The following is a 55,558-nucleotide window of genomic DNA, read 5'->3' as shown; positions in this document are numbered from 1 at the left end:
CGTTCTGCCCAAGCAGCCCGACCAGCCGCCCGCGCCGATACCGGCCCCGTCGGGGTGGGTGCGCAGCGCTCGGGCAGTGCGCACCGTGGCGACCCACCCGCGCACCCGTACCGCGTCGCGGCTGGTGATGCGGCACACCCTCTACACCGCCAACGGCGCGTTGATCGTGGCCCGTCGCACCTGGGAGGGCCGCACCACCGCCCGCTACGAGCGGATGATGCGCAGCGCCGAGGCCGCAGGTCAGCCGGAGATGGCGTTGGAGTGGGAGCAGCGCGCCGCAGCGTTCCGGCAGGGGCGTCACCAGCGGCGGATGGACCTGCTCACCGCCCCCGTCAAGCTGGCCAAGAGTGCCGTGGTCGGCACCCTCGGGCTGATGGGCGGGCTGCTCCTGCTGGGTGTCGCCCTGGCCATCGGCACCCATCACTTCGGTGAGGTGATCGCGCCGACGATGGCGTTGATTCACCTGGCCACGTGGGTGGTGTTCATCGTCTCAGTGGTCTGGGGCCCGCTGGTCGCCATCGCCCCGTGGCTGGCCGTGGCCGGCTGCTGGACGGTCGGTGCCAAGCGGCAGGCCGCACCAGCATGGGTCCTGCCGGCCGATCCGACCACGCGGGACGTGGTCCCGGATGAGGGGGCGATCCTGGACGCCCTGCGGAACCTGGGCATCCCGGCGATGAACAAGGCGTTCAAGGACGGGTGGCAGCCGCGGTGGGTGCAGCCGACCACCCGCATGGGCAACGGCTGGCACACCCAACTGCAGCTTCCGCTGGGTGTGATGGTGGAGATGATCGCGGCCAAGAAGGCCGTGCTGGCGCACAACCTGCTGCGGCTGCCGGTGGAGGTCTGGCCCACCGAACCCCCCAAGCAGCCCGGAGTGTTGGATCTGTGGGTGGCCGATCAGGGGTCGCTGAACGGCCCGGTGCCGCCGTGGCCACTGCTGACCGAGGGCACCACCGACTACTTCAAGGGCGTGCCCGTCGCCGTGTCCCAGCGCGGCGAGGAGGTCACCGCCCGGCTGATGGCCGCGAACTACATGTTCGGCGGAATCATGGGCTCGGGTAAGTCGTCGCTGGTCATCGCCCTGCTGCTGGGGGCGATGCTCGATCCGCTGGTCGAGATCGACGTGTACGTGATGGCCTACAACGTCGACTACGACCCGATGCGCGAGCGCCTGCGCACGCTGGTCAAGGGCGACGACGACGAACAGGTCGAAGCCGCCCTGAACGCGCTGCGGGAGCTGCGCAACGAGGTCACCGAGCGCGGCAAGATCCTGGAGGAGCTGGGCGGCGAATCGGTGGCCCTGACCAGGGAGTTGGCGCAGCGCGACCCGAGGATGCGTCCTCGGGTGGTGGTGTTCGATGAGTGCCACGAGCTGTTCGAGCACAAGAAGTACGGTGCCGAGGCCGAGGACCTGGCCAAGAAGGTCATGAAGAAGGCCCGCAAGCTCGGGATCACGCTGGTGTGGGTGACCGTGTCCCCGACCGCCACGTCGATTCCGAAGGAGGTCACCCGCAACACCTCGCACGGGGTGGCGTTCGCGGTCGGCGACTACATCGCCAACGACGGCATCCTCGGCTCGGGCAAGTACAAGGCCGGCGTCACCGCCACCGGCCTGTCCCCGATCGAGAACCGGGGCACCGCCGTCACGGTCGGCTTCACCCCGAAACCGTTCGAGGTGATCCGCTCCTACTACATGCGCAAGGACGCGCAGGTGGACGAGATCAGCCCGGTCGTGGCCCGCGCCCTGGCGCTGCGCGAGGGCATCGAGACCGCCCCCGCCGCACCGGCCGCCGAGGCGGTGGATGAGCTGGCGGACATCGCCGCCGTGCTCGGGACGGCGATCCGGATGCGGACCCAGGAAGTGATCCAGCGGCTGGTGGAGCGCAACCGCACCCACTACCACGGGTGGGGCTTCACCGACCTGACCCAGGTCCTGGAGCTGGCCGACGCGGCACCGACCAAGTACCAGGGGATCATGCACGTCACCACCGCCAAGGTGCTCCGCGCGCTGGCCGAGCGAGCCGAGGACACCCCCGAGCAGTGACGCACGGTAAGGGGAGGCGGCAGGGGAGGAGGGGAGTTCTCCCCTACCGCCTCCCCAAGGCCACCTCCCCGCCCTGATCAGCGCAGATCAACCGTTGGGGAGGCAGGGGAGGCGGTCCGCCGACCTGCCCAAACAGCCCTGGAAGGCAGGTTCCTGGCCACACCTCTGCCCCCTCCCCTTCACACACAGTCACCAGACCCGGCACGTCGTCCCCTGGAACGGGAGATCCCGCCATGTCCGCACGCCGCCGCACGCACCGCCCGCACAACCTCGCCCGCAACGTCCTGGGGCTCGCCATGACCTCCGCCCTGGCCGTGTTCGCCTGCACCGGTCTGCGCACCGACTTCCTCGTGCCGCAGACCACCGGCACCGTCAACGGCCACTACGCCGTCCGCAGCCCCGGCACCCCCACCACCGACTACTACCTGACGCTGCGCGACTCGCAGGGCCGCACCGCGACCTACCAGGTCACCGCCGCCATCTACGGCCAGTGCCACCACGGTTCGAACTACCCCGCCTGCAAGGACCACTGACGCCCGGGAAGGACTGCCATGCTGCCCGAACGCCCTGACCTGCCCGTCATCCGGCCTCTGGCCGCCGCGCACTTTCGTGACGCCCTGGCCGCCACCGAGAAGGGCGATGTGCCCGTTGCCGTGGGGGCGCTGCTGGCCATCGACAACGAGTCGTGGGCCGGGATTGTCCAGCGCCTGAACGCGCTCGGTGGCTCCATCGCCGACCTGCTCACCGGCGGATCTGCCGACGGGAGGCGGACCCCGTGAACCTGACCTCCACGCTGGCCCTGCCCGACCTGGGACAGGTGGCCGACGGCGGGCAGTTGGTGCGCGAGATCGAGCACTACCTCGCCACCCACACCCCCGCCCCCACGCTCGCCCCCGCGCCGGCTGCGCTGGTCTGCGCCTACGGTCAGGCCCCGGTGGCTTGGGACCGGGGCCTGTCCCGTCCGGTGCCGACGCTGCTCGATCGGCTGCGGCACCGCACCCCGGCCCCGGTGCCGATCGACACGGCTACGCATCTGCTGCTGGTCTCCCGCTACCTGGCCGCCTACGGCTGGTGCCAGAACGCCATGTGGGACGCACAGGGCCGTCGCTGCATCCTCGGAGCCCAACTCGCCGTCCTACAAGCCGGATACGGCACCGCCACCATCGTCCAGCGCGCCCGAACCCTGCTCATGGAGCAGTTCACCGCCACTGACCCGACGCTGCGCACGGTCGACCAGTGGAACGACGCCCCCGGACGCACGGCAGCCCAGGTCCACCGGCAGCTCGACATCGCCGCATCCCGCGCAGGGAGCACGCGATGATCCTCCTGGACCTCCCCGCCTCCCTGGCGGTGCGGCCGGCCGCGTCCTGGCTGCCCGCACGTCCGTGGAACGGCTTCACCGTGGCGGACTGCTACTGCTGCGACGGGGGCGCGGGGATGGGGTACTGGCTCGCCGGATTCGACGTGATCGGCATCGACCAGGATCCCCACCCCGCCTACCCGTTCCGGTTCGTGCAGGGCGACGCCCTCACCTTCATCACCGCCCACGGGTCGCTGTTCGACTTCGTGCACGCCTCCCCACCCTGCCAGGGCGAAGGGGCACCCACCAAGGGCAGCAACGCCGCCCGCAACCACGCCACCGGCCGCACCCACCCGCACCTGATCGGCCCCACCCGCGACGCCTTGCGCACCACCGGCCGGCCCTCGGTGATGGAGAACGTGCCCGGGTCCACCGTGCGCAAGGACATCCGGCTGTGCGGAGAGATGTTCTCCCTCGGGGTGCTCCAACACCGGTATTTCGAGCTGGACGGCTGGAGCATGCCGCAGCCCGTCCATCTCAAGCACCGTGGCAGGGTGCGTGGTTGGCGACACGGGGAAATCTTCGACGGCCCGTACGTGGCCGCCTACGGCAAAGGCGGAGGCAAAGCCACCGTGCCCGAGATGCAGGCCGCCAAGCACATCCACTGGACCGATGACCACTTGGCGCTGCGCGAAGCCATCCCGCCCGCCTACACGCGCCTGATCGGTCGGCACGCGGCGGCACACCTCGGTGCCGGGTCCACCGCACTGCCCGCAGGACGCGACGAAGCGGCGGCATGAAGCGATGACCGCCAACGCCCGCCCCGCTCGCCGGCGCAACGCGAGCCCGGACATGATGCCCAGCGCCGAACGCCCCGGCATCCGCATCTACGCCCCCACCTGGCGCGGAGCCCCCGCGCCGGAAGCCGACTACGTATGCAAATGCGGCCGCTCGGAAACCGCCATCGGCTACGCCGCCTGCAAGGCGCTGATCGACCGGTTCCACACGGACCACGACGCCCACATGGCCGCCTCCTACACCGACATCCACGCCATGAACCTGGCGTCCCGTCGCCCGCTCACCCGGGCCGCGTGACCGCCAGCGCACCACCCCGTGCACCATCGGTGAACCCCAACTCACCTATCTTGCAAGCCAGTTGAGATGCGAGAGGGGCCTGACGGCCCCTCTCGCGCCGTGAAGGGAGCGCCACCCTATGAAGGGAACCGATCGCTCTACGGCCGTCCTGGCCGCCCCTGAGGGCGACCAGGACAGGTTTTCGCCCCGCCCCGACCTCCTCACCCTCGCTGTGCGTCTGGCCGACGGCGGGCTGCCGGTGCTGCCGTTGCGCGTCGGCAAGGTGCCCTTCGGCAACTGCCGCACCTGCACGGGCAACGCCTGCGGCGGCAGGCCCAACATGAAAACCGCAGGCCCCTGCCGCTGCCCCGCTCCATGCCACGGCTGGGCTGCCGCCACCACCGGCACCCGCGTACTCACCTCCGGCGGCTGGGGCCGTGCATGGCGTCAGGCCGCCGCCGTGGCCTACCACCCGGGCGGGGCCGGGCTGACCGTCCTGGACCTGGACACCCCGGACGCCCTGACCTGGGCCCGGCAGCACCTTCCGCCCACCCGCACCGTGCGCACCACGCGCGGAGAGCACTGGCTCTACCGAGGCGCGATGCGCTCCGCCAACGCGGTCCGCCCCGGGGTCGACCTCAAGTCCTGCATGGCCTACGCCCGGTGGCTCGGGCCCGGCACCGGCACCATGGCCGACCTGCCGCAGGCCGTACGCGCCCTGGCCGTCGTGAAGGAGCCGTCCACGGTCCGGGTGGCCCCGCAGGTCGTCACGGCACCCTCGCCAGTCGGGGGCGGGATCTGCCGCCACCGTACGCCCGCCTACCTGGAGCGTGGCATCGCCATGGCCGAGCAGCGCATCACCGAGGCCCGCAGCGCGGTGCACGCGACCGTCTACCGGACGTTCCTGGCCGTGCTGTCCACCCACGGCCGGTGCGGCTGCCTCACCAACGCTCACGTCGGACGGCTGTTTGCCGCCGCCCAGGCCAAGGGCGAATCGCCCCGGCACTGCGCCGACGCCTGGACCAACGCCCGTACCAGCTTGGGGCTGTAGCCATGGCCGAGGAGGAGAAGAACCCGGCCCGACAGATCATCGCCGACTACGCGCAGCAGCACTTCCGGTACTTCCGCACCGCCGACGGAACCGTGTACGCCCAGAAGAACGCCCACCCCGTGGCCCGGCCGATCCGCTCACAGGGCACCTCGGGCAGCCACCGGCAGGAACTCATGGTCGGCATGTTCACCGACGGCCACGGCGTCTTCAACGGAACCGCCCTCAAGGAGGCACTGGACCTGATCGAGGCACTGGCGATGAGCCAGCACGTCCAGCCCGTCCACATCCGCGTCGCCCCGGGCCTGGACGGAGCCACCTGGCTCGACCTGGGGCGCAACGACGGGCAGTCCGTCCGCATCCACCCCACCGGCTGGCACATCCTCACCCCCGACCCCGGGGAGGTGTGCTGGCGACGCACCCAGCTCACCGGGGAACTGCCGCTGCCGGCCAAAGACACCGACGGCAAGGGCGTCGACCTGCTGCTGCGGCTGTGCAACTTCGCCAACGCGGACACCGAGTCCCTGGCCATCGCCTGGCTGATCGGCTGCCTCGGACCATCCGTGCCCGTACCCGCACCCTTCCTCACCGGCCCGCAAGGAGCGGGCAAGTCCACCGCAGGGCGAATGCTCGTGCGGATCATCGAAGGCATGAGCGGGGACCTGCGCCGCGCTCCGAAGGATGAGGAGAACCTGATCGCGGCCGTCGCCGCCGGATGGGTCACCGCCCTGGACAACCTGTCCCACCTGGCCCCGGACCTGTCCGACCTGATGTGCTGCATCGTCACCGGAGCCGAGACCATCAAACGCGCCCTGTACACCGACGGCGACGTCGTCCGCGCCCGCTACCGCCGCCCCCTCCTCCTGACCGGCATCGACGTCGGCGTCATCCGCCCCGACCTCGCCGAACGCCTCCTACCGCTCCGCCTGGAACGCCCCCACGTCCGGCGCACGGAGGCCGAACTGTGGACGGAGTTCGAACAGGCCCTTCCGGTCATCCTCGGCTCCCTGCTCGACCTCACGGTCCAGGTCCGGGCAGCCGACGCCGACATCCCCACCGACCTGCGCATGGCCGACTTCGCCCACCTCTGCGCGCAACTCGACGCAGCCACCGGCCTGGCAACGCTCAACGCCTACCGGACCAGCCTGGACGACCTGAACGACGACGTCATCGAAGGAGACCTGCTCGCACAGACCGTCCTCAAGCACGCCGCCACCCTCACTCCGGGAGCGGAGGCGCGGATGACGTCCTCCGAATGGCTGCACTGCCTCACCGGCCTGTACAGCGGGGACGAATGCCGCCCCCTGCCCAAGGGCTGGCCCACCACGGGAAAGGTCCTCTCCGACCGCCTCAAACGCCTCCAACCGACCCTGACCGCCCGCAACGTCCTGATCGACTGGGGCCGGGAGCGGGAGGCTCGCTATATCGCCATGACCCGGCAGCCGGCACCACCGCGCCACCAGCAGAACCCGCTGACCTGACCGGCGCACCACATCAAGGAAGACAAGAGGAGCACCCGCGCCGCCGGGGAGTGCTCCTCTTGCCTGTCGGCTGAGACGAGCGCGCCCCGAACGCCCATTCAGGCCCTCTCTTTTGTCCTAAGAGAGGGAATCCTGCGTCACTGCGTCACCGGACACCGAAAAACAGCCTCTGACCTGCCGCAACAGGCGTGACGCAGACGGATTTCTCTGCGTCATTCTGCGTCACCTGCGTCACCGCGTGACGCAGCCTGCGTCACCAGGTGACGCAGGCCAAAATCTCTGCGTCACCCAAACCCGCAGGTCAGAGCGACGAGTGACGCAGATGACGCGGTGACGCAGAAATCCGCACCTAGGACAGGCACGCCACCACCTCCGAAGGAGACGCCAGTGAGCACCGCCACACCGCCTCTACCGCAAGCCCTGACCGTCCCCGAAGTCATGGCCGCCCTACGAATCAGCCGCAGCACCGTCTACGACCTCTTCCGCTCCCGCCAACTCGACAGCTTCAAGATCGGCCGCAGCCGCCGCGTCGCCGCCGAGGTAGTCACCGCCTACATGCTCAACCAGACCGAGGAGAACCGCTGATGGCAAGACGCGCCAACGGAGAAGGCACCATCGCCAAGCGAGCCGACGGGCGATACGTCGCCGCCGCTTACGTCTTCTGCCCGGACGGCACCCGCACCCGTAAATGGGTCTACGGCAAGACCCGTGCCGAGGTGGCCGACAAGCTCACCGAGATGCAGGAGAAGACACGCCAGGGCATCCCCGCCGTCACCTCGAACATGGCCCTGAGCAAGTACCTCGACTACTGGATCGGCACTGTCGCGCCCAACCGGTACAAGGCCAAGACCCTTGCCAGCTACGAGGGAGTCGTGCGCGTCTACCTCATCCCGGCACTCGGCAAGCGGCCGCTCAACCGCCTGACGCCAACTGACATCCGCGCAGCCATGACGGACTTCCGCAACATGTGCCTCTGCTGCGCACGCGGACTTGACCGAAAGCGACCCGAAGCGCGCCGAGCCTGCTGCTCGATGGGCAATTGCTGCCAGCGCAACCCCTCCCCCCGCACGGTCCAATACGCCCACGCGGTACTCCGCTCCGCCCTACAGAACGCAGTCCGCGAGGAACTGCTCGCCCGCAACGTGGCCCGCCTGGTGGAAACACCCACGGTGCCCCACAAGGAGGTTCAGCCCTTGACTCCACAGGATGCCCGCTCGCTCCTCCGCGCCGCCCGGCAGGACCGCCTATACGCCCTGTGGCTGCTGCTCGTCTCCACCGGCCTGCGGCGTGGCGAGGTGCTTGCCCTGACGTGGGCGGACATCGACCTGAAAGCAGGTCAACTCCGAGTGCGCCGAAATCTCCAGCGGATCAACGGGGCGCTTGTCTTCGGCACTCCGAAGACGATGCGCTCGCTCCGCACCATCGCACTTCCCGCCTCCTGCGTCGTAAGGCTACAAAGCCACCAGGCACAGCAGGTACAGGAACGAGCCGAAGCAGGCATGGACTGGCAACCCTTGGAATCACAGCCCAAGGGACTCGTGTTCACAACTCTCACCGGCCGGCCGTTGGACCCCCGTAACATCAACCGCAGTCTCACGGCACTGTGCAAGCGAGCCGCCCTCCGCCCGGTGCGCGTTCACGACCTGCGTCACACAAGCGCCTCGCTCATGCTCGCGGAAGGGGTGGCAGTGCGGACCATCATGGAGACCCTTGGACACAGCAACATCAGCATGACCCTCGACACCTACGCCCACGTCATGGAGACCACTCTGCGCGACGCAGCCACCCGCATGGACGCTGCCTTGAGCGATGGCAGGGACAGCGAAGTGGGAGAGGGGAAGAAGCCAACGGAGCAGTCGCCGCAGGCGGGGCCGTCCGGCGCTGAGTGAGGGGGTTGTTGTCAGCCGTTGTTGTCAAAGGGCCCGGAGACGATGTCTCCGGGCCCTTGACCTCTGTCGGGACGACAGGATTTGAACCTGCGACCCCCTGACCCCCAGCAATGGCGTCATGCCACTCTTTCGCCACGAGCCTCAGCACCCTCCGGCGCCCGCTCCCAACCGTTCGACACCGGTCACGGCACACTGGGCGCAGTTCGGCACGGGTTGCTCCCAACTCCCCCATGCCTCCGGCCACTGCTACTGGGACCCTCCCGCCGAACGCAACCAGCCTGCCGGCCTCCCATAGCCATCGTCAGGGGGCAGTAGCTAGACCGCGGCGAACCTGTATTGCTCGACGACCTTGCTGCCTTCACGCCTGGTAAAGACGGCCGACCGATTGCCCAGCTGAGTGCCGCGGATGGTTACGTTCCAGCCAGGACGAATGTCGGCGGCTACCTGAAGCAACTGGCTCCCTGGGGTCTGTACGGTGAAGGGTGGGAAGTCCCGGACAGGAAGCGCTAGTTGATGACTAACGTGACGAATGAGACCGAGATCGCCGAGGCGGTCATGAGCCTGGACCCGACCGGAACGGGCCGCAAACGCTGGGCTATCCGCTGGAAGGCCGCACTCAACGCCTTCGACATCGCCTTCGACGGACGGCTCTCCGCCGCCCGCCGCTGAACCCCATCAATCAACTTCCCACCACTCGCTGGACAGACCCCGCCCTGGGCTGCGAGCATCCGCACCAGGAAGGTGCCGACCCCGCCTGCGGCGGCGGACACGGCGACGGTCTCTCCGGGTTGGGGCGCGAAGGGCTGCGTAGGCCATGCTGCCGACCATGTGCAGGGAACCCGCCGCCTCCCAGCTCAGTCGGGACGGCTTGGCCACCAACTGCGCGACTGGGACGGTCGCATGCGTGGCCTGCGCCGACGGGCCGGGCGTCCAGCCCAGTACCTCGTCACCCATGACGGGCCACTCAACTCCCGCACCAGCGGCAACGACGACCCCGGCGAGGTCACTGCCCCGACCGGACGGGAACGTCGCGGGGAACAGCTCCCGGACCACTCCGGAGCGGATCACCGTGTCGAACGGGTTGATCGCGGCGGCGCGGACTTCGACGACGACTTCCCCGGGCCCAGGGTCAGGCATCGGGACTTCGTTGACATACAGCACGTCGTGGTCGCCGTACCGGTCGAATCGCACGGCTCGTGCCTGTCGGTTCATGTCTTGCTCCACAAGGTGTCGGGTGGCCCATGAGGGCCGGGTGTGACCGAGGGCTCTTTGGATCGCGCAACTCGGAAGGAGTGGGCTCCGGTCCCCCGCGTCGGGGTCGTGCGGCCGCCCACCGGGTTGTCCGGGCCGCACGAGCGCGAGAACCGCATCGGGCCCGGGCCCCGGCCGTGTCCGCGGACTTCCGAGGTCAGCCGGCCAGGCTCGGCATCGGCGCCAGGGCGAGGGTGTGCCCGGTCTTTCCCCGGATCGTCCAGGTTGGGTCGAGGTCAAAAGTGCAGGCGCAGTGCGCGTCGTCGAACGTCACCAACACGACGTCCACATCGGTCGGCGAGAGTGTCAGGGGAAATCGGGTCTTCCCAGGGATGACCCGACCCGTGCCGGGGTCCAGGGGGAGAACCGACGGTGCAGCGGCGTCGAGGGAGGTCTCGAAGCGGTAGGTGGTCAGCCCGCCCCCGTACCCGGGGCACAGCGGGAGGACCAGCAGCCCTACTCCCGGATTCGCCGAGCGGTGGCGCACCACCACGTGCAGTCCCGTGACGGGGCCGGGGCGCAGGATTTCGGCCATTCCCCAATGCTTAGGTAGTTTCACCGATGTGCGCACAGGGGTTCGAGCATGAGAGTGGGTGTACCGGAGACGGAATCGCGTTCCCTATCTGCCTGAGGTGTCGATGCGTTACGAACTACTCGGGTCCCTACGGGTGTCAAGCAACCGGGGGAGCCATTCGCTGAGCGCTCCCAAAATGGAGATAACCCTTGCCACGCTGCTGGTCAGCGCCGGTCGGGTGACTACGAAGGAACAGCTGATCACGGAGCTGTGGGGCGACCGTCCGCCGAGGCGTGCCACCGCCGCCGTCCATGTCTACATCTCGCAGTTGCGCCGGTTCCTTTCGGCCGCGGACGACCTCGACGGACAGGCCGTGATCACTAAGCCGGCGGGCTACCTGCTGCTTCTCGACGATGCCGAGTACGACGTGGCCGAGTTCCAGCAGGCGATGAGGATCGGACGTGCGCACCAACTCGCCGGGCGGCACGAGCAGGCGCTGGAGGCGTTCGACCAAGCTCAGTCACTGGTCCGCGGCCCGGTGTTGGAGACGACCGCGGAGGGACCGGTGCTGGCGTCCTTCGCCGCCTGGGTCGAGGAGGAGCGGCTGGCCTGTCTGGAACTGTCAGTGGAAGCGCATACCGAGTTGGGGCGGCACCGTGAGGTGATCAGCCTGCTCGGTTCGCTCACCGCCCAGTATCCGCTACGCGAGTCCTTCTACCGGCAGTTGATGCTGGTGCTCTACCGCTCGGAGCGGCAGGCGGAAGCACTGCAGGTCTACCATTCCGCGCAGCGCGTGCTTCGGGCCGAACTGGGCCTGGAGCCCTGCCGTTCGCTGCGCCGACTGCACCGGGCGATTCTGACCTCGGACCGGCTGCTCGATCTCCCAGCGGCGAGCTGACGGTGCCGACCTCCACACACGACCTCTGGGTCCGCCGGTTCCGTCCGAGCCCCGCGTCCAGCACCGAACTGGTGTGCTTCCCGCATGCGGGCGGTTCCGCCGCGTTCTGGTTCCCGCTCGCCTCCCGGCTGGCCTCCACCGTCGACGTGCTCGCGGTCCAGTACCCGGGCCGGCAGGACCGGTACCGGGAGAAGCCAGTCGACGACCTGCACCGGCTCGCCGACCTGATCGCTGACGCCCTGTCAGGTGAAAGCACCAGGCCGCGCGCGTTCCTGGGCCACAGCATGGGTGCCTCACTGGCGTACGAAGTGGCGGTGCGGCTGTCGGGTTCCCCTGGCGGGGGCGGCCCTGTGGCGGTCTTCATCTCCGGGCGCCGGGCGCCCTCCCGAACGCGTTCCGCTGACGAAGTACTGTGCGATGACCAGGCGTTGATTGACAGATTGCGTGCCCTCGGCGGGACCGGGGGCGCAATGCTGGAGGACCAGGAGATGCTGCGACTGATCCTGCCCGTAGTGCGCGCAGACTACCGAGCCATCGGGAGCTACCAGGGAACGCCGGGCGCCGCGTTGTCCGTCCCGGTGGTGGCGTTGGCCGGCGATGCCGACACCGAGGCGTCGGTCGCCGACGTGGAGGCATGGCGACAGCACACCACCGGCAGCTTCGAGCTACGGGTCCTCCCTGGTGGGCACTTCTTCGTGAGGGAGCAGTTGCCGGTCGTGGCGGATCTGGTGGCGCAGCTGCTCCCGCGGTACGCGGCAGCGGCAGCGGCGGCGGCGGCGGCGGCACCCGAGAACGGCGGGCGGGCGTGAACGCTTCGGGAAGTCTGCTGGCGGTCAGCGATCTCCATGTGGCCTTCGCCGAGAACCGCACCGTACTGGAGGGCCTGCGTCCGGAGCACGACGAGGACTGGCTGCTGGTCGCCGGGGACGTCGGCGAGATCGTCTCGGACATCGAATGGGCGCTGCGAACCCTGAGCAGACGCTTCGCCAGGGTGGTCTGGGTGCCTGGCAACCATGAGCTGTGGACGCACGGACGGGACCCGGTCACGCTGCGCGGTGAGCGGCGCTACCGCCATCTCGTGGACATCTGCCGGGAGTTGGGCGTGGTGACGCCCGAGGATCCCTATCCGGTCTGGCACGGACCCACCGGTCCGCTGACCGTCGTGCCGCTGTTCCTGCTCTACGACTACACCTTCCGGCCGCCAGGAGCGCACTCCAAGGACGAAGCGCTCGCCCTGGCCTATGAGAAAGGCATAGTGCCGACCGACGAGGTGCTGCTGCACCCCGACCCCCATCCCTCTCCGGACGCCTGGTGCCGAGCCCGGCTCACCGAGACCGAGCGGCGGCTCAACGCGCTCGGGGCGACCGAGCGGACCGTGCTGGTGAACCACTTTCCGCTGGTGCGTGAACCGACCAGGGTGCTGCGCTACCCGGAGTTCGCGGCCTGGTGCGGCACCGAGGCGACCGGCGACTGGCACGTCCGGTTCCGGGCCGAAGCCGTGGTCTACGGGCATTTGCACATCCCCAGGACCACCTGGCACGACGGCGTCCGCTTCGAGGAGGTCTCGATCGGCTATCCACGCGAGTGGCGGCGGCGCGGCGATGCGCCCGGCGGACTGCGCCGCATCCTGCCGGGCCTCGCCGCCGCCGCAGCCGCCGTTGAGGTGCCTTTGTGATCCGGGAGTTGGTACCGCGACTGGCAGCCTCGGCCGAGGTGTTCGGCGATGCCCCCGAGGCCCGAATGCATCCGGACGAGGAAGCGGCGGTGGCGCTCGCTGTGGAGTCACGCCGTCGCGAGTTCGCCACGGTGCGCCACTGTGCACGACAGGCACTCGACCGACTCGGCTTCGCGTACCGGCCTTTGGTGCCAGGCGCAAAGGGCGAGCCGACCTGGCCCGACAACGTTGTGGGAAGTATGACGCATTGCGCGGGCTACCGGGCTGCAGCGGTCGCCCGTGATCGCGACCTCGCCTCGCTGGGTATCGACGCCGAGCCCGACCAGCCGCTGCCACCGGACATGCTGGAGGTCATCGCGCTACCCGAGGAGGGCGAGCGGATACAGGCGCTGCTGCGGGCGACCGACCACCGCCTCAACTGGGACCGGCTGCTGTTCAGCGCCAAGGAAGCGGTCTACAAGGCATGGTTCCCGCTGACCCGCGCTCTGCTCGAATTCCACGAGGCGGACATCACCTTCGACGGCGGCACCGTCGCCCACGTCGCCGACCACCTCTTGGGCGGGAGCTTCGAGGCGGAGCTCCTGGTCCCGGGCCCGGCGGTGGGCGGCCGAGAGTTGCGGGCGTTCCGTGGGCGGTGGGCGGCGGGCAACGGGCTGCTCGGCACCGCTGTCGCCGTACCCGCGCCGGTGTCCGCCGCCTGCGCGTCTCAGTCTCCCGACGTCACCAACCGGACCAGGGCGACTCGCGAGTTCACCCCCAACTTGTGGTAGATCCGGGAGAGATGAGCGTCCACCGTGCGCGGGCTGACGTGCAGCCGCTCGGCGATCTCCTTCGTCTTCAGCCCCTGCCCCGCCAATCGGGCGACCTCCCGCTCACGCAGGGTCAGCTCGACCAGGGGCGCGGCGCCGCTCTGCGTCTGTGCCTCCGACTGACCTGGCCCGGCTGACCTCGCGGAGCGGGCGAGATCACGCGCCCGGTTCCCGGAAGGACCGTCGCCGAGCAGTTCGAAGGCATCGTCGTAGCAGCGAGCAGCCTCGGCCGTCCGTAGCCTGCTCCCCAGTACATGGCCCCGGGCAAGCAGCGCGTGGCCGCCCTGCTCGGACAGTCCGACGCTGGCAGCGGCGTCGACTGCGCGCTCCGCCCATGGCGTGGGGTCCTCCCCCATCAGTGCCGATGCGGCGGCCAGGAGTTCATAGACGCGGGCTCCGAACACCGGTACCGGTTCGCTGACTCGCCAGGCCTCGCGCTCCGGCAGCAGCAGCTCCATAGTGGCCTCCCCGTCGCCCGCCGCCATCGCCGCCTCGGCGAGGAGCAGCACGGTGAGCGTGGTGCGCGGGACGTCGGCGAGCACACCGTCCGGCAGAGCCCACCCAGACGAGGGCGAACGGCCCAACTGCACCCAGGCCGCGGTGGCGACCGCCTGGGCGAAGACGGCATGGTCGGCCCGGCCGGCCGCCAATGCGGTGGTCCCGGCCTCCTGCGCGGCCTCGATCGCCTCCGCAGTACGTCCCGACTGGTAGGCGATGAAGCTGAGGGTGACCAGCAGCGGCGGGAGCAGATGGGCGTCACCGTTCTCGCGGGCTGCGCCCAGGGCGCGTGACACATGAGCGTGGCCCCCCTGATAGCGACCCATCAGTCCTTCCGCCCAACCCAGCATGAGCAGGTAGCAGGCCTCCGGGCCGGTGCCGTCGCTCCCCTGTGCGGAGATTTCGGCCAGGGAGCTGTCGGCCTCGTCAAGGGCCTGCGACGCTGCGCAGGCGTCGGCGACAATCACCGCGCACAGGGCGCGCAGTGCCGCCACTCCGGCGCGGGTGACCGGGTCGGCGTGCTCGTTCTGCCGCACCAGGGCTTCGACGTCGGCGCGCGCGGGAACACTGCCGGCCAGCACCTTCACCAGTTGGTACTGCAGATGGAGCAGCGCCTCGACCGCCGGGTCGGCGTCGCGGCTGCGGTCCAGCTCCGTGGCGATCAGCGACTGTGCCTCGTCGACATGGCCCAGGGTCGCCTCGACCGTGGCGAGGAACACCACGGCGGAGGCGTGGTCCGGGCCGTCGGTGCCCGGGGTGGCCAGGATCTCGCGGGCCAGGGCCCGGATCCGCAGGATGTCACCGGCGGCGGCGAGCGCCCGGACCACCGGCTTCCAGGCGTCGGGTCCCACCGGGACCGCGCCCTCGGCGTCGCCTGCGGTGCGCCTGGAGCGCAGGGCCGCCGTGAGCCAGCGGACGGAAGTGGGCAGTTGACCGGCCAGCCGGGCAGCCTCGGCCGCAGCCATGAAGACGACTCCGTCGGACGGCCGGTTCTGGTCCCCGGACCGTTCGGCGTGCGGGGCGAGTTCCAACGGCGGCGAGCCCAGGGCGGCGAGATGGGCCAGCGCGCGACGGTGGGCGCCCGCCCGCCAGCAGGAGTCGGCCTCCCCGTACAGGCAGGCGCCCAGCAGCGGATGGCGGAACGCCACGAGACCGCCGGTCTCGCTGCGGACCAGGTCGCGCTGAATCAGCTGCCCCAGGGCCCGGCAGGCGTCGTCCCGGCCGAGCAGCGCGACGGCGGCGACCGCGTCGACGCTGAAGGTATGACCCAGTACGGCGGCAGCATGGGCGGCCCGGCGCTGGTCCTGGTTGAGCGCGGCGGTCTCCGCCAACAGGCGGGCGCCGAGACCGCTTCGGGCCCAGCGGTCCGGGGAGTCGCCCGCCGTGTCGTCGGCCTCCGCGAGCGCTCCGAGATAGAGCGGGCTGCCCTCACTCTGCTGGTGCAGCTCCGCCAGCCCCGGGGTGCTGGGGTGGACGCCGAGCAGGTGGGCGCTCTGGTGCAACGTGAGCGGGCCGAGGCACAGGGCCTCGACGGTTCCCGACTCGGCTCCCTGCTGGATCGCGGCCCGCAGCGCTACCGGTGCCTGACGCGGCCGGTACGCCACCGCCAGCGACAGCGCAGCGTCCAAAGGGCGCCGCACCAGCATGTCGAGGACCTCCACCGAACCTGGGTCGGCCCAGTGGAAGTCGTCGAGCAGCAGCAGCAGACCGCCGGGTGCGGCTTCCAGGCAGCCGACGAGCTGCCTGCGGAGTTCGGCGAAGAAGTGGCAACGGCGGGTGAACCCGTCGGCGCCCGTGTCCGCGGGCGCGTTGGCGAGAGTACGGATCAGGTCCGCCGACCAGGTGCCGGCCCCGCTCACGGGTCCGTTGGGTTGCCAGGTGCTGAACGCCTCGATGAACGGGTAGAACGGAACGGTCGAGCAGCCCTCCGAGCCGCGTCCGCGCAACACTGTCACGCCCTGGCGCTCCGCCTCCCGGGCCAGGGCGGTGAGTAGCCAGGTCTTTCCGCTGCCGGGTTCCCCGGTGAGCTCCACGACCGCGCCGCGTCCCTCGCCCACCCCCCGGAACGCTCTGACGGCGCGATTCAACTCCGAGCTACGAACCGCGGTGTGCGGGCCGGACATGCCGGTCGCAGCGGACGTGGCGACAGTGGCGACAGCCATCTCCCGTAGGCCTCCTCGTCTCCAGGTCTCGTCTGAGGTGATCACATTGAGAAGGCGCGCTGAGCATGTACCGTCCCGAAAGGATAGGTGATTCCTGTACGGATCATGCAGCCTGTCACGAGGATTTCACGCCGCTGGAATCAAACGAGGCATGGGAAACCTCACACCGGGCCGGAGTGTAGAACAGGCCGCACGTCTTAAGACCTGCTTTAGAGGCCCGGGTGAGCCTGGCGCTCCGCCCAGCAGAACGAGGAGACTCCCCGTGCCGATTCCCCGGGACGACGACCGCCGCGCGGTCCGGCACTTCCCTGTCGGCGCCGCGACAACGCTGACAGTGGAGCTTGCCACCGGCGAACTGGTGCTGTACCAGCAGGACTTGGTGATCCACCAGGCCGGCCGTGAGCTACGCCTCGGGCGTGAGCACCGGGGTCGGCGGGAGGAAGCGGCCGATTCAGACCACCCGGTGCAGGGGAGCTTCGGTGCGGGCTGGATGTTGTCCGCCGACCCCGCCTTCTCCGTCGGGCCCTCCGCGCTCATAGATCCCCGGGGCCGGGTGATCGCCTTGCAGCGGGACCATCGCGGCCTGGTCACCGTCATTGTGGACCCGCTCGGTGCGCGCGCTGCCGAGCTGGGCTACGACGCCGGCGGCCGTCCGGTGCGCCACCGGGACGCCACCGGGCAGCACACCGGGTTCAGTTGGGATGACGATGGCAGGCTCACCGGGATCACCGACGCAGCCGGCGGCGTGGTCACGCTCTCCTACGATTCGTCAGGCGCCGTGTCGCGGGTCGTTCGCAGCAGCCAGGGCCGGTTGTCGCATACCGCTTTCTCGTACCGGCCGGGGAGTACGGCGGTGACCGATGCGGCCGGGCGAACCACCGAGTACGGCTTCGACAAGCGGGGGCTGCCGGTCTCCGAGACGGATCCGCTCGGCCAGGTGCGCCGTCAGGAGTGGGACCCGGCCGGACTGCTGGTGGCGGTCACCGACGCAACCGGCCACCGGACCGCATACGAGTACGACGTCGCGGAACGGCTGGTGGCACTGCGCCTGCCGACCTCCGCGCGCTCCACCGCGGAGTACGCCGACCCGGCCAACCCCCGGCTGCCCACCGTACTGCGCGACCCGGCCGGTCGTGAGCTGCGGCTGGTGTACGACCGGCAGGGGCGGCTGATACGGACCGGCGCGGCAGGACGCGACGGCGACCTCGACCGTCGTGACTACCATCCCTGCCACGGCAGGCTCTCCGCCTTCACCGACGGTAACGGCCACACCACCGTCTTCGCCTACGACGAGTACGGCGACCTGATCGGCGTCACGCCGCCACAGCCGCTCGGCCGCACTTCGTACCGCTACGACGGACTGTCCCGTGTCACTGGCGTGACCAGCGGAAACGGCCGCCGTACCAGCTACCGCCGGGACCCGGCCGGCCGGCTTGCGGAGGTCACTGACGAGGATTCGGGTGAGGTGCTGCTCACCCTGATACGTGATCCACTGGGAAAGGTGGTCCGCAAGGCCGGTCCGGGCTGGAGCTACGACTTCAGCTGGACCGACTCCGCGCGCGGCAGCCGACTCGAGGCAGCCGTCCGCACCGAGCGGGGCGAGCGCGAGGAGGTCCGCTGCGGCTACGACGCCGAGGGGGCGCTCACCTCGCTGACCACGGCCGGCGGCATCACCCGCTACGGCTACGACGCGGCCGGCCGCACTGCCTCGGTGACCGCGCCGTCCGGACAGACCGCCCGCCTGGCCCATGACGCCGCTGGACGGCCGACCACCATTGAGCTCGGTGTCGCCACCCAGACCATGACCTATGACGCGGCCGGCCGCCGGACGTCACTGACCGTGCACGGCCCGGGGGGCGAGGTGCTGCTGTCCGTCGGGTACGACTACCGCACCGATGGCGCCGACAGTGATGTGCTGTGCACGACCGTCGCTGACGGGCAGTCGACCGATTACGCGTACGACGGTCTCAAGCGACTGGTGCGCGCCGGGGACACCGAGTACGCCTACGACGCCGCACAGCATCTGGTCCGGCTCGGCTCCGTCCGCTTCGTTCTAGGGGCGGCCGGTGAGGTGACCCGATTCGGGGAGACCACGTTCGAGTACGACGGTGCCGGGAACTTCGTGGAGGAGACCAATCCGACCGGGTCGTTCCGCTACAGCGCCACCAATCAGACCCTGACCGGGGTGTTCGGCGGCGCGACAGTGGTCGACGTCGGCTACGACGGCCTGGGGCAGGAGGCCCCGCGCCGGATCACCGAGACCGCGCTGGACGGACGCACAGTCACCCATGTGCTGACATACGGGCCACTGGGCGTCACCCGGGTCGTGGACGACGGCGTGCCCACCGACGCCGTTCGCACCCCGGACGGGACGCTGCTCGCTGTGGTCACCGCAGACGGACAGCACTTCTGGACCGTGACGGACCAGCAGGGGTCGGTGCTGGCGCTGATCGACGAGTTCGGGCATCCGGCTGCCCGCTACCGCTACACCCCGCACGGGGCGGTGACCGCCTCCGGCCCGGCGGCAGCGGCCAACCCGTTCCGCTATCGGGGCGCGTACCAGTTGCTGCGCAGCGCCCATGTGCTGGACCACCACCTCTACAACGGGTTCTGGGGACGATTCACCCAGCCCGACCCGACCGGACAGCAGTACGCGCCGTACACGTTCTCCGACAACGACCCGCTGAACAGCGGCACCCCGACCCGGCACGACTTCTGGTCGGTGCTGGTCCATGCACCGGAGGAGGCCGTCGAACGGTTCTTCCCGCACCCGCGATCGCAGCTGCGGCCCCCACCGCAGCCCGTGACCTTCGACCTCACAGCCCCGGGCCTGGCCCCCGACCGGCGACCGCTGATCGCCGAGCCGCGCAACCGAACCATCCGATCGCACTGAGAGGGAACCACCCCATGACGAACCAGATCGTGCTCCGCGTCCCCAAGGAGATCGTGGTCAAGGTGGTCGACGACGTCGAGGTCGCCGACCCACAGATCGGCCAGACCGGCACCTTCGACGACGAGCTGTACGACGAGGACGGCAACCTGATCGGCACCTCCCACGGCTCGTTCCGGATCCAGTACGTCCGGCCCGGCGACGGTGGTCTGCTGACCTACTACACCGAGGACCTCGCCCTGGCCGACGGCACCATCCACGCTGAGGGCTGGGCCGACTTCAATGACGTGCGGACCAGCGAGTGGGTCTTCTATCCGGCGACCGGCACCGGTGGCCGCTATCAGGGTCTGACAGGTTTCCGCAGCTGGCGGATGACCGGCGTCCGGGCCTCCGCCGAGGCTCGCATCCTGCTCTCGGACTGACCGACCCGCCGGTCGACATCGTTGCAGAAGGAGGGTACTGATGCCTGGTCAGGACGTGTACATCCGGTCGGCGGGATCGGCGCTGCCCGGCCCTGCCGTGGACAACGCCGCGCTGGCCCGGCGGTTCGGCATGGACGCGTTGTGGGAACAGTGGGTCGAGGTGTTCATCGGTACCAGGTCCCGCCATCTGGCCCTGGACCTGGAGTCGGGGAAGCTCACCGACACGCTGGCGGATCTGGCGGAGCAGGCCGGGCGCAGCGCCCTGGACGCCGCGGGGCTCAACCCGGAGGACATCGATGCGGTGGTACTGGGCACGGCCACCCCGGACCAGCTGATGCCGGCCACGGTCAATGTGGTGGCGGACCGCCTCGGCATCGACTCCGTCCGCAGCTTCCAGCTGCAATCCGGCTGCTCCGGCGCGGTTCAGGCGTTGGACGTCGCCCGTCAGATCCTGCTCAGCGGACACGGGAAGCGGGTACTGGTGCTGGGCGGGGATGTGATCGCACGCTTCTACGACTTGACCACGGATCTGCGCAAGGCCGCCCCCGCCGAGTTGGTGAACTACGTGCTGTTCGGCGACGCGGCCGGTGCGGCAGTGCTCTCCACCGAGCCCGGCCCCGGCTCCGCCGTCGTTCGCTCGCTGTTCACCCGGCTGGTGGGGCGCGGACGGACGCCCGGTGCGGTGCTGGAGTGGTTCGGCCCCGCCGACCGGAACAGCGACCGCCCTGCGGCGACCGAGGACTACAAGGCCATCGAGGAGCATGTCCCGGTGATGGCGGAGGAGGTCCTCCATGAGCTGCTGGAGGACACCGGCTGGAGGGCCGAGGACATCGATCTCGTACTACCGCCGCAGCTGTCCGGACGGATGACCGCACTGATCGCCAAGCGGCTCGGGCTCCCGGACGCACGGAATGTCTCCTGCGTCGACGACGCCGGCAACTGCGGCAACGCCATCGTGTTCCTGCAGCTGGAACAGGCCCTGGCGGGACTCGCCGGTGGTGAACGGGCTGTGGGCGTCTCCATCGAGTCCAGCAAGTGGATCAAAGCCGGCTTCGCCCTGGAGGGAACACTGTGACGGAGGGCACAGCGACTTCGGCGGTGGACACGATCGCGGCCTTGCAGCGCGAGGGCCGGCTGGCCGCCGAGTACCCGGCGGTGCGCGGCCTGCTGGCTGCCGCCACCGACGCCGAACTGGCCAGGGCCGGACGACTGCTGACCCGGTTGGACTCGGAGGAGGTGCTCGCCGCGCATCCCGCCGTTCCTGCCCCGGTGATCTCGGTCACCGGACACGGCACGCTGTCCGCGCTCGTCCCCGCCCTCACCGCCCAGGCGGCCCGGCACGGGTTGCTCGCCAGGGTCCGGCTCTCGGATTTCGACAGCTGGGTCTTCGACCTGGTCGATCCGTCGAGCGCGCTCTACGCGGCCCGCCCAGCACTGGCGCTGTGCGTCCTGGATCCGGCGGTGGTCTCCGACGAACTCCCGCTGCCCTGGCGGGTCGAGGATGTGGAACGGGTGCTGGCGGAGAAGACCGCGCTGCTGGAGCGGGCCGCCGGGGTCTTCGCCGGGGCAGCTGAAGGTGCCACGCTGGTGCTCAACACCCTGCCGCTGCCGCGTGAACTCACCGCCCAACTGATCGATCTGCGCTCCCGGGCCCGCCTGGGCTCGGTGTGGCGAGAGGCCAACTCCCGTCTGCTGCGGCTCTCCGAGAGCCACCCGGCCGTGGTGACCGTGGACCTGGACCCGCTGCTCGCCGAGGGCATTGCCCTGCGGGAGGTGCGACAGAGCGTCTACGCCAAGGCACATCTGTCCGAGGAACTGCTCACGGCCTACGCACGCGAGGTGGGACAACTCGCCCGGCTGTCGAACGGCGGCGGCAAGAAGGTACTCGCCCTGGACCTGGACGAGACGGTGTGGGGCGGCGTACTGGGCGAGGTCGGCACACAGGGCATCGAGGCGGCCGGCGGCTACCGCGGCGAGGCGTTCCGCCGGTTCCAGCGGGTGGCCGCGCAGCTGGGCGCACAGGGGGTACTTCTCACCGCCGTGAGCAAGAACGACCAGGATGCGGTGGAGAAGGCATTGGGCGAGCATCCGGAACTGACGCTCCACGCAGACGACTTCATCATGATCCGGGCCAACTGGCGCCCCAAGCACGAGAATCTCGCCGAGGTTGCACAGCAGCTCAATCTGGGTGTCGACAGTATCGTCTTCGTCGACGACAGCCCCTTCGAATGCGGTCTGGTGCGCCGTGAACTGCCGGGCGTGGCGGTGGTCCAGGTCGATACGGAGCCGGCGCACCACGTCGAACGGCTGCTGCGGGACGGCTGGTTCGACATCCGGGAGCTGACCTCGGAGGATCTGGCACGGCCCGCCCGTTACCGGGAGGAGCAGGACCGCCAGGACTTCCTGGCGGGCTTCGACTCGCTCGACGGCTATCTGCACGAGCTGGACATCAGAGTGACGCTGGCCCCCGCCGCCACGGAAGAGCTCGCCCGGGTCTCCCAGCTCACGCTGCGCACGAACCAGTTCAACCTCACCACCCGGCGCCTGCAGCCCGCTGAGGCGGCCGCCCTGGCCGCGGATCCTGCCGCGCAGGTACTCGCCGTCGCGTCGTCCGACCGGTTCGGGGACAACGGCCTGGTCGGCGCGGTGCTGCTGCGCCAAGACGGGGACGTGCTGCATATCGAAAACTTCCTGCTCAGCTGCCGGGTGTTCGCACGCGGTATCGAACAGGCAGTGCTGGCCGCCGTACTGCGCCACGCCCACGACGCCGGAAGCGCCGAGGTCAGGGCCGGCTACCGGCGTACGGCGCGGAACAGCAAGGTCGCCGAGTTCTATCCGCTGAACGGCTTCGAGACGGTCTTCGGGGCCGTCGCAGCCGACGCCGGCGCGATTGCCGAATTCCGGCATGACCTGCGCGTCCTTCCCGACCAGCCTTCGCACATCCGACTGACCACGCATTTCGGAGGGGACACCCCGTGAACACCGTCGAAGACTTCGTCGTGCTGCTGCGCGACGAACTCGCCCTGCCCGTCCGCGCCGAGGATCTCAGCCTGGGGTGGGACGCCGTGGAGTCCTGGGACTCCGTACATCTGCTGACGCTCTGCACCCTGCTGGAGCGCGAGACGGGTCGCCCGCTGTCACTGGCCGAGGTCCTGGAGGCGCCCAGCCTGGAGGCGGTCTACCGGCTGGCGGTGGCATCATGACGGTCCCCGTGGAACCCGGGCCACTACCCCGCGAACGTCGCCACACCTACTTCTTCCTGGAGGTGATCCGGGACTTCTCCCCAGTCTTCCTGGACACCGAGGTGGACATGGGCCGGGTACTGGCCCATCGGGAGACGGCACAGCGGAGCGAAGGGGTGCGCTATGCGACCACGGCCTACGTCCTGCGCGCCGCGGGGAGGGTGCTGGCCAAGCACCCGGACGCCAACGCGGCCATCCAGGGCGGCCCGCGCCCCCGGATCGCCCACTACCCCTTCGTCAACGGCAAGGTGACCCTGGACCGAACCCTCGGTGGTCGGAGGGTGGTGCTGGGGACCGTGATACCGCAGCTGCAGGAGGCCGAACTGGCCGACATTCAGCAGCACCTGGAACGGGTCAGGGAAGGCGATCCGGAGCAGTTCCCGGACTTCGATGGGGTCCGCCGGCTGCACCGCATGACCTGGAGCGCGGGCCGGTCCGCGTTCCGCCAGGCCGCGCGCTCGCTCACGCTGCGTCCGCACCTGACCGGCACCTTCGCGGTCACCTCGCTCGGGCACCGGGCAGTGGACTCGTTCCACTCGGTGGGCGGTACGACCACCACCTTCGGCGTCGGTCGGGTGCTGCAGCGGGCGGTGGTCCGGGAGGGGGAGCTGGCGGTAGCCCCAGTGATGCGGCTCAGCCTCAGCTTCGACCACCGGGTGATCGACGGGGCCGAAGCCGCAGATGTGCTGACCGAGGTCAAGGAGGCGCTGGAGAACGTATGAACGACATCGCAGAACTGAAGAACTTCGTGGTCGCGCACACCCGTTCGCAGGGTCTGCCGCCGGAACACTACGATCCGCTGCTGGACCGGATTCGGCACGACGGGAACGGCACCCCCGGGTCCTGGGTGCAGGAGTGGAGCACGGACGCCGCACGGCTGGCGGACCAGGGGAAACTGCTGGACGCATGTGTGCACTACAACATGGCGCGTTTCCCCTTCGTCGACGGCAGCGCGCGGCAGGAGGCACTGGAGCGCTGCACTGACTCCTTCGACCGCTGGCGGGCCGCTTTCCCAGCGGTGCAGCGGCTGGACCTGGAGCTGCCGAAGGGCAGAGTCCGTTGCTGGACCACCGGTCTGGACGCCGCCGAGCCGAAGCCGCTGCTGGTGATGACCGGCGGGATCGTCTCCGTGAAGGAGCAGTGGGCCCCTGTGTTGCTCCAGCTGGGCGCGTTGGGCTTCGCCGGTGTCGTCACCGAGATGCCCGGCGTCGGCGAGAACACCCTGCCGTACCAGGCAGACAGCTGGCGGATGTTCCCGGCGCTGTTGGACGCGGTCGGTGGCCGGGCGGACACCTCCAGCACCTATGCGCTGGCGCTGAGCTTCAGCGGCCATATGGCGCTGCGGGCCGCGCTGCACGACGAGCGGATCAGGGGCGTGGTGGGAGCGGGCGCTCCGCTGCACGACTTCTTCACCGACACCGAGTGGCAGCGGACAGTGCCCCGGGTGACCACCGACACCCTGGCCCACCTCACCGGCACCGGGTCCGACGAGGTCTACGACCTGATCCGGGGCTGGGCGCTGTCGCCCGAGGAACTGTCTGCGCTGCGGATCCCGGTGGCCCATGTGACCAGCCTGCGCGACGAGATCATCCCGCCGGGCGACGCGGCGCTGCTGCGCGACCGAGTGCGCGGGGTGCGGCTGCTGGCCCATGACGATGTACACGGCTCGCCGTCGTCCTTCGCACAGACCCGGCTCTGGACGGTCTTGTCCGTCCTGCGGATGCGCGGCGGCTATCCGGATCAACGGAGGGCCCTGACCCGGGAGTTCGCCCGGCTGCGGTACGGCGCGGGAGCGATGGCGTGAGCGGCGGCGGGCCGGGTCTGGCGGGTGGCACCCGATGTCTGCGCAATGTGCTGGGCCGGTTCGCCACCGGTGTGGTCGCGGTCGCCTCTGTCGACCCGGACACCGGACGTCGTTCCGGCCTGGCCGCGAACTCTTTCTGCTCGGTTTCCCTGGAACCGGCCCTGGTGTCCTTCTGCGTTGCTCGCACCAGTACCAGTTGGCCGCATATCAGGGCGGCCGGGCTGCTGGGCATCAGCATCCTGGGCGTGGAGCAGCGCGAGGCGGCGTCGCGGCTGGCGGTGACCGGGGCCGACAAGTTTCGCGGCATGCCGTGGACGCTCTCGCCGGGGGGCGCGCCGATCCTGGAGGGCGCGCTCGCCTGGCTGGAGTGCTCGCTGGAGGCGGAGCATCCGGCGGGCGACCATGGCATCGTGGTCGCCCGCGTGCTCCGGGTCGATGCCGTTCAGGACGGCGAGCCGCTGCTGTTCTTCCGGGGTGCGTTCGGGCGGCTCAGCCGCTGACGCCGAAGGCGCGCAGGAAGGTGTCCACCCCGGCGCTCACCAACCCCTCGATCTCGCCCGGATCGAGGGAACGGGTGCCCAGGGCGCTGAGCCCTGGCAACTCCTCGTAGACCAGCGCGATGAACTGGTTGGCAGCACGTACCGGGTCCTCGATGCGCAGATGGCCGGCGTTGGCCAGCCGGGCCAGCCGTCCTGCGAGCGCCTCGGTGAACTGGTTGGGGCCGCTGGCCCGTACCGCGTCGAAGAGGTCGGGGAACCGGACCGCCTCCGCATAGAGCAGCCTGCGGACCGCCTCCGACTGGGTGTCGCAGTAGCAGTCGACCAGCTTGGCGGCGACATCCTCCAGACCGCCCCGCAACTCGTCCGCACCGCTGGGAAAGGACTCCAGCACATCCAGTGTCTTGGCGTTGGAGCGGGCCGCGGTCTCGGTCATGACGTGGCGGAAGAGGTTCTCCTTGGAGCCGAGGTGGTTGTAGATCGTGGGCTTCGCGACCCCAGCCTCGGTGGCGATCATGTCCAGGCTCGCCTGCGTGTAGCCGACCCTCGCGAAGACCCGCAGAGCGGCCTCCACGATCGCTCGGCGCTTGTCCATCCGGCCTCGTTCCACCGGGGCCCCGGTTGTTTTCGCAGTCTCGCCAACACTCATGGAGCCATGCTACCGTCCCAGCCATAGAATTGAACTACCCAGTTCATTTTGATGTGAGGCAAGGTACAAAGGAGTTTCCATGACTGAAAGCAATGCGGAGGGGAGCGGGCCCCCTCGGCTTGATCCCGCGCTGCTCACACTCGTCGGCGTGATGGTTCTCGGCGGGATGATGTCCTACCTCGACGCGACCATCGTCAACGTCGGCATCAGCACCCTGGGCGGCAGGTTCAACGCCTCGCTGACCACCATCGAATGGGTCACCACCGGGTATCTGCTCGCGGTCGCGCTGGCCATCCCGGTGGCCGGCTGGGCCACCGTCAGGTTCGGCGCCAAGCGGATGTGGCTGCTGGGCCTGACCGTCTTCCTGGCCGGCTCGCTCCTTTGCGCGGTGGCCTGGAACGTGGAGAGCCTCATCGCCTTCCGCATCCTGCAGGGCCTCGGCGGCGGCATGGTCGACCCGATCATGATGACCGTGGTCGCCGGCGCAGCCGGGCCCGAGCGGATGGGCCGGGTGATGGGCCTGATCTCCGTCCCGATCACCCTCGGTCCGGTGGTCGGACCGATCATCGGCGGGCTGCTGCTCGAGAACCTCTCCTGGCAGTGGATGTTCCTGGTGAACGTGCCCTTCGCCGTCGCCGCGATCATCCTGGCAATCCGGGTGCTGCCCGCCGACCCGCCCCGCAGCGGTGCCCCGGTACCGCTCGACGGCCTTGGCGTGGCACTGCTCTCCCCCGGCTTCGCCGCCCTGGTGTACGCCCTCTCGCAGGCGGGCGGCTCGGGCTTCGGCAGCACCAGGGTGCTGGTCGGACTGGCCGTGGGCGTGGGACTGTTCGCCGCTTATGCGGTGCACGCGCTTCGCACCGCCAAGACCCCCCTGCTCGATCTGCGGCTCTTCGCCAGCAAGGGCTTCTCAGCCAGTGTGGCCACCATGTTCCTGCTCGGCGGCGGACTGTTCTCGCTGCTCTTCCTGTTGCCGCTGTACTACCAGCGGGTGCACGGGCACTCGGTACTCGTATCCGGACTTCTGCTGGCGCCGCTGGGCCTGGGCACGCTGATCGGCATGCCGGTGGCCGGCAACCTGGCGGACAAGTTCGGCGCCAAGCAGTTGGTCCCGACCGGTGCGCTGCTGTTCGCCGCAGGCTCGCTGGTGTTCACCCAGTCCGGATCCGGCACCTCCCAGATCGCTCTCACCGCCGCGCAGTTCGCGGCCGGATTCGGCATGGGCCTGGTCGGCGCGCCCACCATGGGCGCGGTCTACCGCACCGTCCCGGGTGAGGCCGTCGCCGGAGCGACCGGCGCCGTGTTCATCCTGAACCAGATCGGCGCATCACTGGGCATCGCGGTCGTCGCACTGCTGCTGCAGGGCGGCAACAGCCATGCCACACCCACCGCCCACTCCTTCGGCAACGCCTTCTGGTGGGCTTTCTCCGCGGCAGCGGTGGTCTTCTTCGCCGGCCTGTTGCTGCCGGGCCGTCCGGAACCCGCGCCCGCCGCCGAGCCGGTCCCGGAGCCGACCTCGCAGTCGGTCGCCGACCACGCCTGATCCCATCCCACCCCGACCCGTTCCAGCCGTGTGCCGCCGGGCTCTGCACCGGCGGCACACGATTCCCGGAGGCCCCCGATGACCAGCCCCACCGGCATACCCGTGTCCGTGCTCGACGTCGTCCCCGTCTTCGAAGGCGGCACCGCGACCGACGCCCTGCGGGCCACCGTCGCACTCGCACCACAGGTCGAACAACTCGGTTACCGGCGTTACTGGGTGGCCGAACACCACAACACCCCGAGCCTGGCCACCTCCGCGCCCGGCATCCTGGTCGGACAGCTCGCCGCCGCCACCACGACCCTGCGGGTCGGCTCCGGCGGCGTACTGCTGCCGAATCACGCACCACTGGTGGTGGCCGAGCAGTTCGGCACCCTGGAGGCACTGCACCCGGGCCGGATCGACCTCGGCCTGGGACGGGCACCCGGCACCGACCCGCTCACTGCGCGCGCACTGCGCCGGGCGCCGGACCGCGGCGAGGACGACTTCTCGTCCCAGATCGAGGAACTGAGCAGCTATTTCGCCCCCGGCGACCCGCTGACCGGCATCGTCGCGGTCCCGGCCGCTGACGGCCGCCCGGATCTGTGGGTCCTCGGCTCCAGCCCTTCCAGCGGGCGACTGGCCGGTGCCCTCGGCCTGCGCTACGCCTTCGCGCACCAGATCAATCCGCAGGCCACCGAGTCCGCCCTGGAGCGCTATCGCTCCGCGTTCCGCCCCTCGCGGCAACTGGACCGGCCGCGCACCCTGATCGCCGCGCTGGTCACGGTCGCCGAGGACGACGGGACCGCCTGGGAGGTCGCCTCCCCGTACTTGCTCGGCAAGATCCGCATGCGTACGGTGCGGCGGTTCGAGGCCTTCCCCTCGCCGCACTCCACGACCAGGCACTCCTACAGCAGCGCAGAGCGCTCCTTCCTCGACGACCTCGTCGAACCGCAGCTGATCGGCAGCCCGGCCACCGTCCGCCGCAAGCTGGCCGAACTGGTGCGGCGCACCGGGGCTGACGAGCTGATGGCGCTCACCGTGGTCCCGGACCAGGAGCAGCGGCTGCGCTCATTCCAGCTGCTGGCCGAGGTGGCCGCGGACGTGCGGCCGGGGCTCGGGCAGGAGGGGGTCGACGACGCTGTTTCAGTTCAGCTTTAGAGCCGCGCACGACAGTGCCTAGCGCCGACATGACCCGCCATCGCCCAACGGAGTTGGAATGCCGTCACGCCGAATACCCCGCAGATCCGTGTTGCTCTCCGCCCTGGTCCTGCCTGTCGTGACGGCCTGTGGCGCCAACCGGGGCGCCGGTGCTGCCCATGGTTCGACACCCCGCAGCGGCGGCAGTCTCTCCTATGCCGTGAACCAGGAGCCCGACTCCTGGGATCCGCATGCCAGTGCCCAGGATGTGACCGCCTTCGTGCAGCGGCCGGTCTTCGACTCCCTGGTCTACCAGGGTCCCGACGGCGAGTTGGAACCCTGGCTGGCCACCTCCTGGAAGACCAGCGCGGACGGTACGGTCTACACCTTCGACCTGCGCGAGGACGTGACCTTCCACGACGGCACCAGGCTGGACGCCGCCGCAGTGAAGGCCAACTTCGACCACATCACCGCCAAGGCCACCCAGTCCCACTACGCGGCAGGGCTACTGGGCCCGTACCTGGGCGCCACGGTCAGGAGCCGGTACCAGCTGGACGTGCGCTTCAGTCGTCCGTACGCACCGTTCCTGCAGGCCGCGAGCACCACCTATCTGGGCATCGCCTCACCTGCCTCACTGGCTGCGGGCGAGGGCAGGTTGAGCGCCGGCACCGGCTCGGTCGGATCGGGCCCCTTCAAGGCCGGTGCCTATGTGCGCGGCCAGCAGCGCGGCTACAGCCGCTTCCCCGCCTACGCCTGGGCACCCAAGAGCGTCGGGCACTCGGGACCGGCCCTACTGGACTCCTTCACCATCCGCTTCATCACCGAGGACGCCACCCGGGTGGGAGCGCTGACGTCGAATCAGGTGGACGCGGCAGCAGCGATCCCGCCCTCCCAGGCAGCACTGGTGACCAGGAACCCGTCGCTGACCACGCTCACCAAGCAGGCCCCGGGCGCAGTCGACGCGTTCTACCTCAACACCAAGGGCGCGCTGTTCTCCGACGTCCGGGTGCGTAAGGCCTTCCAGCGGGCGATCGATCTGGACACGCTGGTCGCCTCCGTCTTCCAGGGCGCCGAAAAGCGCGCCTGGAGCATCCTCTCGCCGACCACCCCGCACAGCTACGACACCGCGCTGGAGCACAGCTGGCCGTACGATGCCGCGCTGGCAGGGCAGTTGCTGGACCAGGCGGGCTGGACCGGACGCGACGCCCAGGGGTACCGCACCAGGAACGGCAGGCGGCTCACAGTAGTGGCACCGGTCTACGGCCAGGCGAGCCTGTTCTCGCAGGCGGTACAGGGGGACCTGAAGAAGGCCGGCATCGAGTTGGACCTCGCCGCGTCCACTGACGCCACCGCCGTCTCCGCCCAACTGGTCAGTGGCCACTACGACGTGGTCGAGATGGCCTGGGCCCGTGCCGACGGGGACATTCTCAGCAGCTTCTTCCTCTCCACCCAGACCGCGGCCACCGGCGGCCACAACTTCGCCGATGTCACCGACCCGCAGGTGGACGCTTGGTTGGAGGCAGCGCAGGCGGCGCAGTCCGCCCAGGCGCAGGCCGCCGCCTACACCAAAGTGCAGCAGTGGACGCTGGACCAGGCCGTGGTCGTCCCGGCCTACGTCAGCACGGCCACCGTCGGGGTCAGCACCAGGGTCCACGGACTGCGGCTGGGGATCTCGGCCTGGCCCGAGTTCTACGGCGCCTGGGTGGCGAGCGCCTGATGCCCCCGCTGCTGGTACGACGGCTCGCGGCTCGGCTGGCGGCGGCTGTCCTGGTCGTCTGGGGCGCGGCCAGCTGCGCTTTCCTGGTGCTGCACTTGGTTCCGGGCGATCCGGTGAACGCCATCGTCGGCACCGGCGCCCTGGTCGGCCCGGAGCAGCGGGCCGCGATCCGGCACCAGTACGGGCTGGACCAACCGCTGTTCACCCAGTACTTGGACTACCTCGGCCATCTGGCCACCGGCCGGCTGGGCACCTCGTACCAGTTGCAGCAGCCGGTCACCTCGGTGCTCGCCGGACAGCTCCGGCCGACCGCGGAACTCGCTCTGTCGGCGACCGTGGTGGCCGTGCTGATGTCCCTCATCGTGACGGTGCTGACGTCGGGGCGGGCGCGCTGGCCCCGACGGATCGCCGCAGTGGTGGAGCTGGTCATCATCTCCACGCCCTCGTTCTGGCTGGGGATCATGCTGCTGACGCTGTTCTCCTTCCGGCTGGGCTGGCTGCCGGTGTCGGACACCGGCGATCTCCGGTCACTGGTACTGCCGTCGCTGACGCTGGCACTGCCCATCGCAGCGGTGCTCACCCAGGTGATGCGAGAGGGGCTGCTCGGCGCGCTGGAGCAACCGTTCGTGCTCTCCGCGCGGGCACGTGGGACAGCCGAGCACTCGGTACGTGCCCGCCATGCGCTGCGGCACGCCGCCCTGCCGGCACTGACGCTCGCCGGCTGGTTCACCGGCACACTGCTGGGCGGGGCCGTAGTGGTGGAGAACGTCTTCGCCAGGGCCGGGCTGGGACGAATCACCCTGCAGGCGGTCAGGGACCGCGACCTGCCCGTGGTCCAGGGCGTGGTGGCCACGTCCGCCGTGGTGTTCGTGGCAGTGGGGGCGTTGGTCGAACTGCTGTACGTGGTGATCGATCCCCGGTTGCGCGAAGGAACAGGAGTACGAGCCGCATGACAGCCGAACACTCCCTGCCCGCCGGAGTACCCGCAGCGCCCACCGGGGTGTCCGCGCCGCCGCTGCGGATCCGGCGGCGGCCACTCGAGCGGGTGCGCCCCGGGCCGGCCGTGGCTGCCCTGGTACTGCTCCTGATCGTGCTGGCAGCCGCCCACCCTGCACTGTTCGCGGGGGGCAGCCCGGCCGACACCGACCCGCTGCGCACCCTGCAGCCGCCGAGCGGCCGGCACTGGTTCGGCACCGACCAGTTGGGCCGCGACGTCTTCACCCGAGCGGTGTACGGCACCCGCTACTCACTGGCCATCGGCGCCGTCTCCACCGGGGCCGGAGTAGCGCTGGCCGTGCTGTGGGGACTGGCCGCCGCGCTCAGCGGCCGGTTCGGGGACGCACTGCTGATGCGCGCCGCCGAGGTGCTGCTGGCACTGCCGGGACTGCTGCTGGCCCTGATGGTGCTCCTGATCACCGGCAAGGGCGTGGCCGGAGCCACGATCGCGGTCGCGGTCGGCACCGCACCCGGCTTCGCCCGCGTGGTGCGCGGCCAGGCGCTGGTGGTGCGTCGGTCCGGATATGTCGAGGGAGCGGTCGGCCTGGGCGTGCGGCGCCCGCTGATCGTGCTGCGCCATGTCCTGCCCAACACGCTGGGGCCGTTGCTGGTGCTGGCCACAGTGACCCTCGGCGCGTCCATATCGGCCGGGGCCGCGCTCAGCTACCTGGGGCTCGGCGCCCAGCCGCCCACGCCCGAGTGGGGAGCGATGCTGACGGACGGCCAGGACTACCTGCAGCAGGCCTGGTGGATCGCACTCTTCCCGGGCCTCCTGCTCGTGTGCACGGTCCTCGCGGTCACCGTGCTGGGCCGGTACGCGCAGGCACGCTACGAAGGGCGGGCGGCGTCGTGACCGCTGAGATCGTGGACACCCGGCTGCTGCTGGACGTATCGGGGCTGGATGTCCGCTTCGGCAGCGGTCCCGACCAGGTGCACGCTGTCCGTGGAGTATCTCTCTCACTCGCCCCGGGACGCTGCCTGGCTCTGGTCGGCGAGTCCGGATCGGGGAAGAGCGCCCTGGCCAGGAGCCTGCTGGGACTGGCCGGTCCCTCCGCGATCGTCGGCGCCGAGCGCATGCTGATCTCCGGCGCGGACGCCCGTTCGTTCGGACCACGCGACTGGCGCACCGTCCGCGGGCGCCGCGTGGGCCTGGTGGCCCAGGACGCGCTCGTGGCCCTGGACCCGCTGCGCCCGGTGGGGCGGGAGATCGCCGAACCGCTGCTGGTGCATCGCACCGTACCGCGGCGGGCTGTAAGGCCCAAGGTGCTGGAGCTGCTGGAGCAGGTCGGGGTACCCGAGCCGGAGGCACGGGCCCGCAGTTACGTGCACCAGCTCTCGGGCGGACTGCGCCAGCGGGCATTGATCGCCTCCGCGCTCGCGGCCGGCCCGGCCACGCTGATCGCCGACGAGCCGACCACAGCGCTGGACGCCTCTGTGCAGGCCAGAATCCTGGCCTTGCTGGGCAAGTTGAAAGCGAATGGCACCGGGCTGCTGTTGATCAGCCATGACCTGGCCGTGGTCGAGACACTGGCCGACGAGGTCGCCGTGATGCAGGAGGGCACCGTCGTCGAGTACGGCACCGTGGAGCAGGTCCTGGGCGGCCCCCGGCATCCCTTTACCAAGGCGCTGCTGGCAGCCGTTCCGGGAATCCGGCCCACGACCGCTGCCACGACCACCGCTGCCGGACGGCCGGCTGCGCCGGGGCAACCGCTACTCGAAGTCGCGGATGTGGCCAAACACTTCAGGAGCGAGGGCACGACCCGGCGGACCGCCGTCGACGGCGTCAGCTTCACCGTGCGGGCCGGGGAGACGCTGGGACTCGTCGGGGAGTCCGGATCGGGCAAGTCGACTCTGGCCCGGATGGCGCTCGGGCTGCTGGAGCCGGACCGCGGCACGGTCCGGCTGGCCGGGGAGCAGTGGAGCGGCATTCGGGAGCGGGAGCGCCGCTCGCGCCGCCACAGTCTGCAACTGGTCCCGCAGGACCCGTTGAGCGCCTTCGACCCGCGCTGGACCGTGGCCCGCAGCCTCAGCGAGGCGCTCGGCACGGCCGGTCTCGCCGCGCCGGAACGGCACGACCGCAGCGTCCGGCTGCTGGAGCAGGTGGGACTGGCCGCTCAGCACTTGGGACGGCGGCCGCTGGCGCTGTCCGGCGGTCAGCGGCAACGGGTGGCCATCGCACGGGCGTTGGCTTCCCAACCGCGCCTGCTGGTGTGCGACGAGCCCGTATCCGCGCTCGATGTCTCAGTCCAGGCCCAAGTGCTGGATCTGCTACGGGAATTGCAGAGCTCACTGGGGCTGGCGGTGCTCTTCATCTCGCACGACCTGGCGGTGGTGCGGGAGATCTGCGAGCGGGTGCTGGTGCTCAAGGACGGGCGAGTGGTCGAAACCGGACCGGTGGAGCAGGTGTTCGCCGATCCGCAGCATTCCTACACCCAGGAGCTGCTGTCGGCCGTACCAGGCAGACGTCGGCGCGCTGAAGAACCTGTACCGCTCGGAAAGTCATCGCTGCAGCTGAGCGGTGCTGCCCGTGGCTGTCGGCGGTGACTGGGATGCTGACCTGATGATCGTGTCGCTGTTGTACCGCGCCGCCCGCACCCTGCTGTCCATACCTGGGGTTCTGCTGCGCCAGGACACCGCCAAGGACGCCGAACTCCTGGTACTGCGTCACGAGAACACCGTGCTGCGTCGTCAGCTCAAAGCACCGGTCCGCTACGAACCGGCAGACAGGTTCTGGTTCTCCGCCCTGTCCTCACTGATCCCCCGCCGCCGCTGGGCGACGGTCTTCCCCGTCACGCCCGGTACCCTCCTGGCCTGGCACCGCAGACTGATCGCGAAGAAGTGGGACTACTCAACGCACCGCCGCCACACTGGTCGACCACCGACAGCGGCCGCCCTCAAACGGCTGGTGCTGCGCCTGGCGAACGAAAATCCGCAGTGGGGCCACCGCCGGATCCAAGGCGAACTCGCCCGCCTGGGACACCCGATCGCGCCGTCCACGGTCTGGGAGATCCTGACCGCCGCCGGCCTCGACCCCGCCCCACGCCGCACCGGACCCAACTGGCGAGAGTTCCTGACCGCCCAAGCCGAGGGCATCATCGCCGCGGACTTCTTTCACGTCGACACCGTGCTCGGCACGCGCCTGTACGCCATGGCGTTCCTCGAACACGGTATCCGCCGCCTGCACATCACCGGCGTCACCACCCACCCCACCGGACAATGGGCGTCCCAGCAGGCACGCAACCTCGCCACGGATCTCGGCGCCCGCATGGAGTCCCTGCGCTTCGTCCTGCGCGACCGCGATACCAAGTACACCGAGTCCTTCGATGCCGTCTTCCGGTCCGAGGACATGGACGTCCTGCTCAGCGCCCCACGAGTACCCCGAATGAACGCCCACTGCGAACGGGTGATCAGAACTATCCGACGCGAAGCCCTCGACCATGTCCTGTTCATCAACGAGGCCCATGCCCGCCACGTCCTCACCGAATTCCAGGATCACTACAACCGGCACCGGCCCCATCAAGCCCGAGCGCAGCTCCCGCCCGACGCCGCCGAACAACCCACCACCATCGAAGACCCCAACGGCCACAGACTCCTACGCACCCGCCGCCTCGGTGGCACCATCAACGAGTACCGATACGCATCATGACGTGCAGCGATGACTTTTCGAGCGGTACAGGGCCCTGCGACTGCTGCTCTCCCGACCAGGGGAGACCGCGAGCGATGGAGAGAAGGGGACTGGTGGCGTGGGAGCGGTCGGGTTGATCGGACATGCGGACCTGCCAGAGGCAGCGACGCCCGCGCTGCAGCGGTTGATGCTGCGGGCGCTGGTGGAGTGGGTGCCCAGCGGTGGGCATGTGGTGCTGCGGGCGGGGGTCGGTGCGCCGCTGGTCTTCGCTCGTGCGGCGGTCCAGCTCGGGGTGCCCATCGAGCTAGTGCTGCCGGTATGGCAGGGCGAGGTGACCGTCGTGGTGGAGGGCCGCCGTGGAAGTGTCGCGGAGTTGATGCTGGCTGCGCGGAAGGTCGAGATGGTGCCCGTCGTGCGCGACGATCCTGACTCGTGGGCGGCGATGGAGCGCGCTTGGGTGGCACAGTGCGGTCGGGTGCTGGCGGCGTGGGACGGGCTGCCGGGCGACGAGCAGGATCTGACTGCCGACCTGGTCGCCTACACCCGGGCCCGGGGCGGTGCGGTGGGCGTGGTGTGGCCCGAAGGGGCCGTCCGGTCCGGTGTCCTTGCAACCTAGGATTGAAGAATTCTTCAATTTGATACATTATGGATAGCTGGATCCGGTGGCAGGGCCGGCCGTGGGCTGGTCGCCGCAGGGCACGGGAGGTACGGGGATGGACGAGTTCACCGAGGCACTGATCGCACGGGTGCGGGCGGCGCGGACGGGCGTGGCGGAGGCGGTGGCCGCGCACGACTCGTACGCGGTTTCGCTGGCCGTGGACGAGTTGGAGGACGCGCTGCGTCTGGCCCGTGACAACGGGGTCGAGGTGCCGTCCGCAGACGCGGATCGGGCCGCTATGGAGCAGGAGAGGGGCTGATCACGGTGCCGGTGCCGTTGTACCAGGCGAAGGCGGAGTTCTTTCGGATGCTGGGGCATCCGGTGCGGATCCGGGTGCTGGAGTTGCTGCAGGAGGGGCCGATGCCGGTGCGCGACCTGTTGACGCAGATCGAGGTGGAGCGCTCCAACCTCTCCCAGCAGCTGGCAGTACTCCGCCGGTCCGGGATCGTCACTGCTACCCGGGACGGCGACACCGTGGTCTACGCCCTGGCCGGCGGTGACGTGGCGGACCTGCTGCGCGCCGCACGCAAGATCCTGACCGAACTGCTGGCCGACCAGCAGGACCTCCTCGCGGAGCTGCGCGAGGCGGACCGGGAAGCGGTGGCGAAGAGCGCGTGAGTACCACGAACACGAACCGCAGGGCGGGCCGGATCGTGCGGGACCGGCTGCTGGGGGTGCTACCGAACCGTCACATCTGGGCGACCATGGGCCGCTCCCCGCGCAAGGACCTCCTGGCCGGGCTGACGGTGGCGATCGTCGCCCTGCCGCTGGCGCTGGGATTCGGGATCTCGTCGGGGGCCGGGGCCCAGGCCGGGCTGGTGACCGCGGTGGTCGCCGGGGCACTGGCGGCCGTGTTCGGCGGGTCCAACCTGCAGGTGTCCGGTCCGACCGGGGCGATGACGGTGGTGCTGGTGCCGATCGTGCACCGGTACGGCACCTCGGGTGTGCTGACGGTGGGTCTGCTCGCCGGGGTCGCGCTGGTGCTGCTGGCCCTGCTGCGGGCCGGGAGCTTCATGGCGTATGTGCCGGTGCCGGTGGTGGAGGGCTTCACGGTCGGGATCGCGGCCGTGATCGCCCTGCAGCAGGTCCCCGGCGCGCTGGGGATCAAGGCCCCGCCCGGGAGCAGCCCGGCGGTGGTCGCATTCAAGACCGTGCAGGACTTCGCCACGCACCCCCACTGGGCCGCGCTCGCGGTGACCAGCGCAGTGGTCGTGGTCATGCTGGCCGGCGCCCGCTGGCGACCGGCGGTCCCGTTCTCGCTTTTCGCGGTGGCGCTGGCCACCGTGGTCGCGAAGGCTGCGCGGCTGGACGTGGCCACGATCGGGCACCTGCCCGCCGGGCTGCCCGCCCCCTCCCTCAGCTTCTTGAACGCCTCGGCGGTTCCGGCACTGCTGCCCTCGGCGCTGGCGGTGGCCGCGCTGGCGGCGTTGGAGTCGCTGATGTCGGCCACGGCCGCCGATGCGATGACGGTGTCCGAGCGGCACGACAGCAACCGTGAACTGTTCGGGCAGGGTCTGGCGAACCTGGCAGCCCCGCTGTTCGGCGGGGTGGCCGCGACCGGGGCGATCGCGCGCACCGCGGTCAACGTCCGCTCCGGGGCGGCCTCGCGGCTGTCCGCGCTGGTGCACGCCGCGGTGCTGGCGGTCATCGTCTTCGCCGCCGCCCCGCTGGTGGCCGGGATCCCGCTGGCGGCGCTGGCCGGGGTGTTGATCGCCACCGCGATCCGGATGGTCGAGGTCGGCTCGCTGCGAGCGCTGGCCCGATCCGGCCGTGGGGAGGCACTGATACTGGTGTTGACCGCCGCCGCGACCCTGGCGTTCACCCTGGTCACCGCAGTGATCGCGGGACTGGTGCTGTCCGGGGTGCTGGCGCTGCGGTCGGTAGCGGAGGCCGCCCGGATCGAGCAGGTTCCGCTGCACGCCGACCTGCCGCCGGCGGATCACCACCAGGAGGAGCAGGCGCTGCTGGCGGAGCACATCGTGGCCTACCGGCTGGACGGCGCGCTGCTGTTCGCTGCCGCCCACCGCTTCCTGCTGGAGCTGACCGAGTCGGCCGACGTGCGGGTGGTGATCCTGCGGATGTCGCGGGTCAGCGCGATCGACGCCTCCGGCGCGAAAGTGCTGGGTGATGCGATCGGCAAGCTGACGCGCCGCGGGACGCTGGTGCTGGTCTCCGGGGTGAAGGAGAACCACCAGAACCGCCTGGACGCCCTGGGCGTTCTCGACGAACTGCACGACACCGGCTGGCTGTTCGCCACCACCCCGGAGGCTCTCGCCTTCGCTCGCGCCCACCTGCACGACACCGGCCTCCTGCCGGCGCAGCGCACCGGCGACCTGGACACCCCGGAACCGGTGGGGGCGGGCCGATGAGGACTTCCTCCGCACCGCAGATCCATCTGCAGCCGTTGGAGCGCGCGGAGGCGCTGTGGCTGGCCGCCGGCGCCTGGCGGGGCAGCCTGACCTGCGTGCAGGCGGCGCTTCCCATGGTCTGTCCGGCGGTTCATGCGGTGGTGCTCGGCGATCTGATCATCCGTGCCCCGCTCGGCACCTCGCTGGACCAGGCGCTGGAGGCAGGACTGCCTGCCACCTACACGGCGGACGACATCGATACCGCAGGCACCGCGGGCTGGCACGTGTTCGTCTCGGGACTGGCCACCCCGGTGCGCGACGTTCACGAATTGGACCACTACCGGCGCAGCCTGCCCGCCTTCGTCAACGGGCCTGCCAGCCGGATCCTGCGGCTGAGGCCCCGTCTGGTCTCCGGCTTCCGCCGCGCGCCCGCCCCCGAGGCTGGGGCAGCCCAGTGACCCGCCCCAGCCAGTGGCACCGACCCGCCGCCCACACCGGGCCGAAGCCCGACTACGCCCCCCGGCAGCAGCACACGCTCACACTGCCCAACACGGCGGCATCAGTGACCCTGGCCCGGCGCACCGCCCAGATGGCCTTCACCACTTGGGGCCTGCCCACCACCAGCACGATCGACGCCGCCCTGCTGATCACCACCGAGCTCGTCGCCAACACCGTCCGCCACGCCGCCCGGTCACCGCAACTGGACCTGACCATCACTCTCGAAACGCATCAGCTCACGGTCGCGGTCCACGACGAGGACCCGGTCCTGCCACCCTGGCCACCGACCGCCACCACCCCGGGGGGCCTGCGGGTGCTGGCGAACCTGGTGCACCAGTGCGGCGGGCAGTTGGACCTGCGCCCGGACTTCGCCGGCCGGGGCAAGACCGTCCGCGCCGCCCTGCCCCGAACCCCCAGCTGAACGCCCGGCCGATCGAACAATGAAGGAGAGGACGCCTGTGCGCTTCGAGGTCACTCACCACCTGCCCGGCCACCACGCCCCCACCACCACGGTGACCGACACTGACGGGGTCAACGCCCTGCTGGCCCGGGCCGAGACCACCGGCGGCGCCCTGCGCATCCGCCGCCACATCCCCGCAGCCGACCCCGTGCCCGAGGCAGCCACGTCAGCGTTGCAAGGAGACCCGCGGCCATGACCGAACCCACCGGCACGACAGGACCACCCGACGAGCCGACCATCACCGGCCCGACCCACAGTGCCCGACGCGACCTCGCGTCATCGGATGCCGCCGCAGTCCTGGCGATGATCGCCGCCGCCGACACCGCAGCCGCGGCCCAGCAGGGCGACGACGGCAGCGAGGGCGGCGGACGCCGCGCCAACAAGGGTGTGTGGATCCGCGCCTTCATCTACGTCATCGGCTTCCACGTCTTCGCCGGCTTCGTCATGCTGCTGTTCTACTTCGGCGGACGCAACCACTGACCTTCCCCCGACCATCAGCATCCAGCAGGAAGCCGACCGCGCATGACGATCCAGTGGCACTACGAGAACCGTCCGGGGGCAGGCGTCCTGTCGCTGTCCGGTTTTCTGGGAGATGAGGCCACCGCACGCTTTGGCGGGGCCGTCGGCTGGGCCCTGGCCCGCGGCCAGGGCCCGGTCATCCTGGACCTGACCGGATTGCAGGGCTGGTCGCAGTGGGGCCGCGACTCCGTGGTGGCCGCCGCCTGGCGCCTGGCCGAACACCGGCGCCCACTGGAGCTGGCCGGAACGCCCGCCGACAAGGCCCCGTTCATACCGCGCGCCGGAGACCCCGTGATCCGCCAGCACCCAAACCTGGAAACAGCACTAGCCACCCATCCCTCCCCCGCAGGCGAGCCCGACGGGCAGTCACGTATCCCCCAGCAGTGGCATTCGGCGGGCTGGCAGGACACCACCCCGCCCGCTTCCCCGTGACCCTCCCCGCTCCCACCGACCCGGAGGCGTCCATGAGCCGCTGGTGGCCCCGCTGGTACCAACACCGCCTCGTCCAGCTGCCCCCGCCCGCCGCACCCGGCTCCCCGCCGCCCCTCGAACAGGAGACCGTCGTGCCCGCCGATCCCCTCAAGCCCTTCTCCGGTGTCGACCACCAACTCGCCATCGCCGCCCGGCAGCTCAACGCCGCCCGCAAGGCGGGCGACAACGCGGAGGTCGAGCGGCTGACCAAGTGGATCGACACCCGCCTGGACCAGCGCCTGGAACTGGCCCGCGGCTGAACGCCGCGCGGCGGAGTCCTACCGGGCCGATCCCGGATGCTCGCCCCGCTCGGCACCAGTGCAGGCCGCCTCGGGGGTCGGCATCGCCGAGGGCTGGCGCGGCACCATCACCTCCCGCATCGAACCCGCCGCCGAGGGCGCCCTGGCCCGGGTCGAATCCGTCGCCCCGTCCTGTTTCAACTGGCTGGCGCTCCCGGTGGCCCTCGCCTGCACCGTCGTCCCGGACTTCCCGCTGACCGATAGGAGCTTCAACCTCTCCCAGGCGGGGAATGATCTGTGACCCGAAAGGAACGGCCCATGGCCCCGCCCCCGACCACCCCCGACCACCAGCCCACCGCCGCCGACATCATGGTCCCGGCCGAACTGCAGGCCAGCGACCACACCGCCGTCGACAAGGCGCTGGTCATCCTGAACAGCGCCCACGCGGACTACCTGCTCATCCGGGGCGAGGACGGCCACTGCGTCGGTCTGATCACCCAAGCCGACCTCGACGCCTACCGCGCCCAGCCCTGGTACACCCAGCAGACCCGCCTGCGCGACCTCGAACACGGCCACGACACCGGCCCCTTCGCCCACCCCGATACACCCGCCAGCACCGCCGCGGCCACCATGCAGGCTCGCGGCTTGAACACCTGGCCCGTCGTCGACGCCGACGGCTACGCGCTCGGCGTGATCACCACCGCGCAACTCCGCACGCCAGCGGCCTGACCATAGGCACCGGCGACGGGCAATGTACACCCCGAGCCGGACGAGTTGCAGCAATTCGCAATTCATCAGCGCCGTAACCAACCGACTGCCTAGCGTTAACGTCCATGGAGAACTCAGACATCGCCTTGAAGCAAGCCATGATGATCGAGGGCGCACTCGGCGTCGCCCTCGACGTGAACAGCGGCATGGCGCTGGGCACCCTGGGCGGCGGCAAGGACCTCGACCTGGGCGTCGGCGCCGCGGGCAACACCGACCTGGTCCGCGCCAAGCTCCGCGTCATGGAGATGCTCGGCGTGACCGGCAGCATCGAGGACATCCTGACTACCCTCACCAGCCAGTACCACCTCGTGCGTCCGCTGACCGCGCACGGCGGCGCGGGCCTGTTCCTCTACCTGGTCCTGGACCGCAGGCGGGCCAACCTGGCCCTGGCCAGGCGCCAGCTGCAGCAGGTCGATGCGGTCCTGGACATCTGATGCCCACCCGGCTCCACCAGCTGAAGGCGGAGCTCTTCCGGATGCTGGGGCATCCGGTACGGATCGAGCTGCTGGAACTGCTGCTGGACGGGGCCAAACCGGTCTACGACCTGGTGGCGGACATCGGCGTGGAACCCCCCAACCTGTCCCAGCAACTCGCGCTGCTGCGGCGGTCCGGCCTCGTGTTCTCCACCCGGCAGGGCTCGACCGTGGTGTACACCCTGGCCGACGGAGAGGTGACAGAACTCCTGCGCTCCACCCGCCGAATCCTGCTGTCCTTACTCGCCGACCGCGACGGATCCCTGGAGCCGCTCCACCAAGCGGACGCCGAGCGCAGAGCGACCACCAGGGCCTAATGGTGGTGCGCCCTACCAGGCTCGATTACTCCCCCGCTCTGTCCCGGGTCGAGAACCGGACCGCAGCGACGCGCGCCGCTGCGGCCTCCCGGGCGAGCGCTGCGCAGGGGCGAGGCCGATCGCCGGATGCCACGGCGGTCGGCCCTGAACTCAGTGGGGTGCGGGATCAGGCTTTCTTGAGGAAGGCGGTCTTCAGGACTAGGCCCTTGACCTTCTTGGTGTTGCATTCGATCTCGTCTGTGCTGCCGGTCAGCCGGATGTTCTTCACCAGCGTTCCCCGCTTGAGGGTCTCCGAGGTTCCCTTCACCTTCAGGTCCTTGATCAGCGTCACGGAGTCGCCGTCCTCCAGCGCGGTGCCGTTGTTGTCCTTCACATCGCTCATGTCAGGTTCCTTGCCACGTGTTGATTGATCGTCATCGGTGGTTGCGCACCGGGCCCGCCGGAGCCGCCGCACCGTGGCCGGTTCGCCCACGGACGGCTACGGTGGGTCAGTCCCCGTGCAGGGACTGGGTCAGTCGCTGGGCGGCTTCCAGGAGTGCGGGGGCGTGCACCCGCCCGGCGTACCGGGTGAGCCGCTCGACCGGGCCCGAGACGGAGACGGCTGCCACCACCTTGTTGCCGGCCCCGCGTACCGGGGCCGAGACCGAGGCGAGGCCCGGGTCGTGTTCGCCTGTCGACTGGGCCCAGCCCCGCCGGCGGACCCCGGCCAGGGTGCTGGCGGTGAACCCGGCGCCGTGCAGGCCGCGGTGCAGCCGCTCCGGCTCCTCCCACGCCAACAGCACCTGGGCGGACGAGCCCGCACTCATCGGCAGCGCGCTGCCCAGCGGCACCGTGTCCCGCAGGCCCGAGCGCCGCTCGGCCGCCGCGACACAGACCCGCAGATCGCCCTGACGGCGGTAGACCTGCACGCTCTCCCCCGTGCTCTCCAGCAGCCGGGCCAACACCGGTCCCGCGGCCGCCAGCAGCCGGTCCTCGCCCGCAGCGGAGGCCAACTCCGCCCAGCGCGGACCCAGGACGAACCGGCCCCCAAGGTCGCGGGCCACCATGCGGTGCCGCTCCAACGCCACCGCCAGGCCATAGTTCGACAAGTTGAAACTCTGAGACCTGTCCGGATGCTTGTGCAGCAGGAAGCCCAGGTCTGTCGCGGGGCGGTCGAGGGCACCGGTGGTGCTGATCGTCAGGAACACACGGTCGAGTATCGCCGGACGGAGCGGCTCAGCCCACTGGCTTTTCTGCCGACAGCTGGGCTGTCGGCGCACTCCACCACGGACTCCGCGGCCTAACCAATGCCGCGTAGCAGAGGAGGACTGAGCAACCACGCCTCCCCTCGCCGATAGACGGCAGCCGGGCGCCCAGTCACGGGGAGACGCTGTTCGCCTGTTGATTGCACGAACCCCGGAGTACCGAGCACCTTGCGGCGAAAGTTGCTCGGATCCAGGCGCTGCCCCCAGACCACTTCGTAGACCGCGCGCAACTCACTCAGGGTGAACGTCTCTCCGCAGAAGGCTGTGGCGACAGCGGTGTACTCAAGCTTCCTGCGGATCTCCTCCAAGGCGTCCGCGACGATGACCGCGTGGTCAAAAGCGAGCCCCTCTGCAACCTCCGCCAGCTCCGCCAGCTCCGCCACAGGAGTCCAAAAGGCGCGCGCAGCGTCAGTACCGCCGACAGGAACGGGGAGATCTGGCCCGAGCGCGAGATAGGCAATGGTGACCACCCTTCCACGCGGGTCGCGGTCAGGATCTCCATAGGCGCCGAGCTGCTCCAGGTGCAGTTGGCGGCCGTTGATCCCGGCCTCCTCCCAAAGCTCGCGCAATGCCCCTTCCCGTAGGGTCTCGTCCTTTTGGACATACCCGCCTGGCAGGGCGGACCGTCCAAGGAACGGCTCCAGCCCGCGCTCGACGAGAAGCACCATCAGTTGATCTGCTCTGACGGTGAAGATCGCCAGGTCGACAGTGATCCACGATGCCTTCACCTCATCGGAGTCTTTCAGCCAGTCGTCCACCTGGTCTCCTAAAGGTCGTATTGACTTAAACATGCCGCGCACTTATGGTCTCATAGACCTTAACTCTACAAGGCGGGGGCGGGGCATGATCACTCCCCAGGCGCTACCGGCCACGGAACCAACCGACGAACCCACAGCTGCCACCCGCCACTTATGCGCTGGCGTGTACGTGGATGAGCGATTCCGTGATCTTGTAATTGACAAGGTGTGCACCGCCCCACACCGAAGGGTCGCCCCGTCCTACGGGTTCGACGTCGTCCCCGTCATGCACCATGCGTGGCGGGCCGCGGCTCTGATGACCCTTCTCCGCATGGCATTGCTGGGGGCAGTGGTCACACCGGCACTCGCCGGCGCTGTGCCTACCACCATCCTCATCGTCTGCGTCCTCGCCATGCTCAGGCTGCTCCGCATCGCCATGCTCATACGGGAGGTCGACCGGGAGGCGAGCTCCAAGCGAGAGTCCAAACGACGTGGATTGGGGCCGCTACGAGACCAGGGATACCTCGTCAGGTTGTTCCTTCCCCGGAGGTACTCGGCGCTGACGCCCTCCTACAAGCGCCTCCGCGTCGCGATGCTGTCCCTGCTCGTCACCAGCCTGACCGTCGCGCTAGCCAACCCTGGTGATGCCAGGGCAGCCGTTTACCTAGCAGCGGGCATGACACTCATGTGCCTTCTCGTTGGAGCTGCACGTCAACTGATGCTCAACCAGATTCTCCGCGCGCAGACCCTTCGACCCACTCGACTATCCAGCCGTCAACGAGTGGCCGACGTGCAGCAGCGACATGTCTGTGCCGTCTACCGTCGCCCTCGCCACAGAGAAGACAAGGGCGAGGACCAAGACGACCTCACCGCCTTCACGCTCTTCGGGGACGAGTCACCCTTCATCGGGGCCGGTGAACTCGTCTACCAGTGGAACCCACCAATGAGCATCCAGCTACTGCGGCCGAACACCGACGACGAGGCACCGCTCCACGAGCGCGAACACCTCATCCCGCCCTTCCAGACCCACGAACTGGTCGACCATCTGCGCGAGGCAGTCCAACTGCTTGACACCGACAGCCAAGATGTCCGGCTTCCAGTACAAGTCCGAGATCGGGTCTATGTGGCAGAGACAGATGTAGCGGCGGACCACTCCCTCCTCCCCCATGCACTTGACGAAGCCAGCCTGCGCACCCTCATCAACGCGCCTGGCTCCAAGCAGCACCACTTCCTCGAATTCACAGCGCCGACAGAGGGATCGGAGTACGTGGCGACGGTTCTCCTGCATGTGAGCCTGCAGGGACGGACCTTGAGCCTCTCAACGGCGGCGTGCGCCCTGGCCCACACTCCGCGGTCCTTCCAGCGATCTGAGGAATTTGGCCACCATGGGGCCTTGGCAGTCGTCTGGGCCGCTTTACGCGAACTGGCCGCGTTACCCCTAGAGATCCAGGAATCGTGGCGGGCCCTTCGCTATCTCTTTGCCCTGAGCAAGGCAGCTGTCCTACCTCGAGACCTTACCGTCGCACCGATCCGCAATGTGCTGATCGGCAGCCGAGTGAGCATACGAGAGGAATCGAGCCAGGACTGGTCAAAGATCCAATTGGAGAAGAGCGACATCCTTGGCCAGATGAAGACGATCGAGCAAAGGTTGCTTCGAGCCACCAGCGACTTCCTTTACTCCAGAGATGTGGATATATCCGAGTTCACTAACCGTGCGCTCAATATTATCAATAGCGGCATCTTCAACTTCGGCGACAACAACAACTTCAGCCACAATGCGGTGGGCGACGCAGCTCAGGTTTCCGCCCCTGCAACCCAGCCGGCAAGCTCCAGCAATTCCAGTAGCGGAGGAAGCAAGTGACCACCAACCGAGGCATCAGCAACCGTGGTGACAACAACAACTTCAGCGGCAACGCCATCGGAGACCATGCCCAAGTCTCCATGACTACCCCCTCCCGAGCCGCCGGCACCCTTGCCGGCAGCGAGGCCGGCAACCAACGGGGGACTACGTGGGACATCGGGGTGGTCACCATCCTCAGCGAGGAGCTGCGTGCCGTCATCCGCGAGTTGAAACTGGAACGCCACAAGGAACCTGGCGGGCTGTACTTCTACCGGGGCAGCTACACCACACCGGAATCAACCATCCGGATAGTAGCCACTCAGAGCCAGTCCCAGGGACAACGGTCCACGATGGCTGCTCTGGAAAACCTAAGGCGCCACTACGCGCCGCAACTGTGGGCCCTGGTCGGCGTAGGCGGCGGAATCCACGACGAACACGCCCGCATCGGCAACGTCATCGTCTCCACAGACATCGTTTACTACGAGAATCGAAAAATCAATCCTCTCGGGGATGTTCGTCGCCGCGGAGAACATCGCCAGGCTCCAGCACCGGTCGTCCATGCGGTGAATGCCTTTTTCGCAGATCACGGAACCCCAGCACGCATAAACGGCCAGCCATCCGACCCTGCATCAGCTGGATTCGAGGTCTACCCGGGGGTGATTGGTTCGGGCGAAGCCGTCATCGCTGATCGCGATAGCGAAATACGAAGCTACCTCACAAACTACCACGAAAAGGTCTTGGCGGTGGACATGGAAGCCGGAGGACTGAGCCAGTATTGGCAGGAGAACTCCGTCCATGGCGTAGTCAACCCGGGCTGGATCGTCATCCGGGGCGTCTCCGACAACGCCGACGAGGAGAAGGGCCACGGGCACCACGAACTCGCCGCCCAAAATGCTGCGAAAATCCTGCGGCGACTCCTCCCCTATCTCTGCTGACCGCGAGCCAAGCAATCGAGATAGGCCCAGTACAGGGAGATGGCTTGCATGACAGCTTTTCTGTTTGGGATACTCAGTTCTCTGGCAGCCAGTGTGATCGCACTGGCCCTAGGCCTCCTGCGCGGCTCGCGGCCATTGTGGTGGCTGGTAACCGTGTGCTCCTGGTGCACTGGCACCGGCCTCAGGCGCGTATACCGTCGCCAATCGTCCGCCGAACAGGACATCGCACGCGACCTCAGCCGGGCCCGCTGGATCAAGGTCCTGGCGGGACGCGGAAACGTGCTCACCCGCGAGGTCTTTTCCCCTCTGTGGTCGGGGGCGTTGTCAGTGGATTCCGTCCAGGTCCTGCTGCCCGCCCCGCACCCTCAGGGTGACTCCTGGCTCGACCGGCGTTCGAACGACCTCCATCGATTCGACCCCGGCTACAGTCCGGAACTGCTCAGGGACCAGGTCCGGACGAACATGGACTACCTGGCCCATGCGACCCGCACACGAAGCAATTTCGAGCTTCGGGAATTCAATCTACCCAACATCTGCCGCGTGATTGCAACGGATCGGGTTGCCTATCTCACCTTCTACAGCAGCTCCACTCACGGCAGGAATTCTCCGTGTATGTACGTCCGGGCTCCGGGGCTCCTGTACTCCATCGCCCTGCAGCAGTTCGACCTGGCCTGGATAAATAGTTCTCCCACGTTGCCGGCGCCACAACCCTGACCAAAGACTCGATTTCCTGCGATCTGTGCGAAGCCGTAGTTCGACAAGTTGAAACTCTGGGCCTTGTCCGGATGCTTGTGCAGTAGGAAGCCCAGATCTGTCGCGGTGCGGTCGGGGGCACCGGTGGTGCTGATCGTCAGGAACACACGGTCGAGTATCGCCGGACGGGGCGGCGCGGCCCACTGGCTTTTCTGCCGACGGCCGTGCTGTCAGCTCACGCCTTCGCGGACTGCGCGGCCTACCCAACACCGCGCAACAAAGGCGGACTGAGCAACCATGCACTCCCCCGCCGATAGAGGGCGGCCGGACGCCCGGTAGGAGGCAGCCGCTGTTTCCCCGTGGGCTGCACGAACCCCGAGGCGCCAAGCACCTTTCGGAGAAAGTTGCTGGGATCCAGCCGTTGTCCCCAGATCACTGGCGTGCTGCGGCAGACGCCGAAGAGGGGTGTTGACGTGTGGGTCTGATCTGCACGTGTGAGGCCGTTCGGCGGGGTGACGTCGATGCGCCGGGTGTCGAGGATCGGCAGGACGTGGTTGATCGCGTTCCAGAACACCGGCACACCACAGCAGCCGTCCTGCTCGCCCCGGCCAACGAGCCCCACACGGAAGGAACGGCCCTCCCGCCGGCGCACCGGGACCACCGCCACGCCCCCACCTGGCAGCCGCAGCCCACAGGGTCTCGGCCGGTGAGGCAAAAGGGCGTCGTGTCAGACCTGCAGTCATCTGTCCTCGGGCGCGACGAGGCCGCCTTGATATCCGGTGTTTCCCTGTCCGTCACATTTGCTCCGTTTACTATCCACATGCACCGACCCGACCGGTTGATGTCGGCACAGGCGGATTGTTGTACATCCGTGTCGGCTCCAGGTCTGCCCGCACATCCTTGGAGTAACTCGATGAGTGTTCCCGCGCCGGTGTTCCCACAGGCCGATCCGGGAGGCCGGGCTTCTGCCTCCTCGCCGGGGCTCCTGGTGGTCGAGGACGCGGTGGGCCTCGCGGCGATGCCGAGCGCCGCGTTGCAGCTCGCGGGTTTCGACTCGGTGACTGCCGCGGCGGGGCGCCCGGCGCTGGAAGCGGTCACGTTGCAGCCCCCCCGATGCGGTGCTGCTGGACGTCATGCTGCTCGACCTAAACTGATCCGCACGGTGCACAGGCTCGGGTACCTGCCGCCCGCCTCCCCCGCCAGCCGACCCCGGACAGGCTGAACCGTGTCGACCACACGACGTGTCCGGCTCGGGTTGTGGCCGCGCGGGTCGATGTACTGGCGGCTGCTCCTTGGTTTCCTGGCCATCACCAGCATCGGGGTCATCGCCGCGGACGCCCTGGCGGTGGACGCGGTGGTCCGCCACCAGAACGCCCGAGTGGACGCGGAGCTGGAACAGGGCCGCCAATGGCTGCTGCCCATCGTCGCCACCGGCCACCGTCTGGACGCCGGGAAAACACCTCCGGACGGACTGGTGCTGGTACTGGACTCCCAGGGCCGGACACTCCAGCGCATGGCCGGTGTGCACCTTGCCACCACCCCATTGGAATTGTCCGCGGAGCAGCTGAAGGCCCACGCGGGCGGGGCGCTCACGGCCGGACCCGTGCCGCTGCGGGCCATGGTGACCCGCCTGCCCGGGGGTGGCTACCTGGTCATGGCCCAGTCGACAGCGGATGCCGCAGAGGCCACGCAGCACCTGGTGGCCGTGGAGACGGCCACAGGTCTGCCGCTGATCTTCCTCGTGGTCGCCGGAAGCTTCTGGTTCTGCCGCAGGACCCTGGCTCCGATCCGCGAGACGACCCGCACCGCGCACCGGATCACGGAGGACGACCTGTCCCACCGTGTGAACGTAGCCCGGGCCCCCCTGGAGGCGGCGCAGCTGGCCGAAGCCTTCAATACCATGCTGCAACGCCTCCAACAGGAATTCACCCGGAGAAACAAGGCTGAGGTGCAACTGCGTGACTTCGTCGGCGTCGCCGGCCACGAACTGCGCACCCCGCTGACCACCATCGCCGGATATGCCCAGATGGTCCGCCATGGCGCTCTGGAAGATCCGCTCGCCTTGGACCAGGCCATGCGTCGGGTCCAGGGCGAGACCCGTCGCATGACCTCCCTTGTCGACGAACTGCTTCTGCTGGCCCGTCTGGACCAGGGCAGACCCCTCGAGCGGACCCCGGTAGACCTCACCGACCTGTGTGCTGAGGCCGTGGCCAACGCACAGCTCTACGCGCCCGACCGACAACTGCGCTGCACCGTCCAGCCGGAGGACCACATGATCGAAGGCGACCCCCACCGGCTGCGCCAGGTCATCTGCAATCTGCTGGCCAACGTTCACGCGCACACCCCGCCAGGAACCAGTGCCCACGTGAAGCTGACGCCGGACGGCGACTTCCGTGTCATCGACGTCATCGACCAGGGTCCCGGCATCCCCGAAGACCTGCACGAACGGGTCTTCGACCGGTTCTACCGCGCCCCCGCCGCGAACCCTGCGCTCGCGGAGAGGTCGGTACACGGCAGCGGCCTGGGCCTGAGTATCGTGGCCGCCATCGTCACCGCCCACCACGGCACCATCCGCATCCAACCCACAGACCACGGAACATGGTTCCGGGTACGCCTTCCTAGGCAACAACCGTAGAAACCCACCACGTTTACTTACCTGGTCAGTCCGTAGTGCGCCTGGGAGGGCAAGTTGAGCACAGCAAGCGTTCTGGTTGTCGAGGATGAGCAGGAGATCGCTTCGATGCTCACGATGGCGCTGCGGTTCCTGGGCTTCACCGTGGTCGCCGCGGCAACCGGGAGCGAAGCGCTCGCCTCGGTTGCCGCGCATACTCCGGATGTGATCGTACTGGACGTGGTGCTTCCCGATCTCGACGGCTTCGAAGTGTGCCGGCTCCTTCGAGCCACGGGGACCCGGGCACCGGTGCTCTTCCTCACCGCGCGGGACGGCGTCGAAGACAAGGTGCACGCGCTCGACCTCGGCGGCGACGACTACGTCACCAAGCCGTTCGACCTCAACGAGGTGGCGGCGCGGATCCGTGCGCTGCTGCGACGCGGATCCGAACCACCGAGGGCAGCATCGCGGAGCCTGAAGGCAGGCTGGGTGGAGTTGAACCAGGACACCCACGAAGTGTCGTGCGGCGGGCAGCCGGTACGACTGACTGCAACTGAGTTCACCTTGTTGCGCTACCTCCTGACGCACACGGGCCGCGTGATTTCCAAGGCGGAAATCCTGGATTCCATCTGGAACTACGACTTCCAAGGCGAATCAGGAATTGTGGAGACGTACATCTACAATCTGCGCCGCAAGCTGGATGACACCTCTCAGTCCCTGATCCGCACCGTGCGCGGCGCCGGCTACCTCGTCGACAAGTCCTGATCGACCTTTGATGTACCCGTGATCCGGCGCTGAGGCCACGGGCGTCACGGTCAGCTTGCATGGGGAAGGGCAAGCCCCACCCGCCGACGAAGGAAGCGGACCCCATGATCGAGACGACCGACATCGCACCGACCGGCAGCGACCCGACGACCGCCTCGGGGCGCGAGCGGAGTGGCTTGACAACCTCCCGGGCCGGGCGGCTGGTGGCCGTAGCGACGGTTCTCGCCGGAATCGTCGCCGGCGGACTCGGAGTCGCGATCACCCACGTGGTGGACCGCGCCGACGCTGTCTCAGCGCTGGGCGGTTCCACCGGGGACGGCGCCTCAGCCGGTCTGGATCCGGGCTCCGCCAACGCCGACCGGGTGACCGCGGTCGCCGCCAAGGTGCTGCCCTCGGTCGTGACGATCTCGGTCACCGGCCAGGACGGGTCAGCGGGCGACGAGGGCACCGGGGTCGTCATCACGTCCAACGGCCTGATTCTCACCAACAACCATGTGGTCTCGGCGGCCGCCGCCAAGGCCGCGGTGATGACCGTGACCTTCAGCGGCGGGCGGATCGCCCGTGCCACGATCGTCGGGCGGGACGAGTACAGCGATCTCGCGGTCATCCGGGCCACCGGGGTCAGCGGTCTGACTCCGGCGAGCCTCGGTGACTCCTCCACGACCGCGGTCGGCCAGAACGTGATCGCGATCGGCGCCCCCCTCGGTCTCGCGAACAGCGTCACTACCGGTGTCGTCTCCGCGCTCAACCGCCCGGTAGCCCCCTCCGTCAGCGTCGCCTCCTCTACGACCACGGGAAACACCGTGCTGGACGCGATTCAGACCGACGCCGCGATCAATCCCGGCAACTCCGGCGGCCCGCTGGTCGATCTGGCCGGCAACGTGCTCGGCATCAACTCGGCCCTCGCGAGTACGGGCTCGCTGGGCGCCTCCGAGAGCGGCTCGATCGGCCTCGGCTTCGCCATACCCGTCAACCAGGCCAAGTGGGTGGCCGAAGAGCTGGTCAGGAGGGGCTCGGCGGCCCACTCGCTGCTCGGCGTCGGAGCCGTCGATCCGGGCACCTCGGCCGTCCACGCAGGCGCGGTGGCCAAAAGCGTGGCCCCGGGCAGCCCGGCCGCCAAAGCGGGGATCAAGGTCGGCGACATCGTCACCGGCCTGGGCGGCCAGCTGATCCGCACCGCTGACGGACTGGTCGCAGCAGTCCGCTTCTACCGACCGGGGTCAACAGTCGCCTTGTCCTACCTCCGCGGCGGCCAGGTGGCCTCCGTCCAGGTGACACTTGCGCCCACAACTTCCAGCTGAGCTGGTGCGGGCGTGCCTCGTGTCCTGGTAGTCGAAGACGATCCGGCGATCTCGTCGATGCTGACCCTGGCCCTGCGGTTCCTCGACTACACGGTGATCGAAGCGGCCACCGGACGGGAAGCGCTCCACGCCGCCCGGCGATCCCCCGACGTGATCCTGCTCGACGTGGGGCTGCCCGACTTCGACGGATTCGAGGTATGCCGCCGGCTCCGAGCGGCGGGTATCCGCGTGCCGGTGCTCTTTCTGACGGCGAAGAACTCCGTCGAGGACAAGGTCCATGCCCTGACCCTCGGCGGCGACGACTACGTCACCAAGCCCTTCGACCTCAACGAGGTGGCCGCACGCATCCGCGCACTGCTGAGGCGATGCGGGGAACCGAGGGCAGAATCGGCGCGCAGCCTGCGGGTCGGCTGGGTGGTGCTGGACCTCGACACCCTGGAGGTGACGCGACACGGCCGACCGGTACGGCTGTCAGCGACCGAACTCGCCCTGCTGCGCTATCTGCTGGACAACGCGGGGCGAGTGGTCCCCAGGGCGGCCATTCTGAAGTCCGTCTGGAACCACGATTCCCAGAGCGAGTCGGGTGTCGTCGAGACATGCATCTACAGCCTGCGGCGGAAGCTGGGCGACATCGACCAGTCCTTGATCCGCACGGTGCGCGGCGCTGGATACCTGGTGCGCGAGTCGCCTCCCGAGGACCTCGGGCTGTGACCGGACGCCGATCGCTGCGGGCGCTGATGAATCCCTGATCTACCCGTCATCCGGCACTGAAGCCCTCGGTCAGGCGATCGGGTTGTCTGAAAGGCGTAAAGCCAACGCACAGTACTCCCGAGGAAAGGTCGTACCCATGGCCTCCGCAACCAGTTTTTCCTCTCCCCCGTTGACCATGAAACGGTCGCTCCTGACTTTCGGCGTGGCCGCCGCGACGGCCACCGCCGTACTCGGCAGCACCGTCTTCAGCAACGGAGCACCCGCCAGCCCCCTTTCGTCCGCGAGTAAGGCCGCGGGCAGCGCGGTCTGCCAGCAGTTGGAGCAGGCAGCCACAACCGCACAGCAGAACGGAGGAGTCGTCGACGCGGCAGCCCTGCTGCCCAGCACGACCAGTGCCCAGGTGAAGGCCGCGGCGGCCGGGACGAAGATAACGCTGCCGTCGTCGGCCAACGCCGCAGGGTTCACCACCTCGTCCGGTGCGTTCTACAAGAGCGCGCAGGACCAGGCCGTAGCCGCGGCCATGAAGAACGGAAAGCTGAGCGCGGCTCAGGAGCAGGCCGCCCAGGCGGACATGCAGAGCTATGTGGCACAGGGCTCCTCGTGCATCAGCGGACTGCACGTCACCGGGGCCACCCTCAGCTACCTGGAATCGGCCCTCATCGGGATCGCGGCCGAGGCCGTCGTCGCCAGTCTGGCCGGGACCCTGATCTGTGCGCTCACCGGTCCTGCCGGCTGCGTGTGGGGTGTTCGGTTCGCAGGCTTCCTGGGCGGATTCGTCGACTCACTCGCGTTCCAGTACGCCTACGAAGGCAAGATCGACAAAACCTCGGTCACCTCCGCCTTCGTCGACGCGTTCGCCCAACTGGCCGTCTTCAGCGGACTCACTGCGGCTGAGGAGCGCTACGTCGAGCGAGGTGTACGGGCGACTTTCCAGAACTTCGGAAACGCGATCAGAGGCTTCGTGGCCCGCTACACCGGTATGGGCACGATCATGGGGGACGTCAGCCAGGAACTGACCGCCATCGCCGGACAGAGCATCTTCGCCGGCGCCGCATCCACCGGCCACGCCACGTTCGAGTCGGCTCTCGCCCCTACCTCCGGCCAGGCGATCGCGGGACCTGTCTGGATCACGACCGAGTCGAACGGGGGTTCCTCCAGCGTCACCTCGGATGACCTGGCCGAAGGCGGCAACGCCCAGTGGGTGATGCAGGAGCTGGCGCCCAACAGCAGGGGTGACGTCGGGTACCGGCTCGCCCAAGGCAACAACTGCCTGACCAACCAGGGCAATCGCAAGGTGCCGACGATGGTCGCGTGTGCGTCCAGCGGATCCACCCTCTCCAAGCAGACCTGGTACATGGAGGGTCAGCGGCTGATCTCCAGCACCGGTGACTGCCTGAGCTCGTACATCGGTGAGATCGCCTACGCCTGCAGCAGTGACATCAACACCGGCAACAACAACTACTACAGCACCAATCTGATCGTGGTCACCCCGGTCGGGGGCAACTGGACACCTGGGGAGGACGTGGCCTACTGGCACAACAACTGGAAGGCCAACGACGAGTGGCGCTGGTAACAGCAGCCACCCGCGGCGGGCCGGCCCCTGGCAGGGCCGGCCCGCCGCGGTACCTCTCAATGCCTGCCTCGGCAGTTCGGCGGGAAGAGGGTCGTCCGGTCGTCGGCTCGGGGCCCGGACTTCTGGCACGACGCGGTGTGGATCACCGACTCGACGCCGGTGCCGTTTGGCATGAGTCCGCCCAAGCGGTGCTTCTCGCCGACGCTGTATCCGCCGGCGCCCTGCATCAGCGCGCAGCGGTTCGGCCCCGACGTCAAAGCCGCCTGGGCTCGCCCACGCCGCTACGCGACCGTGCGCGACAACGTGCAGGTCAAAGAGGTCGACAGCGACTCCGGCGACCGGTTCATCCTGTGCTTCAACCCCGAGCAGGCCAAGCGCGGCAAAGCCGTCCGCGACCAGATGCCCACCCAGCTCGAATCAGCGATCGAGCACAGCGACAAGCCCGCCGGCGAACAACGCCAGCTCGCCCAGCGTCCCGGCTTCCTCCTGCTGGGCGGCTCCGCGGGCCTCTTGTATCCAGGGCGCCCGCACCCCAACATCGTCACCCGGTGTTACACGTCACCGAGTTCGGGCGACTGACATCCCGTCAGGTCCGATGACCTGTTTTGCAAAGACTCCGGTCCGCTTGCTCAGTCTCCATTCACGCTTCCTTCACTCACCATCCCTAGGATCGCCGACATGACAAACCATACCAAGAACGGCATATCAGAAATTCCGGAAGAGCTGGATAACCACGCCATCTCCCGTCTCCTGGTCTCCCGCCGCCGACTGCTCGGCGTGAGCGGCGTGGGCCTGGCGGCGGTGGGTCTGGGCATCGCGGGCTGCGGCAAGAGCACCGGCACTACCGCCGCCGCGTCTGCGTCGGCCTCCGTCTCTCCAGCTACCGCAGCCCTGTTGACGGTCGAAGAGATGGAGGGCCCGTACTATCTGGACTACGAACTGTTCCGGCAGAACATCACCGAGGGCAAGCAGGGCATCCCGCTCTCCCTCCAGCTCGACGTCATCGACGCGCTGACGGGCAAGGCCCTGTCCGGCGCGGCCGTGGAGGTGTGGCAGTGCGACTCCATGGGCGTCTACTCCGGATACACCAAGAACGGCTCCAGCTACGGCAACCTGCCCTCAGGGATGCCCAGCACCATGCCCAGCGTGATGCCGAGCGGCGGCTTCGGAAGCCTGGGAGGGCATCAGAAGGCCACCGACAAGCTGACCTATCTGCGCGGCTCCCAGATGTCGGACAGCACGGGGAGAGTCCG

At 69.1% G+C, this 55,558-nt stretch carries 61 protein-coding genes and 2 pseudogenes (2 of these 63 only partly in view); 55 read left to right on the top strand and 8 right to left on the bottom strand.

Going from position 1 to position 55,558, the window contains the following annotated elements; translation table 11 throughout:
* The 11 genes from ABH941_RS32350 to ABH941_RS32300 form a co-directional block, all read left to right on the top strand.
* Positions 1–2,044, top strand: partial view of an FtsK/SpoIIIE domain-containing protein gene (locus tag ABH941_RS32350; RefSeq protein WP_370133137.1) — the 3' portion only. Its footprint begins 125 nt before the window's first position; 2,044 of the gene's 2,169 nt are visible here — the last part of the coding sequence; the start codon falls outside the window, past its left edge; it ends in the stop codon at positions 2,042–2,044.
* Positions 2,045–2,277: 233 nt separating this feature from the next.
* Complete coding sequence (locus ABH941_RS32345) at positions 2,278–2,577, top strand: hypothetical protein (RefSeq protein WP_370133136.1); 300 nt, start codon at positions 2,278–2,280, stop codon at positions 2,575–2,577.
* An 18-nt stretch (positions 2,578–2,595) separates the two neighbouring features.
* On the top strand, positions 2,596–2,823 hold the full coding sequence (locus ABH941_RS32340) for a hypothetical protein (RefSeq protein ID WP_370133135.1): 228 nt from the start codon (positions 2,596–2,598) through the stop codon (positions 2,821–2,823).
* Complete coding sequence (locus ABH941_RS32335; protein WP_370133134.1) at positions 2,820–3,365, top strand: hypothetical protein; 546 nt, start codon at positions 2,820–2,822, stop codon at positions 3,363–3,365. The genes ABH941_RS32340 and ABH941_RS32335 overlap by 4 nt, the downstream gene beginning before the upstream one ends.
* Entirely contained in the window at positions 3,362–4,144 is a 783-nt protein-coding gene (locus tag ABH941_RS32330; protein WP_370133133.1) for a DNA methylase, read from the top strand. Before ABH941_RS32335 ends, ABH941_RS32330 begins: the two co-directional genes overlap by 4 nt.
* A 4-nt stretch (positions 4,145–4,148) precedes the next feature.
* On the top strand, positions 4,149–4,439 hold the full coding sequence (locus tag ABH941_RS32325) for a hypothetical protein (protein WP_370133132.1): 291 nt from the start codon (positions 4,149–4,151) through the stop codon (positions 4,437–4,439).
* Between the two features lie 118 nt (positions 4,440–4,557).
* Positions 4,558–5,469 (top strand): bifunctional DNA primase/polymerase, encoded by a 912-nt coding sequence (locus tag ABH941_RS32320; RefSeq protein ID WP_370133131.1) that lies wholly within the window; start codon positions 4,558–4,560, stop codon positions 5,467–5,469.
* Between the two features lie 2 nt (positions 5,470–5,471).
* Complete coding sequence (locus ABH941_RS32315) at positions 5,472–6,947, top strand: ATP-binding protein (protein ID WP_370133130.1); 1,476 nt, start codon at positions 5,472–5,474, stop codon at positions 6,945–6,947.
* A gap of 387 nt (positions 6,948–7,334) precedes the next feature.
* Positions 7,335–7,532, top strand: coding sequence for a helix-turn-helix domain-containing protein (locus tag ABH941_RS32310; RefSeq protein WP_370133129.1), 198 nt, complete (start codon positions 7,335–7,337; stop codon positions 7,530–7,532).
* On the top strand, positions 7,532–8,836 hold the full coding sequence (locus ABH941_RS32305) for a tyrosine-type recombinase/integrase (protein ID WP_370133128.1): 1,305 nt from the start codon (positions 7,532–7,534) through the stop codon (positions 8,834–8,836). The genes ABH941_RS32310 and ABH941_RS32305 overlap by 1 nt, the downstream gene beginning before the upstream one ends.
* A gap of 513 nt (positions 8,837–9,349) precedes the next feature.
* Entirely contained in the window at positions 9,350–9,505 is a 156-nt protein-coding gene (locus ABH941_RS32300) for a hypothetical protein (protein WP_370133157.1), read from the top strand.
* A 6-nt stretch (positions 9,506–9,511) separates the two neighbouring features.
* Here ABH941_RS32300 and ABH941_RS32295 read toward each other — a convergent pair whose 3' ends face one another.
* Both ABH941_RS32295 and ABH941_RS32290 read right to left on the bottom strand, forming a co-directional pair.
* Positions 9,512–10,048 carry an alcohol dehydrogenase catalytic domain-containing protein gene (locus ABH941_RS32295; protein WP_370133127.1) on the bottom strand — a complete coding sequence of 179 codons (537 nt, stop codon included), beginning with the start codon at positions 10,046–10,048 and terminating at the stop codon, positions 9,512–9,514.
* A 196-nt stretch (positions 10,049–10,244) separates the two neighbouring features.
* Positions 10,245–10,622 (bottom strand): hypothetical protein, encoded by a 378-nt coding sequence (locus ABH941_RS32290; protein ID WP_370133126.1) that lies wholly within the window; start codon positions 10,620–10,622, stop codon positions 10,245–10,247.
* Between the two features lie 175 nt (positions 10,623–10,797).
* Between ABH941_RS32290 and ABH941_RS32285 the strand changes: the two genes are divergently transcribed.
* From ABH941_RS32285 to ABH941_RS32265, 5 genes and pseudogenes are all read left to right on the top strand, one after another.
* The gene (locus ABH941_RS32285) at positions 10,798–11,499 is read left to right on the top strand and encodes a BTAD domain-containing putative transcriptional regulator (protein WP_370133125.1); all 702 of its coding nucleotides are present in this window, start codon (positions 10,798–10,800) and stop codon (positions 11,497–11,499) included.
* Positions 11,500–11,501: 2 nt separating this feature from the next.
* Positions 11,502–12,308: a thioesterase II family protein gene (locus tag ABH941_RS32280; protein ID WP_370133124.1), complete on the top strand. Its 807-nt coding sequence runs from the start codon at positions 11,502–11,504 to the stop codon at positions 12,306–12,308.
* Entirely contained in the window at positions 12,305–13,174 is an 870-nt protein-coding gene (locus tag ABH941_RS32275; protein WP_370133123.1) for a metallophosphoesterase, read from the top strand. The genes ABH941_RS32280 and ABH941_RS32275 overlap by 4 nt, the downstream gene beginning before the upstream one ends.
* 65 nt (positions 13,175–13,239) lie before the next feature.
* A pseudogene (locus ABH941_RS32270) lies at positions 13,240–13,392 on the top strand (4'-phosphopantetheinyl transferase); the annotation flags it as partial.
* Between the two features lie 21 nt (positions 13,393–13,413).
* The gene (locus tag ABH941_RS32265; RefSeq protein WP_370133156.1) at positions 13,414–13,944 is read left to right on the top strand and encodes a 4'-phosphopantetheinyl transferase; all 531 of its coding nucleotides are present in this window, start codon (positions 13,414–13,416) and stop codon (positions 13,942–13,944) included.
* Here the strand turns inward: ABH941_RS32265 and ABH941_RS32260 are convergent.
* The gene (locus tag ABH941_RS32260; protein ID WP_370133122.1) at positions 13,881–16,643 is read right to left on the bottom strand and encodes an AAA family ATPase; all 2,763 of its coding nucleotides are present in this window, start codon (positions 16,641–16,643) and stop codon (positions 13,881–13,883) included. The two genes, ABH941_RS32265 and ABH941_RS32260, sit on opposite strands and share 64 nt — an antisense overlap.
* Positions 16,644–16,905: 262 nt before the next feature.
* Between ABH941_RS32260 and ABH941_RS32255 the strand changes: the two genes are divergently transcribed.
* From ABH941_RS32255 to ABH941_RS32220, 8 genes are read left to right on the top strand one after another with little or no spacing between them, the layout of a single operon-like run.
* Positions 16,906–19,536, top strand: coding sequence for an RHS repeat protein (locus tag ABH941_RS32255; protein ID WP_370133121.1), 2,631 nt, complete (start codon positions 16,906–16,908; stop codon positions 19,534–19,536).
* A gap of 14 nt (positions 19,537–19,550) precedes the next feature.
* Positions 19,551–19,955: a hypothetical protein gene (locus ABH941_RS32250; protein WP_370133120.1), complete on the top strand. Its 405-nt coding sequence runs from the start codon at positions 19,551–19,553 to the stop codon at positions 19,953–19,955.
* 40 nt (positions 19,956–19,995) lie between these two features.
* Positions 19,996–21,030, top strand: a complete 1,035-nt coding sequence (locus ABH941_RS32245) for a 3-oxoacyl-ACP synthase III family protein (RefSeq protein WP_370133119.1) — start codon at positions 19,996–19,998, stop codon at positions 21,028–21,030.
* Positions 21,027–22,934 carry an HAD-IIIC family phosphatase gene (locus ABH941_RS32240; RefSeq protein ID WP_370133118.1) on the top strand — a complete coding sequence of 636 codons (1,908 nt, stop codon included), beginning with the start codon at positions 21,027–21,029 and terminating at the stop codon, positions 22,932–22,934. Before ABH941_RS32245 ends, ABH941_RS32240 begins: the two co-directional genes overlap by 4 nt.
* On the top strand, positions 22,931–23,158 hold the full coding sequence (locus ABH941_RS32235) for an acyl carrier protein (RefSeq protein WP_370133117.1): 228 nt from the start codon (positions 22,931–22,933) through the stop codon (positions 23,156–23,158). Before ABH941_RS32240 ends, ABH941_RS32235 begins: the two co-directional genes overlap by 4 nt.
* Positions 23,155–23,919 carry a 2-oxo acid dehydrogenase subunit E2 gene (locus ABH941_RS32230; RefSeq protein ID WP_370133116.1) on the top strand — a complete coding sequence of 255 codons (765 nt, stop codon included), beginning with the start codon at positions 23,155–23,157 and terminating at the stop codon, positions 23,917–23,919. The genes ABH941_RS32235 and ABH941_RS32230 overlap by 4 nt, the downstream gene beginning before the upstream one ends.
* On the top strand, positions 23,916–25,001 hold the full coding sequence (locus tag ABH941_RS32225) for an alpha/beta hydrolase (protein WP_370133115.1): 1,086 nt from the start codon (positions 23,916–23,918) through the stop codon (positions 24,999–25,001). Before ABH941_RS32230 ends, ABH941_RS32225 begins: the two co-directional genes overlap by 4 nt.
* Positions 24,998–25,501, top strand: a complete 504-nt coding sequence (locus tag ABH941_RS32220) for a flavin reductase family protein (RefSeq protein WP_370133114.1) — start codon at positions 24,998–25,000, stop codon at positions 25,499–25,501. The genes ABH941_RS32225 and ABH941_RS32220 overlap by 4 nt, the downstream gene beginning before the upstream one ends.
* Here ABH941_RS32220 and ABH941_RS32215 read toward each other — a convergent pair.
* Positions 25,491–26,093, bottom strand: a complete 603-nt coding sequence (locus ABH941_RS32215; protein ID WP_370133113.1) for a TetR/AcrR family transcriptional regulator — start codon at positions 26,091–26,093, stop codon at positions 25,491–25,493. The genes ABH941_RS32220 and ABH941_RS32215 overlap by 11 nt on opposite strands.
* Before the next feature lie 133 nt (positions 26,094–26,226).
* Between ABH941_RS32215 and ABH941_RS32210 the strand changes: the two genes are divergently transcribed.
* From ABH941_RS32210 to ABH941_RS32110, 21 genes are all read left to right on the top strand, one after another.
* A complete protein-coding gene (locus ABH941_RS32210; RefSeq protein WP_370133112.1) occupies positions 26,227–27,690 on the top strand; it encodes a DHA2 family efflux MFS transporter permease subunit in 1,464 nt (487 codons plus the stop codon).
* 78 nt (positions 27,691–27,768) lie between these two features.
* Complete coding sequence (locus tag ABH941_RS32205; RefSeq protein ID WP_370133111.1) at positions 27,769–28,827, top strand: LLM class flavin-dependent oxidoreductase; 1,059 nt, start codon at positions 27,769–27,771, stop codon at positions 28,825–28,827.
* Positions 28,828–29,026: 199 nt separating this feature from the next.
* Positions 29,027–30,523: an ABC transporter substrate-binding protein gene (locus ABH941_RS32200; protein WP_370133110.1), complete on the top strand. Its 1,497-nt coding sequence runs from the start codon at positions 29,027–29,029 to the stop codon at positions 30,521–30,523.
* The gene (locus ABH941_RS32195; RefSeq protein ID WP_370133109.1) at positions 30,523–31,476 is read left to right on the top strand and encodes an ABC transporter permease; all 954 of its coding nucleotides are present in this window, start codon (positions 30,523–30,525) and stop codon (positions 31,474–31,476) included. The genes ABH941_RS32200 and ABH941_RS32195 overlap by 1 nt, the downstream gene beginning before the upstream one ends.
* A complete protein-coding gene (locus ABH941_RS32190; protein ID WP_370133108.1) occupies positions 31,473–32,372 on the top strand; it encodes an ABC transporter permease in 900 nt (299 codons plus the stop codon). The genes ABH941_RS32195 and ABH941_RS32190 overlap by 4 nt, the downstream gene beginning before the upstream one ends.
* The gene (locus ABH941_RS32185; protein WP_370133107.1) at positions 32,369–34,063 is read left to right on the top strand and encodes a dipeptide ABC transporter ATP-binding protein; all 1,695 of its coding nucleotides are present in this window, start codon (positions 32,369–32,371) and stop codon (positions 34,061–34,063) included. Before ABH941_RS32190 ends, ABH941_RS32185 begins: the two co-directional genes overlap by 4 nt.
* A 16-nt stretch (positions 34,064–34,079) precedes the next feature.
* Complete coding sequence (locus tag ABH941_RS32180) at positions 34,080–35,165, top strand: integrase core domain-containing protein (protein WP_370133106.1); 1,086 nt, start codon at positions 34,080–34,082, stop codon at positions 35,163–35,165.
* Between the two features lie 112 nt (positions 35,166–35,277).
* Positions 35,278–35,760, top strand: a complete 483-nt coding sequence (locus tag ABH941_RS32175) for a hypothetical protein (protein WP_370133105.1) — start codon at positions 35,278–35,280, stop codon at positions 35,758–35,760.
* Between the two features lie 97 nt (positions 35,761–35,857).
* On the top strand, positions 35,858–36,061 hold the full coding sequence (locus ABH941_RS32170; RefSeq protein ID WP_370133104.1) for a hypothetical protein: 204 nt from the start codon (positions 35,858–35,860) through the stop codon (positions 36,059–36,061).
* Between the two features lie 5 nt (positions 36,062–36,066).
* Complete coding sequence (locus ABH941_RS32165; protein ID WP_370133103.1) at positions 36,067–36,420, top strand: ArsR/SmtB family transcription factor; 354 nt, start codon at positions 36,067–36,069, stop codon at positions 36,418–36,420.
* 86 nt (positions 36,421–36,506) lie between these two features.
* Positions 36,507–38,171 carry a SulP family inorganic anion transporter gene (locus ABH941_RS32160; protein ID WP_370133155.1) on the top strand — a complete coding sequence of 555 codons (1,665 nt, stop codon included), beginning with the start codon at positions 36,507–36,509 and terminating at the stop codon, positions 38,169–38,171.
* On the top strand, positions 38,168–38,608 hold the full coding sequence (locus ABH941_RS32155; RefSeq protein ID WP_370133102.1) for a pyridoxamine 5'-phosphate oxidase family protein: 441 nt from the start codon (positions 38,168–38,170) through the stop codon (positions 38,606–38,608). The genes ABH941_RS32160 and ABH941_RS32155 overlap by 4 nt, the downstream gene beginning before the upstream one ends.
* The gene (locus ABH941_RS32150; protein ID WP_370133101.1) at positions 38,605–39,069 is read left to right on the top strand and encodes an ATP-binding protein; all 465 of its coding nucleotides are present in this window, start codon (positions 38,605–38,607) and stop codon (positions 39,067–39,069) included. The genes ABH941_RS32155 and ABH941_RS32150 overlap by 4 nt, the downstream gene beginning before the upstream one ends.
* A gap of 37 nt (positions 39,070–39,106) precedes the next feature.
* Positions 39,107–39,304 carry a hypothetical protein gene (locus ABH941_RS32145; RefSeq protein ID WP_370133100.1) on the top strand — a complete coding sequence of 66 codons (198 nt, stop codon included), beginning with the start codon at positions 39,107–39,109 and terminating at the stop codon, positions 39,302–39,304.
* Positions 39,301–39,588, top strand: coding sequence for a DUF6126 family protein (locus ABH941_RS32140; RefSeq protein WP_370133099.1), 288 nt, complete (start codon positions 39,301–39,303; stop codon positions 39,586–39,588). The genes ABH941_RS32145 and ABH941_RS32140 overlap by 4 nt, the downstream gene beginning before the upstream one ends.
* Positions 39,589–39,630: 42 nt before the next feature.
* Positions 39,631–40,059, top strand: coding sequence for an anti-sigma factor antagonist (locus ABH941_RS32135; protein ID WP_370133098.1), 429 nt, complete (start codon positions 39,631–39,633; stop codon positions 40,057–40,059).
* Positions 40,060–40,091: 32 nt separating this feature from the next.
* Positions 40,092–40,358 (top strand): hypothetical protein, encoded by a 267-nt coding sequence (locus ABH941_RS32130; RefSeq protein WP_370133097.1) that lies wholly within the window; start codon positions 40,092–40,094, stop codon positions 40,356–40,358.
* A gap of 58 nt (positions 40,359–40,416) precedes the next feature.
* The gene (locus ABH941_RS32125; RefSeq protein ID WP_370133096.1) at positions 40,417–40,638 is read left to right on the top strand and encodes a hypothetical protein; all 222 of its coding nucleotides are present in this window, start codon (positions 40,417–40,419) and stop codon (positions 40,636–40,638) included.
* Positions 40,639–40,655: 17 nt separating this feature from the next.
* The gene (locus ABH941_RS32120; RefSeq protein ID WP_370133095.1) at positions 40,656–41,066 is read left to right on the top strand and encodes a CBS domain-containing protein; all 411 of its coding nucleotides are present in this window, start codon (positions 40,656–40,658) and stop codon (positions 41,064–41,066) included.
* A 104-nt stretch (positions 41,067–41,170) separates the two neighbouring features.
* Entirely contained in the window at positions 41,171–41,539 is a 369-nt protein-coding gene (locus ABH941_RS32115) for a hypothetical protein (protein ID WP_370133094.1), read from the top strand.
* Positions 41,539–41,895, top strand: coding sequence for an ArsR/SmtB family transcription factor (locus ABH941_RS32110; RefSeq protein ID WP_370133093.1), 357 nt, complete (start codon positions 41,539–41,541; stop codon positions 41,893–41,895). The genes ABH941_RS32115 and ABH941_RS32110 overlap by 1 nt, the downstream gene beginning before the upstream one ends.
* Positions 41,896–42,061: 166 nt before the next feature.
* Here the strand turns inward: ABH941_RS32110 and ABH941_RS32105 are convergent, their stop codons facing one another.
* The 3 genes from ABH941_RS32105 to ABH941_RS32095 form a co-directional block, all read right to left on the bottom strand.
* Positions 42,062–42,277 carry an alkylphosphonate utilization protein gene (locus ABH941_RS32105; RefSeq protein ID WP_370133092.1) on the bottom strand — a complete coding sequence of 72 codons (216 nt, stop codon included), beginning with the start codon at positions 42,275–42,277 and terminating at the stop codon, positions 42,062–42,064.
* A gap of 106 nt (positions 42,278–42,383) precedes the next feature.
* Positions 42,384–43,082, bottom strand: coding sequence for an IclR family transcriptional regulator C-terminal domain-containing protein (locus ABH941_RS32100; RefSeq protein ID WP_370133091.1), 699 nt, complete (start codon positions 43,080–43,082; stop codon positions 42,384–42,386).
* 92 nt (positions 43,083–43,174) lie between these two features.
* Positions 43,175–43,897, bottom strand: a complete 723-nt coding sequence (locus ABH941_RS32095) for an NUDIX domain-containing protein (protein ID WP_370133090.1) — start codon at positions 43,895–43,897, stop codon at positions 43,175–43,177.
* A 310-nt stretch (positions 43,898–44,207) separates the two neighbouring features.
* On the opposite strand from ABH941_RS32095, the gene ABH941_RS32090 reads away from it, so the two are divergent.
* The 3 genes from ABH941_RS32090 to ABH941_RS32080 are packed head-to-tail and all read left to right on the top strand — an operon-like array spanning position 44,208 to position 47,365.
* Complete coding sequence (locus ABH941_RS32090) at positions 44,208–45,737, top strand: hypothetical protein (RefSeq protein ID WP_370133089.1); 1,530 nt, start codon at positions 44,208–44,210, stop codon at positions 45,735–45,737.
* Complete coding sequence (locus tag ABH941_RS32085; RefSeq protein ID WP_370133088.1) at positions 45,734–46,651, top strand: hypothetical protein; 918 nt, start codon at positions 45,734–45,736, stop codon at positions 46,649–46,651. The genes ABH941_RS32090 and ABH941_RS32085 overlap by 4 nt, the downstream gene beginning before the upstream one ends.
* Before the next feature lie 48 nt (positions 46,652–46,699).
* On the top strand, positions 46,700–47,365 hold the full coding sequence (locus tag ABH941_RS32080; protein ID WP_370133087.1) for a hypothetical protein: 666 nt from the start codon (positions 46,700–46,702) through the stop codon (positions 47,363–47,365).
* A 20-nt stretch (positions 47,366–47,385) separates the two neighbouring features.
* Here ABH941_RS32080 and ABH941_RS32075 read toward each other — a convergent pair.
* A pseudogene (locus tag ABH941_RS32075) lies at positions 47,386–47,511 on the bottom strand (hypothetical protein); the annotation flags it as partial.
* A gap of 1,058 nt (positions 47,512–48,569) precedes the next feature.
* On the opposite strand from ABH941_RS32075, the gene ABH941_RS32070 reads away from it, so the two are divergent.
* The 7 genes from ABH941_RS32070 to ABH941_RS32040 all read left to right on the top strand — a co-directional run.
* The gene (locus ABH941_RS32070) at positions 48,570–49,979 is read left to right on the top strand and encodes a sensor histidine kinase (RefSeq protein ID WP_370133086.1); all 1,410 of its coding nucleotides are present in this window, start codon (positions 48,570–48,572) and stop codon (positions 49,977–49,979) included.
* A gap of 54 nt (positions 49,980–50,033) precedes the next feature.
* Positions 50,034–50,720, top strand: coding sequence for a response regulator transcription factor (locus ABH941_RS32065; protein ID WP_370133085.1), 687 nt, complete (start codon positions 50,034–50,036; stop codon positions 50,718–50,720).
* A gap of 104 nt (positions 50,721–50,824) precedes the next feature.
* Complete coding sequence (locus tag ABH941_RS32060; protein WP_370133084.1) at positions 50,825–52,021, top strand: S1C family serine protease; 1,197 nt, start codon at positions 50,825–50,827, stop codon at positions 52,019–52,021.
* 12 nt (positions 52,022–52,033) lie between these two features.
* The gene (locus ABH941_RS32055) at positions 52,034–52,732 is read left to right on the top strand and encodes a response regulator transcription factor (RefSeq protein WP_370133083.1); all 699 of its coding nucleotides are present in this window, start codon (positions 52,034–52,036) and stop codon (positions 52,730–52,732) included.
* 175 nt (positions 52,733–52,907) lie between these two features.
* Positions 52,908–54,305, top strand: coding sequence for a hypothetical protein (locus ABH941_RS32050; protein ID WP_370133082.1), 1,398 nt, complete (start codon positions 52,908–52,910; stop codon positions 54,303–54,305).
* Positions 54,306–54,440: 135 nt separating this feature from the next.
* A complete protein-coding gene (locus tag ABH941_RS32045; protein WP_370133081.1) occupies positions 54,441–54,884 on the top strand; it encodes a hypothetical protein in 444 nt (147 codons plus the stop codon).
* 99 nt (positions 54,885–54,983) lie between these two features.
* On the top strand, positions 54,984–55,558 hold the 5' portion of the coding sequence (locus tag ABH941_RS32040) for an intradiol ring-cleavage dioxygenase (RefSeq protein ID WP_370133080.1). 355 nt of this gene lie beyond the right edge of the window; the window shows 575 of its 930 coding nt (coding positions 1–575); the start codon lies at positions 54,984–54,986; its stop codon lies off the right edge, out of view.

This window comes from Streptacidiphilus sp. EB103A (assembly GCF_041261405.1).
Lineage (GTDB): Bacteria > Actinomycetota > Actinomycetes > Streptomycetales > Streptomycetaceae > Streptacidiphilus.
This window is presented reverse-complemented; position numbering and strand designations above follow the sequence as displayed.

Coding starts and splice junctions, on each gene's coding strand:
- ABH941_RS32345 (WP_370133136.1), top strand. CDS start 2,278: ATGTCCGCACGCCGCCGCACGCACCGCCCGCACAACCTCGCCCGCAAC.
- ABH941_RS32340 (WP_370133135.1), top strand. CDS start 2,596: ATGCTGCCCGAACGCCCTGACCTGCCCGTCATCCGGCCTCTGGCCGCC.
- ABH941_RS32330 (WP_370133133.1), top strand. CDS start 3,362: ATGATCCTCCTGGACCTCCCCGCCTCCCTGGCGGTGCGGCCGGCCGCG.
- ABH941_RS32325 (WP_370133132.1), top strand. CDS start 4,149: ATGACCGCCAACGCCCGCCCCGCTCGCCGGCGCAACGCGAGCCCGGAC.
- ABH941_RS32320 (WP_370133131.1), top strand. CDS start 4,558: ATGAAGGGAACCGATCGCTCTACGGCCGTCCTGGCCGCCCCTGAGGGC.
- ABH941_RS32315 (WP_370133130.1), top strand. CDS start 5,472: ATGGCCGAGGAGGAGAAGAACCCGGCCCGACAGATCATCGCCGACTAC.
- ABH941_RS32305 (WP_370133128.1), top strand. CDS start 7,532: ATGGCAAGACGCGCCAACGGAGAAGGCACCATCGCCAAGCGAGCCGAC.
- ABH941_RS32300 (WP_370133157.1), top strand. CDS start 9,350: ATGACTAACGTGACGAATGAGACCGAGATCGCCGAGGCGGTCATGAGC.
- ABH941_RS32295 (WP_370133127.1), bottom strand. CDS start 10,048: ATGAACCGACAGGCACGAGCCGTGCGATTCGACCGGTACGGCGACCAC.
- ABH941_RS32290 (WP_370133126.1), bottom strand. CDS start 10,622: ATGGCCGAAATCCTGCGCCCCGGCCCCGTCACGGGACTGCACGTGGTG.
- ABH941_RS32285 (WP_370133125.1), top strand. CDS start 10,798: ATGGAGATAACCCTTGCCACGCTGCTGGTCAGCGCCGGTCGGGTGACT.
- ABH941_RS32265 (WP_370133156.1), top strand. CDS start 13,414: ATGACGCATTGCGCGGGCTACCGGGCTGCAGCGGTCGCCCGTGATCGC.
- ABH941_RS32260 (WP_370133122.1), bottom strand. CDS start 16,643: ATGGCTGTCGCCACTGTCGCCACGTCCGCTGCGACCGGCATGTCCGGC.
- ABH941_RS32250 (WP_370133120.1), top strand. CDS start 19,551: ATGACGAACCAGATCGTGCTCCGCGTCCCCAAGGAGATCGTGGTCAAG.
- ABH941_RS32245 (WP_370133119.1), top strand. CDS start 19,996: ATGCCTGGTCAGGACGTGTACATCCGGTCGGCGGGATCGGCGCTGCCC.
- ABH941_RS32230 (WP_370133116.1), top strand. CDS start 23,155: ATGACGGTCCCCGTGGAACCCGGGCCACTACCCCGCGAACGTCGCCAC.
- ABH941_RS32225 (WP_370133115.1), top strand. CDS start 23,916: ATGAACGACATCGCAGAACTGAAGAACTTCGTGGTCGCGCACACCCGT.
- ABH941_RS32215 (WP_370133113.1), bottom strand. CDS start 26,093: ATGGACAAGCGCCGAGCGATCGTGGAGGCCGCTCTGCGGGTCTTCGCG.
- ABH941_RS32210 (WP_370133112.1), top strand. CDS start 26,227: ATGACTGAAAGCAATGCGGAGGGGAGCGGGCCCCCTCGGCTTGATCCC.
- ABH941_RS32205 (WP_370133111.1), top strand. CDS start 27,769: ATGACCAGCCCCACCGGCATACCCGTGTCCGTGCTCGACGTCGTCCCC.
- ABH941_RS32195 (WP_370133109.1), top strand. CDS start 30,523: ATGCCCCCGCTGCTGGTACGACGGCTCGCGGCTCGGCTGGCGGCGGCT.
- ABH941_RS32190 (WP_370133108.1), top strand. CDS start 31,473: ATGACAGCCGAACACTCCCTGCCCGCCGGAGTACCCGCAGCGCCCACC.
- ABH941_RS32180 (WP_370133106.1), top strand. CDS start 34,080: ATGATCGTGTCGCTGTTGTACCGCGCCGCCCGCACCCTGCTGTCCATA.
- ABH941_RS32170 (WP_370133104.1), top strand. CDS start 35,858: ATGGACGAGTTCACCGAGGCACTGATCGCACGGGTGCGGGCGGCGCGG.
- ABH941_RS32160 (WP_370133155.1), top strand. CDS start 36,507: ATGGGCCGCTCCCCGCGCAAGGACCTCCTGGCCGGGCTGACGGTGGCG.
- ABH941_RS32155 (WP_370133102.1), top strand. CDS start 38,168: ATGAGGACTTCCTCCGCACCGCAGATCCATCTGCAGCCGTTGGAGCGC.
- ABH941_RS32140 (WP_370133099.1), top strand. CDS start 39,301: ATGACCGAACCCACCGGCACGACAGGACCACCCGACGAGCCGACCATC.
- ABH941_RS32135 (WP_370133098.1), top strand. CDS start 39,631: ATGACGATCCAGTGGCACTACGAGAACCGTCCGGGGGCAGGCGTCCTG.
- ABH941_RS32130 (WP_370133097.1), top strand. CDS start 40,092: ATGAGCCGCTGGTGGCCCCGCTGGTACCAACACCGCCTCGTCCAGCTG.
- ABH941_RS32120 (WP_370133095.1), top strand. CDS start 40,656: ATGGCCCCGCCCCCGACCACCCCCGACCACCAGCCCACCGCCGCCGAC.
- ABH941_RS32115 (WP_370133094.1), top strand. CDS start 41,171: ATGGAGAACTCAGACATCGCCTTGAAGCAAGCCATGATGATCGAGGGC.
- ABH941_RS32110 (WP_370133093.1), top strand. CDS start 41,539: ATGCCCACCCGGCTCCACCAGCTGAAGGCGGAGCTCTTCCGGATGCTG.
- ABH941_RS32105 (WP_370133092.1), bottom strand. CDS start 42,277: ATGAGCGATGTGAAGGACAACAACGGCACCGCGCTGGAGGACGGCGAC.
- ABH941_RS32090 (WP_370133089.1), top strand. CDS start 44,208: ATGGCATTGCTGGGGGCAGTGGTCACACCGGCACTCGCCGGCGCTGTG.
- ABH941_RS32080 (WP_370133087.1), top strand. CDS start 46,700: ATGACAGCTTTTCTGTTTGGGATACTCAGTTCTCTGGCAGCCAGTGTG.
- ABH941_RS32060 (WP_370133084.1), top strand. CDS start 50,825: ATGATCGAGACGACCGACATCGCACCGACCGGCAGCGACCCGACGACC.
- ABH941_RS32050 (WP_370133082.1), top strand. CDS start 52,908: ATGAAACGGTCGCTCCTGACTTTCGGCGTGGCCGCCGCGACGGCCACC.